Genomic DNA, 57,297 nt, shown 5'->3' on the forward strand with positions numbered 1-57,297 from the left:
ATCAAACGTCTCCAGCGGGAGAAAAAGGAACTGCTGCGGGCGCTGGAACTGTGGTACGCCGTGTATTTTACGGAGGACGGAGAGAAAATCCGCCGGGAATTGCTGGAAAAAGAAGGTAATTTCCGGGAAAAAGCATGAGTTTGTATAAAAAATAACAAAAGTTTTCAAAAAAACATTGTAATAATCTCAATTATTGTTATAATGAATAGGGTTAAACGAAAACAGACAAAAGCGGCGGAAAAAGATGTCATCCTGCGGGGAGATATACCTTTTCCCTTTGTTTGGGAGCGTTTGGCCAAAGTCACCCAAATCATCTTATATCTTACACATGAGAGTGAGAATGAAAGGAGAACAGAATATGGAAAACGATGTTGTAGTAGTAGAAAACAATGAGGCTGTGGTACAAACCAAAAAGTCCATGAAGCTGACCACGGCGGAAATGACCACCATCGGTCTGATGATCGCTGTGCTGTTGGTGATGTCCTTTACGCCCCTGGGGTATTTCCACACATTAGGTCTGGATATTTCCCTGATGATGATTCCCGTGGGGATCGGCGCCATGATTATCGGGCCCAAGGCAGGGCTTTTGCTGGGATTCGTCTTCGGCGCCACCAGCTTTTATCAGGCACTGACCGGCGCGTCCGCCTTCAGCGCTATGATGATGAACATTAACCCCTTCTATACCTTCCTGGTCTGCATCCCTACCAGAATGCTTATGGGATGGCTGACCGGCATGATCTTCCTTGGGGTGAAGAAGATCGACCGTACCAATACAGTATGTTATTTCATCGGCGGATTTTTCGCAGCCTTTTTGAATACGGTATTTTTTATGGGAATGCTGTTGCTGTGCTTCTGGAACACAGACTTTATTCAGGAAATCAACGCTACACTGGGCAACCTGAATCCTCTGCTGTTCGTAGCGGCCTTTGTAGGCGTCAATGGTCTGCTGGAAATGCCTTCCAGCTGTATCGTGGGCGGTTTTATTTCCAAGGCCCTGAGCAAAGCCATCCATAAAAGACGCTGAACACTGCATGGAAAATAAAAGCACGGGGCTGCCCTAGGGCATCTTCATAGGAAAACAGATATTTCCGGAATCCTTGCAAGAAAGAGGATTCCGGAAATTCAATTTTGATCGGAATTGTTTTCTTATAAAGACAGCCATTGCAGTTCTCCTTAAGAAAATAGTTATTTTCTTAAGGGGAGGCTGCTTTTCCCGTGCTTTTTTTGGGTAACAGCTTCCTTCTGACGGGGGAAGAAACGTAAGAAACAGGAGAGAACTGCGGTTATGATTTTAGTCATTGATGTAAGCAACACAAACAGTACGCTGGGCGTATTCGATGGGGACAAGCTGGTGGCCAACTGGCGGCTGTCTACTCTCAGCAGCCGTACCTCTGACGAGACGGGGATGATGATTCGGATGCTTTTTGTCCATTCCGATGTTTCCGTGGATCAGATCGAGGCGGTAGTGGTATCCTCCGTGGTGCCTAATGTGATGTATTCCCTGCTCAACGGTATTCGGAAGTATCTGAACCGGGAGCCTATGGTGGTGCGGGCCGGCATGAAAACCGGCATCAATCTGCGGATGGAGAACCCCAAGGAAATGGGGACAGACCGTATTGTCAATCTGGTGGCGGCCTATGAGATCTACGGCGGCCCCGCCATTGTGGTGGATTACAGTACGGCTACGACCTTTGACGTGGTCAGCGCGGCCGGAGAATTTCTGACAGGCATTACTGCGCCGGGAATCCAGATCTGCGCCGATGCTTTGACCCAGAGAGCGGCACAGCTGCCTAAAATCGAGATCAAGCGTCCTGCCAGCCTCATCACCAAAAACACGGTGGAAAGCATACAGGCGGGATTGGTGGAAAGCCATATCGGGGAGACCATCTATATTATCGAGCAGATCAAGGAAGGACTGGGACTGCCGGAGATGAAGGTCATCGCCACCGGCGGACTGGCGAAGGTCATTGACGAAAACAGCGAGATTTTTGACGTATACGACCCTGTGCTGGCACTGCAGGGACTGCGGCTCATCTATGAGAAGAACAAAAACAGAAGGTAAGGAGGGGAGAAAATGCTTTTGGTAATCGACGTGGGCAACACCAATTATGTGCTGGGGGTGTACCACAAGGACAGACTCATCAAATGCTGGCGCATGGCTACGGCCGGTGTGCGTACAGCGGACGAGACGGGTATTTTCATCCATTCCCTCTTTGACAATTCCGATGTAAAGGCCAGCAGCATCGAGGCGGTCATCATTTCTTCCGTAGTGCCGGATATTATGTATTCCCTGACCCAGGGCATCCGGAAATACTTCGGCATTGAGCCTATGCTGGTATCTGTGGGTATGAAAACGGGCATCTCCATCCGGCGGGACAATCCCAAAGCCGTTGGGGCGGACCGTATCGTGAATCTGGTGGCGGCCAACGAAATTTACGGCGGCCCGGCCATGGTCATTGACTATGGCACAGCCAATACCTTTGACGTCATCAATGAAAAATCCGAGTTTATCACCGGTTTGATTACACCGGGCATTTCCATCTGCGCCGACGCTCTGACCCAGAGAGCGGCACAGCTGCCCAAAATCGAAATCAAAAAGCCCCGGTCCATTATTGTGAAAAATACCGTGGGCAGTATTCAGGCAGGGCTGGTGCTGGGCCATATCGGCCAGACGAAATATATCATTTCCCGGCTGAAGGAAGAACTGAATCTGCCGGAGATGAAGGTCATCGCCACCGGCGGACTGGCAAGAATCATCGACCCGGACAAAAAGATATTCGACGTGCTGGACCCTGTTTTAACATTGAAGGGTCTGAAGATACTTTATCACAAAAATAAATAAATTCCGCAGGCAGGCGGCGGACGGAAGCATCCGGGCCTGTCTGTTTTATTATGAGAAGGAAAGGAGGAGTTTATGAAGATCGGAACACTGGAACTGGAAAACAACGTCTTTCTGGCGCCCATGGCCGGGGTGACAGACCTGCCCTTCCGCCTTCTGTGCAAGGAAATGGGCTGCGGTCTGGTCTATTCGGAAATGGTCAGTGCCAAGGGCATATTATACGATAACAAAAACACCACGGAACTGCTGCGGGTGGAAGAAGGGGAGCGGCCTACGGCCATCCAGCTCTTTGGCTCCGACCCGGAGATTCTGGGGCAGATGGGGCGCAAGATTGAGCCGTATCCCTTTGATATTATTGATGTGAACATGGGATGTCCCGCGCCGAAGATTGTCAAAAACGGCGAGGGCAGCGCCCTTATGAAAACGCCGGAGCTGGTGGGAAGGATCGTCCGCTCTCTGGTGGAGAGCCAGAAGAAGCCGGTGACCATCAAATTCCGCAAGGGCTTTGACGACGACCATCTCAACGCTGTGGAGATCGCGAAGATTGCCGAGGCCAACGGCGCCAGCGCTGTGGCGGTCCACGGCAGGACAAGAGAACAGTATTACAGCGGCAAGGCGGACTGGGAGACCATCCGTCAGGTAAAAGAAGCAGTGTCCATTCCCGTCATTGGCAACGGGGATGTGTTTACGCCCCAGGACGCCAAGGCACTGCTGGAGGAGACGGGCTGCGACGCCATTATGATCGGCAGAGGCGCCCAGGGGAATCCATGGATCTTCCGGCGGGTGCTTCATTATCTGAGGACAGGGGAACTGCTGCCGGAGCCTACGGCACAGGAACGGGTGGAAATGGCCCTGCGCCATGCCCGGATGCTCATAGACTACAAAGGCGACTATATTGGCGTCAGAGAGATGCGCAAGCATATGGCATGGTATATGAAGGGACTGCCCGGGGCTTCTGTCCTCAGAGGCAGTATGAACCAGATGGAAAGCTACGAGGAGATGGAACGTCTTCTGCGGGCATATCTGGAACAGCAGAATCCATAAAAACGGCAAAGCGCCGGCACGAACCCGAAAGGGAGGTGCCGGCGCTTTTTTTGGTGTTGTGGGGCGAAAAGGGAGATACGCCCCTGTATGGTATATCCAAGAGGATAGGGAGTGGCTGCGGTTATTGGAACATCCGGGACCGAAGTCTGGTGATAAATGAGGTGAAGGGAGATTGTGTGGTGGTCCCGGATGGAATTGTCTGCGGCAGGGCCGCCTGTTCCGCCAGAAACTGCTGGCTGTCCAGCAGCGGCGGTACGGCATCCTTTTTGATGTAGCTGCCGTCGGGCAGCAATACCCGCGCCTTGACATTGTCCGCCTTGCAGGCGTCCAGAATCTGATGGATCTGGGCGCGGATATCCTCGTCATAGACAGGGCAGGCCACCTCTACCCGGCGTTCCGTGTTCCGGGTCATGAAGTCGGCGGAGGAAAGATACATTTTTTCCTCCTTGCCGCTGCCAAAACAGTAAATGCGGGAATGCTCCAGAAATCTGCCGACGATCTGGAATACAGAGATGTTTTCTGTTTTTCCGGGAATGCCCGGCAGGATGCAGCAGATGCCCCGTACCATCATCTGTATTTTTACACCGGCGCAGGAGGCTTCTTTCAGCCGTTCCATAATATCAATATCCGTAATGGAGTTTAATTTCAGGAAAATACGTCCCCGGTCGCCTTTGGCGATTTCCTCGTCAATGAGATGGAGGATACGGGATTTCAGGGAAACGGGCGCCACCAGCAGACGTTCATAGTTTCCCATGAGATTGCCGATGCCCATGTTCTGAAAAAAGAGATTGGCGTCTTTGCCAATGGACTGGTTGGCTGTCATCAAAGACAGGTCCGTATAAAGGGCCGCTGTCTTTTCGTTGTAGTTGCCGGTACCGATCTGGGTAATATAACGGATCTCGTTTTTCTCCCGTCGGGTGATAAGGCAGATTTTGGAGTGGACTTTATAATTTTCCAGACCATAGATCAGTGTGCAGCCGGCGTCTTCCAGCCGTTCCGACCAGTCGATATTGTTCTGCTCGTCAAAGCGTGCCCGCAGTTCGATGAGGACGGTAACGTCCTTGCCGTTTTCCGCTGCTTCGCAGAGATATTCCACCAGTCTGGCTTTGGAGGCCAGACGATAAATGGTGATTTTGATGGAGATGACCGAAGGGTCCTGCGCCGCTTCTTTGACCATCTGTAAAAAGGGTTCCATGCTTTCGTAGGGGTAGGAAAGCAGGAGGTCCTTTTTCTGGATCTGCCGCAGGATGCTCTCGTTCCGATGGATACGGGCGGGATACTGCGGCGTGAATTCAGCATAGGTCAACGCTTTCTGTTTCAGCGGGGACAGCTTTTCCGGAATAGAGAATACCGCCTTTAATATCATGGGCGCGTCGGTCTGGAATACCATCCGATCCGTCAGGGATAGATGATGACATAAATAAGAAAGGAATTTCTGACTGACGGTATGGGAGATTTCCATACGTACCGGCGCCAGACGTCTGCGCTGCCCCAGCACTTTTTTCATTTTTTTGCGAAAGTCGCTGCCTATATCGAACGCCTCGTCATCGGGATGGATGTCGGCGTTTCTGGTGATGCAGAGGACGGTCTTTTCCGAGACCGTGTAATGATCGAAAATACTCTGGAGATATTCCAGAATGATATTTTCCATAGGGATAAAGCGAAGCTCGTGCCCCGGCAGAAAGACCAGCGGCGGGAGTGCCGCCGGAATGGGTACCAGAGCGAAGACTTCTTTTGCTTTATATTTCAGCATAGCCCCTACATAAAGGGCCTTATTGGCCAGATGGGGAAAGGGGTGGTGGGGGTCTACGATCTGCGGCGAAAGCACCGGCAGGACAGAGGAATGAAAATATTGTTTGATGTATTTTTTCTCTGTGGCCTCCAGCTCCGAAAAGGCCAGATGGCAGATGCCGTGGGGACGAAGCTGGCGCTCGATCTCATGAAAGAGCAGATCTCGTTTTACCCAGAGGGGACGGACGGCACGGTAAATGCTGTCCAGCTGTTCTTCCGGGGTCATGCCGGATTTGTTGTCGATGGCTTCCGCTTTGACCTGCGCCAGGTCAAACAGACTGCCCACACGGATCATAAAAAATTCATCCAGATTGGAAGTGAAAATAGATAAAAATTTCAATCGTTCCAGAAGGGGCAGACTTTCATCCGCCGCTTCGTTTAATACCCTGCCGTTGAATTTCAGCCAGGATAGTTCTCTGTTCTGTGTAAAGGAATAGGCCTTATTTCCCATGGATCTCTCCCCTTTGTTCCAATAAATAGTATAGATATCCCTCCCGGACGCCGTAAGGCACCGTCAGGATGCGTTTGATCTGATAATGTTTCGCGATGGCGGAAAGTACCGTGATCCCCGGCAGGAAGGTATGGATTCGCTCCGGGGCCGTTTTTAAAAGTCTGCGGGCGAATTCCTCCGGCTCCTCCAGGGCTTCCGTCAGAAAATCCTCCAGCCGCTGGGGAGGATAGGCAAAAGAGGGAGTATCCTCCTCTTTGCCCAAAGAGCGTACCATTTGCAGGGCCGCCCGGGCGGAACCGCCTACGGCGCATAAGTCTGTGACGGGATATTTTATGGAGGGCAGCTGTTCCAGCTCTTCCATGATATGCCGCCGAATGGTTTCCAGTTCCTTTCTGCGGGGCAGGATGCCCTTTACATGGCTCTGGTACAGGTTCAGAGAGCCTATGGGCAAAGAGACTGCCGTATGGATGGCGTGATCCCGGTAGGAAACGATTTCCGTACTGCCGCCGCCGATGTCGCAAAGCAGGCCGTTGTCCATTTCCATGGCCTGCAAGGCGCCGTAATAGTCGAATACGGCTTCTTCCTCGCCGGAAAGGATGCGTACGTCAAAGCCACATTCCTTTTTGATGGCGTCCAGTACCTCCGGCGCGTTGCTGATATTGCGCAGGGAGGCGGTGGCGAAGGGGAAGACCTCCCGGATGGTCATATGGTCCAGGATTTCCCGGAATTCCCGCAAAACGCCGACAGCCTTTCGGATACCGCTTTTTTTCAAACAGCGGTTTTTATTGATATAACCCGCCAGACCGGCGGGACTTTTTTTATTGAGCAAAGCCCGAATTTGGTGATTTTCGATTTTATAGATCACAAGGCGGATGGTGTTGGAACCGATATCAATGACTGCGTACACGATACTGTCTCCTTTGTTTTTTTCTTGGGTCTATTGTGCGCCTTTCATGTTAAGACCATATACAGGATTATGTTAAACTTTGGTAAAATATGCTTTTTTCGGGAAAAATCGGCAAAAAAGAAGCGCCGGAGACGGTTGGAACAGCTTCGGCGCTTTTTCGTGTTATTTCTTATTCGGGTTTTTTGTTGATTTTTCCGCTGAGACGGGCAATATCCAGACGGCAGACAGCGGTCACGCCCATTTTTGGCCGGATATAGTTGTCGGAATCCTTGAAGGAGTCCGGGGCGTACTGTTTACAGATGAGAACCAGCGCGTGGTATTTCTCCTCCGGGTCGGTAACCAGAGCCGCCGTACCCTCGGCCATGGCGCTTTCATAGCGCACGGTAAAGGCTTCCTGATCCAGACGCAGCTGGGAAACAAAGGTCATGGCCGCGTTGGGATTCTGGGCCATATTTTCCAGCTTGCGGCCGGAAAGGGCACAGTGGAAATAGATGCTGTTTCCGTCCAGCACGTGGGAGACAGGAACGCCGTAGGGCAGATTGTCGCTGTCAGAGGTGATAAATACGCCGTAGGGGCTTTCCCGGATGATGCGTCTGGCCTCTTCCTCGGAGATGGCCCGGTCTTTCCGGCGCAGGGGTGTGTGTTCTGTGGACATGGGGATTCCTCCTTTTTTGATGAATAAGATGGCAATATCCTGAAAAAATGGGATTTTCTTTGCTTTTGGGCTTATTATACTACATTTGGCAGGAGGAAAAAAGAAAATTTTCCTTGCCATGGGGTAGGAATTGTGGTATGCTGTTCTGGAAAAGAGACACCCCCATAGGGGGGTGGGTAGGAGGCGAGAATATGAGAGCGGATAAAGATAAAATCACGGCCCTGCTGAAAACGGCCAGAGGCCAGCTGGACGGTATTTTAAAAATGGTGGAAGAGGACCGATACTGCATGGATATTTCCCATCAGCTGATGGCCACAGAAGCTATTTTGAACAAAGCCAATAAAGAAATTCTGACGGCCCATCTGAAAGGATGTGTCACCGGCGCCAAAACCGACGCCGAAAGAGAGGAAAAGGTGGATGAACTGGTGGCTATGCTGGGCAGAATACTGAAATAAAGGGGGGCTTGCTTGTATGAAGCAAAAATTTGATGTGACAGGCATGACCTGTTCCGCCTGCTCCGCCCATGTGGAGAAGAGTGTGAGAAAGCTGGAAGGGGTGGCATCGGTCAACGTGAACCTGCTGCAAAATTCCATGGTGGTGGAGTATGACGAGGGATGCCTGCAAATCCCGGATATCATCCATGCGGTGGAAAGCGGCGGCTACGGCGCTTCGGTGCAGGGAGAACAGAAATCAGAGGCGGCGCCCCAAAATGTGGCGGCGGAGGAAATGGCTCATATGAAGCGGCGTTTGATCGCGTCCTTCTGTTTTTTGATCCCGCTGTTTTATATTTCCATGGGGCATATGATGGGAGCGCCTCTGCCGGCGTTTTTGCTGGGGGACGAAAATGTGATGATCTTCGCCCTGACACAGCTGTTTCTGACCATTCCCGTTATGATCATTAACAAAAAATATTATGTGGTGGGCTTTAAATCCCTGTGGAACCGGGCGCCCAATATGGACTCCCTGATTGCCCTGGGCTCGGCGGCTTCTGTGGTGTACAGCGTCTTTGCCATTTATTCCATGGCTTATTATCTGGGCCACGGCGATCTGATGACAGCACATCATTATGGTATGGAACTGTATTTTGAGTCGGCGGCCATGATTCTGACGCTGATTACGGTGGGGAAATACATGGAGACCCGTTCCAAGGGCAAGACCTCCGAGGCCATAAGCAAGCTCATGGATCTGGCGCCGAAAAAAGCGATGGTCCTGCGGGAAGGCAGAGAACAGGAGATTCCTGTGGAGGAGGTCGTAAGTGGTGACGTGGTCATCGTCCGTCCGGGTCAGAGTATCCCCGTAGACGGAAAAATCATCGAGGGCTTTTCCGCTGTGGATGAAAGCGCCATTACCGGCGAGAGTATTCCTGTGGAAAAACAGACGGGAGATACAGTCATCGGCGCTACGGTGAACAAAAGCGGCTATTTCAAAATGACAGCCACCAGAGTGGGTAAGGATACCACACTGTCCCAGATCATCGCCCTGGTAGAGGAGGCCGGGGCCTCCAAAGCGCCCATTGCCAAGCTGGCCGATAAGGTCAGCGGCGTATTTGTGCCGGTGGTCATTACCATAGCGGTGCTGGCGGCGGTTATCTGGTATTTTGCCGGGAATCAGCCCTTCTCCTTTGCGCTGTCCATCGGTATTGCCGTACTGGTGATCTCCTGCCCCTGTGCGCTGGGGCTGGCAACGCCTACGGCCATTATGGTAGGCACAGGCAAGGGCGCGGAATACGGCATACTGGTGAAATCGGCGGAAAGTCTGGAAATTGCCCATCAGGTACAGACGGTGGTGCTGGATAAAACAGGGACACTGACGGAAGGGAAACCGGTGGTGACCGATGTGGTGACGGCCAAGGGCATTCTGCGCAACCGTCTTCTGCGGCAGGCGGCGGCTGTGGAGAGCCTATCGGAGCATCCGCTGGCAGAGGCCATTGTGGCCTATGCCCGGGAAAAGGAAGTGGATTTTGTTTCCGCCAATGACCTGCGGGCCACAGCGGGACAGGGCATCGAGGCCCAGACAGAGCAGGGGCTTGTGCTGGCGGGGAATCTGAAAATGATGCGGGAAAGAGGTATTTCTGCGGCAGAACTGGAGGAACGGGCACAGGCTTTGGCGGAGGAAGGGAAAACACCGTTGTTTTTCGCCGAAAACGGCGTTTTGCTGGGGCTTCTGGCCTTGGCCGATACCTTGAAGCCCACCAGCAAGGAGGCCGTAGATGCCTTCCACAGCATGGGAATTGACGTCGTCATGCTGACGGGGGATAACCGCCGGACGGCGGCGGCCATCGGAAAGGAACTGGGCATTGAGGTGGTGGCGGAGGTGCTGCCCCAGGATAAGGAACGGGAGGTCCGCCGCTTGCAGGAAAGGGGCCGGAAGGTGGCTATGATCGGGGATGGCATCAACGACGCGCCGGCCCTGATGCGGGCGGACGTAGGCATCGCCATTGGCGCCGGCACGGATGTTGCCATGGAATCCGCGGACATTATTCTCATGAAAAGTGATCTGATGGATGCGGTGACCGCCATCGAACTGAGCCATGCCACCATACGCAATATCAAGGAAAATCTGTTCTGGGCCTTTTTCTACAACGCCTGCGGCATCCCGCTGGCGGCAGGGGTATTTTATCCCTTGCTGGAGTGGAAACTGAACCCTATGTTTGCGGCGGCGGCCATGAGTTTTAGCTCTGCCTTTGTGGTCGGCAACGCTTTGCGGCTGAAGCTGTTCCGCCCGAAGTTCGCCAAAGGGAAACAGCCGGAACAGACAAAACATACAGAAAAGAAAGAAGAACCGAAGGAGGAAATGGGAATGAAGAAAGTATTGAAGATCGAAGGCATGATGTGTACACACTGCACCGGCAGAGTGGAAAAGGCGTTGAATGAAATGGACGGCGTATCCGCTGAGGTGAGCCTGGAAGGCAAAAGCGCTACGGTAACACTATCCAAAGACATCAGCGACGAGGAACTGGTAAAGACCGTTGCCGATGCCGGGTATGAAGTAGTGGATATTCAGTAAGAAAAGAAAACGGGAGTCCACATCCTTAAGGATGTGGACTCCTGTTTTAGTATGCTTATTTTCTGGGCGGCAGAAGGCTTTTCAGATATGCCTTGTCCTCCGGCGAGACACGATAGGATTCTCGGGCCTTCTGTACGAATTTCCGGAAGGTCCAAGGCTCCAGATTCGCTGTGGGCAGGAAGGCACGGACTTCTTCCGGGAACTTGGCCCATGCCGTAGCCAAAAGCCATGCCTGACCCATACGGACGTAGTAATGCTCCGACTGGACGGCGGCAGTACGGCGCAGTACTTCCGGCAGATAAGTCTCTTCCAGATACTGGGACAGCATAACGATGAGCCCCACACGAACCGCCCAGGGATTCGAGGAAGCAAGATATGCCTGGATGTGGCGGAAGTAATCCGCTTTTGCCGTACCCTTTGCCAGAACTTTTTTCAGGGAAGAGGCGAAGGTATCGCAGATGGCCCAGTTTTCCGTCAGCTCTTCCGCCATGCAGTCACTGTGGGGCAGAAAATCCGCATAAGGCAGAGCGGCGCAGACCATGCCGTAGAGCAGGCGTTCCTCGTGGAAGTCTGTGCCGCAGACACTCAGGAAAGCGGAGGCGTCGCCCCTGGCAATTTCCTTGGCGGTTTTGCGCAGAAGGGGCAGGCGCAGTCCCAGAGTAGGCAGCTGGGAGGCCAGCAGGGATTCGTTGAAGAGCCGGTATGTTTCATCGGCGTTTTGCCGCAGGTCCTTCAGGAAATCCTGATAGGACGCTTTTGTCCAGATGATGTGGTTTGGTTCCATGAGGATACCGCCTTTCTTTTTTTTCTGAAAAAGAAAACAGCGGCCTTTCTTGGGGGGAAAGCCGCTGTTCTCTTAAGGGCTGTCATTGTTAATACAGCAAGACAATTTGGGGGGCGTCTTACTGTACGGAGAAACAATGACAAGAAGAGATGAAAAGTTTGATTCAAAATAGTCTGGTGTTAGGAGATTACACCAAACTACAGAAACAAGCAACGTTACAAAAATGTTTTTCTATCATAAAAAATAAGTATTAGAATAGAAACATTTTTTATTATAATGCAATATTTTCGCAAAAAAGTCAATATATATTAGGAAAAACATTCCATTTCGGCGGCAGAAATTTTTTTTTCGCCGGGAACTTAAGGGAGAAACTTGTAACAGAAGGAATAATTTGATAACATAAGAAGGAGAAAGGGGGCGGAAGATACCGGATGAAAACAAGAGAATCCATGGAAAATTATCTGGAGACCATTTATCTGCTGGAGCAAAGGACTGGTTATGTCCGTGCCATAGATATTGCCACGGAGCTGGGGTTCAGCAAGCCCAGCGTCAGCAACGCCATGAAAAAACTGCGGGCGGAGGGCTATATTTCCGTAGAGGAAAAAAGCCGTATCGTTCTGACGCCGGAGGGGCGCAGGATCGCGGAAGGCACCTATGAGCGGCATTGTGTGATTGCGGCCGCCTTAATGCGCATCGGCGTTTCAGAGGAAACGGCCTTGCAGGATGCCTGCCGGATGGAGCATATCCTCAGCGAAGAGACGTTTTTGTGCATGAAACGGCATCATGAGGCCAGCCTGCGAAAATCAGAGGAATAAAAAACAGGAAGGGACAGCCGCTTGTTTTGCGGAGCCTTCCTGTTATTTTTTTGCCTGTTCAGCGGAAATCGCTGTACTGGTATGCTTTTCCCTGCACAGGGGTTTCGCCGATATGGTATTGTATCATTTCCGATACGGTTACCAGCTGATAGCCCTGTTCCAGCAGAGAGGGCACTAAAGTTTCCACTGCGTCTGCCGTGGAGTCATAAATGCCGTGCATCAGAATCACCTTGCCGTCCAGATTCCCTTCTTTTTTGATGGAAGCCAGGATACTGTCAGCGTTCCGGCTCTTCCAGTCCAAAGTGTCTACGGACCAGATGACGATGGAATAGGGAGAGTTTTGCCGCACGGTGGCGTTAAAGCTGCCGTAGGGCGGACGGAAGAGAGTGGGGGTTTGACCGATGACCTTCTGGAAAATGGCGTTTGTCTTCGCGTGATCCGCCTGAATCTGGGACGCCGTCAGGGTAGAAAAATCCTTATGGTCATAGGAGTGGCTGCCGATTTCGCAGCCCAGAGCCTGTTCCCGCTGGGTTACCTGAGGGTAACGCTCTACCCGGTAGCCTACGTCGAAGAAGGTAGCCACAACGCCGTATTTTTCCAGTGTATCCAGTATCCGGTTGGTAGCGCCGGTGCTGGGGCCGTCGTCAAAGGTCAGAGCTACCATGGGCTGATTGGGATCAATGACTCTGCCGCTGTCCGCCGCAGGCTGTTCCGGCTCGACTTCCTCCGGGTCCGTCAGATAGGAGCCGGAGAATACATCTCTGGGAACGATGACCATGGGCGCGCCGCAGGAGGCGGGCAGGATGGAGTATTTATCGAAATAGAACACAATGTCGCTGTCGCTGACGGTGAAGGAATCATACCATCCTCTGCCGGCGGAAAGAGCCTGTGTACCGCCGAAAAGACGGCAGGCGGTATCCTCATCAGCCATGAAATAGGATGTGACATATTCTTCCGCTTTTTCTTTGTAGGAGGGGCGGAACAGATCTTCCCAGGTGAAGGGATTCCCTGTCTTCAGATCAAAAACATAGACGTGGTATTTGGTAAAGGAGGCTGCACTGTCCGTTTCGCCATAGTTTTCCGTAAAGACGACGTTATAAAGCTGATCCTCCGTCAAAAAGGAGGTGTAGCTGATTGTAAGATAAGCCGCCTGTTTGGGTCGGGAAACTTCCGCGGCGGCCGCCTGTGCGTCAGCATACCGGGTCTGGTAGTCCGTAACCAGCTGCATAGCGGCTTCTTTTATTTTGGCGTCAACGGATTCTGTGCCGATGACGGGATATTCCACCGCGTAGGGCAGAGGATTCTGGTCGGAAATGATCTGCTGGGCTTCTCCCGCTGTCTGCGAGGATTTTTGCTGCGCAAAATACTGCTGGGCGGAAGAGGCAAAGGAATCCTGGGCGCTGGCGGCAGAGGTCATGCCAAGACCCAACAGCATGGTCAGGACCAAGAGCCGGCAGAGCCAGAGGAAGGATGTTTTTTTCATGTGTTCCACCTCCTGGAAACGTTGTTATGACTGAGGGCCTTTCTGATAGTCAGGATGCAGATAGCGCCCTTTTTTGACAGTTTTTTTGCCATACTGGATGGCATGCTGAGGACAGCGGTGCAGACAGGCCAGGCACATATTGCAGTGGTCCTCTTCCCAGACGGGAACGCCCGCGGCCATGGTGATACAGCCGGAGGTGCAGACCTGGGCGCACAGACCGCAGCCGATACAGTTGACCGTAGGGTAAAAAGCGTCTGTTTTTGTGGCAAAGCGCCGGAACAAAGGATTGATGATATTGCTTTTAACAAAGGAGCCCCGTCCTTTTTTCACCCGGAAAAAGTCTCTTTTTTCCAGCTTGACGGCCCGCAGAATCAGCTGAATCACTTCGTCGGCATGCTGCCATTTCTTACGCTGTTCTTCGGGGGAGTCCACCCGGAACATGACAACGTAGTTGTCGGGCATGACCACGGAAAAGCCGCTGTCCAAGGACAGGCCGTTTTCCTGAAGACAGCCCTCCAGAATGGACATGGTTTCCCCGGCGGAGTCACCGCAGGTGCAGACCGCGTAGGTATAGATATCATCGGCATAGTATAATTCCAGATTTTTGATAAAGTCCTCTACGGCTTTGGGCGGTGCCCAGCTGTATACGGGAAATACAAAGCCCAGTTTTTCCCCGGGTTTGAGTGTATAGGTATAGTTGCCGGCTTTGGCCGCCTCCGCCAGATTTACCATATGGTCGCCCAGGCCTTCCGCCAGCATTCTTGCGGTATGGTAGGAGTTGCCTGTGCCGGAAAAATAAAAGATCATAGTCATAACCTCCCCGAATTCGATTGTATTGTCTGCGTCGGACGGTGCTTTCGCCAGACCGACGGCTTTTTTCCATCATACCACAAAATAGAGGTATGATTTTTTCTTTTTTATTAAGTTTTTATAACTTTTCTGATAAAAAAGAACAGGCAGGACGTCTTTGCGTCCTGCCTGTATGGAACAGAGGGGGGATCTATTATTTCAGGTTGCTGATTACGTCAGCGGATACATACAGTACGCCGTCAGTCAGTACGGGAGCGGATGCAGCGGTCATCGCCATATCGCCTTCCACTACATAAGTGGTGCTGCCCATAGTTACGCTGGATACAATGCCGTCTTTCTCCAGCAGAACGGGTTCTGTCTTGCCCTGCCATGTTACAGTATAGCCCTTTGCTTCCGCAGCGTCACGCAGCGCAACGGTTTCGGGTGCTTCTACTTCTTTGACAGCAGCGGTATTTGTTTCTTCCACAGCTTCTCTTTCTTCCAGCAGAAGAACGAAGGAAGGAGTGGTCTGCGCGGGGATGCTTCTTGTGGTTACATCATAGAATACCACCGCGTTTTTGTTTTTGATGTCATCAGCGCTCAGGATGCTTCTGGTACCCAGAGTTGTCAGGATAGTTGTGGAAGCGTCCACATTCAGCTGCAGCATATCAGCGGTGTTTACCAGATCTTCATTGAAAAGACCAACACAGATGAAGCCCTGATCCGCGTTAGCCACTACTGCGGAAACACTGCCCAGGTAAGGAGGCATGCTCATGCCCATGGGGCTGTTTGCGCCGTAAACAACAGCAACTTCCATGCCGTCTGTCAACTGGTCTGCTGTGATGATGGAGCCTGTTTTTCTGTCAGCGATAGTAGTTGTGGGAGATACCACAAAACGCAGGCCGCCGTTTTCGTTGTCGATAGTGATTACCTTGTTGCCGTCCTGTGTGTCGGAGATCTCTACGATCTTGCCGCTGTTTGTCAGGTAAGCAGCTTCGGATGCTTCTGTTTCTTCCACATCTGCCAGTACAGCCGCTGTGGTGCTGTCTGCTTCGCCGTTCATTACGTCAGCGTAAGCCGCTGTGGTACCCAGTACGGTAAATGCCAGTGTCAGTGCCGCGATTTTTTTTGCGTTGAGATTCTTTTTCATATTGTTTTCCTCCTAAAAAATATCTTTGAGATTGATTTTCGTTTTTCTGATTTTTTTCACCGGTTTCTCACCGGCTCTGTATACTCAGACGGGGCGGTTTTGAAAAAGTTCCGAAAAAAATAAAATTTTTTTTGTATTTCTTTTGATACATAAAAATCGGCCTAATGTGACCCGGTTACAGAACGGCGGCTGTGGAAGGAGTATACTGATGTCAGAACAAAACAAAAACCGCAGAGCGAAAGGGAGGCTGGAGACATGAGAAACGTATTGATTTTAGGCGGTGTGGCGGCAGGCACAAAGGTGGCAGCGAAATTGAAGAGAATGTGTTTTGACGCGGATGTGAAGATCCTGACCAAGGACAGGGATATTTCTTACGCTGGCTGTGGCCTGCCTTATTATGTAGGCGATGTGATTACCGATCGGGAAAAGATCATTGTCAATACACCGGAGAAATTCGCCGCTCTGACAGGGGCGCAGGTATTGACAGACCGGGAAGCTGTAAAGCTGGACCCGGCGGCAAAGACCGTTACCGTAAAAAATCTGGCGGAAGGCACTGTGGAGGGATATCCCTATGACGCCTGCGTTATTGCCACAGGCGCTTCCTCCATCGTACCGCCCATGAAGGGCGTGGAGCTGGAAGGGGTATTTCCCATGCGTACCCCCAACGATGCTGATGGCCTGAAGGCCTATATCAAGAAAAACGGAGCAAAAACGGCGGTGGTAGCCGGCGGCGGATTTATCGGTCTGGAAGTGGCGGAAAATTTGCAGGAACAGGGCCTGCGGGTGACGGTCATGGATATGGCGCCGCAGGTACTGCCGGGCTTTGATCCGGAAATGGCGGCCTATGGCAAGCGTCATCTGGAAAAAATGGGGATCTCTGTGCTGACCTCCACCAAAATGGAAGAAATCACCGGGGAAACAAAGGCGGAAGGCGTACAGACAGACAAAGGACTGCTGGCGGCGGATGTGGTGGTGCTTTCTCTGGGTATCCGGCCCAATACGGCATTTTTGAAGGATACAGGGCTGGAATTCGCCAAAAATGGCGCCATCTTTGTGGACCAGCAGATGCGCACGGCCTTGCCGGATGTTTACGCCGCCGGGGACTGCGCTGTGGTTTCCAATGCCTTGACGAAGGAAACACAATGGTCTCCCATGGGCTCCGCCGCCAATATGGAGGGACGTGTGCTGGCGGAAGTGCTGGCGGGAAAGGAACAGCGCTTTGGCGGTGTACTGGGTACAGCCGTAGTGAAACTGCCGGGAATGAACGCCGCGCGGACCGGATTGAACGAAGCGGCGGCGAAGGCGGTCGGCTATGATGTGGAGACCGTGGTGGTGGTCAATGATGATAAGGCCCATTACTATCCCGGCGCCGATAACTTCGTAACAAAGCTTATTGCCGACAGGAAAACGAAAAAGCTGCTGGGCATCCAGGTGTTTGGCCCTGGCGCTGTGGACAAGATGGTGGATATTGCCGTAACGGCTATTACACTGGGCGCAACTGTGGACCAGCTGGAGAATATGGATCTGGCTTACGCGCCGCCGTTCTCTACGGCGATCCATCCCTTTACCGGCGCTTTGAATATCCTGAGAAATAAAATGGAGGGCGTGCTGGATTCCATGACACCGGCGGAATATCTGGAAAACAGAGGCCGGGGATACCATATCATCGACGTTTCGCAGGTACAGGCCTTGCCGGAGGCACAGTTTGTGGATGTGGCCAAGGTCAATGGCCCTCTGGAAGGCGTGAAACAGGATGAGCCCATCCTGCTGATCTGCACCAAGGGCAAACGCAGTTATCTGCTCCAGCAGAGACTGAAGCATTTCGGCTATACCAATACAAAGGTACTGGAAGGGGCGCTGTGGGTTAACGAACCTCCCGCAGCAGAAGAAGAGAGAAGGTAAATGATACAGAAAAGAGCGTGGGCACGGTCCGCGCTCTTTTTGCCGCGGGACTTGAGAAAGAGAAAAAAGACTTTTATAATGTAAGAAAAGCAAAAAGGAGGGAGACCATGGAGCCCATCGAAGTAGTACATACCTTTCCGCCGATTTTTGACAAAAACAGCCGTCTGCTGATTCTGGGGACGGTGCCCTCAGTGAAATCCAGAGAAAAGGATTTTTACTACGGTCACCCGCGGAATCGGTTCTGGCCCCTGCTGGCCTTTCTCTGCGGAGAGGAGCCGCCGGAAACGAAGGAAGAAAAAACAAAACTCCTTCTGCGCCACGGCATCGCTCTCTATGATGTGGTGGAACGCTGCACCATTACCGGTAGCAGCGACAGCAGTATCCGAAATGTGGTGCCGGTGGATTTGCGGCCCATTCTGTCCCAGACGGGAAACATCCCCATTTTTGTCAATGGGGCAACGGCGGCCCGGCTGTACAAGAAATTTCTGTATGCCCAAACGGGGATTGCGGCGGTATCCCTGCCTTCCACCAGTCCCGCCAACGCCGCATGGACCATGGAACGTCTGCGGGAGGCGTGGGGCGCGGCCCTTCTGCCGTTTTTTGAGGGGTAGAGGTCTGGGCGTTTTGCACCAAAAGCGGGAAAGGACAGGGAAAAACTTATACAATATCAAAAAAGTGTATAAAACCAGTAGGTTTTTCTGTCTTTTTCCGTTGACAGGGGAGAGAGAACCTGATACAATGCAACAGAAGTGAATAAGGAAGCTTATCAAGAGTGGTTGAGGGACAGGGCCCTGTGACACCCGGCAACCGGCGGAAACGCATCGGTGCCAATTCCCCCGCAGTATTGCGGAAGATGAGTAAGATCGGAAAAGCCCTGCGGCTTTTTTTTTATGCCCTGGGCAAAAAAGAGACAACGGCAGTTGTTCAAAGACCAGAAACTTGATAATACAAACAAACACAATGGAGGATTTTTATGAGCAGAAGATTATTTACATCCGAGTCCGTAACAGAGGGGCATCCCGATAAGATCTGTGACCAGATCTCCGACGCCATTCTGGATACCATTCTGGCAAAGGACCCTAAGGCGAGAGTTGCCTGCGAAACCTGCACCACCACAGGCATTATTTTCGTAATGGGGGAAATCACCACCAGCGCCTATGTAGATGTGGAAGGCATTGTCCGTGACACATTAAACCAGATCGGCTACAACCGCGCGAAATATGGTTTTGACAGCGAGACCTGTTCCGTACTGACCTCTATCCATGGTCAGTCCCCCGACATTGCTCTGGGCGTGGACAAGGCGCTGGAAAACAAGACCGGCGAAGATGACAGCGAATTCGATACCGGCGCAGGGGATCAGGGCATGATGTTTGGTTTTGCCTGCGACGAGACAGAGGAACTGATGCCTCTGCCCATCTCTCTGGCCCATAAGCTGACCAAGAGACTGGCGGAAGTGCGCAAAAACGGCACACTGCCTTATCTGCGTCCCGACGGCAAGGCACAGGTAACTGTGGAATACGTGGATGAAAAGCCCGTTCGTGTAGATACAGTGGTTGTTTCCACACAGCATGACCCCGAAGCCACACAGGAACAGATTCGTCAGGACATCATTGAACATGTGGTAAAGAAAGTAATTTCCGCTGACCTGCTGGATGACAGCACAAAATACTATATCAACCCTACCGGCAGATTCGTTATCGGCGGCCCTCAGGGCGACAGCGGTCTGACCGGCAGAAAGATTATCGTAGATACCTACGGCGGCTACGCTGCTCACGGCGGCGGCGCTTTCAGCGGCAAGGACCCTACGAAGGTAGACCGTTCCGCTTGCTATGCGGCAAGATATGTAGCGAAAAACATCGTTGCCAGCGGCATCGCCAAAAAGTGTGAGGTACAGCTGGCCTATGCCATCGGTGTGGCAAAACCCGTATCTATTCTGGTAAACACCTTTGGCACCGGTAAGATCTCCGATGAAAAGATCACAGAGCTGGTACAGAAGAATTTTGACCTGCGCCCCGCGGCTATCATCAAAAACTTCGACCTGCTCAGACCCATTTACAAACAGGTGGCGGCATACGGCCACTTTGGCAGAACAGACCTGGATCTGCCCTGGGAAAAAACAGACAAAACAGACGTATTCAAAATCTGAGAAAAGAGAGATTGCGGCATATGACGAAAGTCATATGCCGTTTTTCTATATTTTCGTAACAAAAAGTTAATGGAATTGTTAATATAATTTATGGGATCGTCCTTGTATTCTAAGGCGGAACAAGAGAAAATAATACTAGAGAGAAAGGCGCAAAATCAGGAAAGGAGGCGGCTTGACATGAAAAAAGCATATTTGGCGGGCGTTCTGGCGGCAGTACTGCTTTTGCCCACGGCAGCCCTGGCGGCGGATGCGGCCCCTTCTTTGACCTATGTTTGCTCCCTTTCTGCGGAGGACTCCGATCTGGAGGCGGGAAAATGGGAATATCTCTTTACGTCGGGGGAAGAAACGAAGATCCTCCTGCGGGAAGGGGAAAAACGGGAATTCCTGCTGTGCAGCGGTGTCTTTACAGCGGCGGATGTGAAGATCATCAAAGATACGGCCTATGTTCCCCTGTCTGTTTTGGTGGAGGATCTGGGCTTTGCGGTTGCCGAGGAAAAAAACGGCGTCTCTCTGGTCAGAGACGACCAGAAGCTGATGGTCAGCAGCAAAGGCGGGACACTGGATACCTCCAAAATGCTGCCTCTGCGGGATATTGCCGAAGCATTGGGGGCAGAAGTGACCTATGAGCGGGACGGTATCGCTCCTTTGGGGAATCCTATCATCAGTGTGGAGTTCCGGCAGACGGTGCTGACGGAAGAAGAAGCGCTGGAGCGGGCAAAAGAGACTTTGACCGCCTGTCTGGAAGCGGAACGGGAAAGCGGCTGGATTGTACAGGACCGTGTGGCGGAAGACCCTGCTGTTTCCGCTGCCATCGAAAAGGAGATTTCTGAGATGGCATTCACGGAGGATATTGTGGCGGGTTATTATGTACTGGAAGGACCGGGGCTGTTTCTGGTGGAAAAAAGCACTGGGGACCTTTACCAGAAAACTGGCGAGGGCCAGGGCGGCAGCGTCTCCTACATGGAAACCATTCAAAAGGTGGAAATGGGAGACACGGAAGTGTTTGCCGGGTATTACCTGGGATGAGCCTGAAACAGGAGAATTTTTGAGCGGCGTCGTTTTCGACTTTTTCATAAGAAAAAGTGTTCTTATGGGGAGTCTGTGGTCAGGCGCCGCTTTCTGATGGGGAAATACTTGACTTTATCAAGTAAATGAGATATACTTGACAAAATCAAGTAAAGGAGGATGTGTTATGAAAGATACACTGGCTTTTCTGGTTTCTCAGCTGCGTCGGGATTTTAGCGCCTACTGCGGCCATCAGCTGCAGGAGATGGGCGTGACCCAGAGGGAACTGTTTTATATAATTTACATTGGAAATCACGGAGGATGTCTGGCCAAGGAGGTCTCTGCCGCTTTGGCGGCAGACGCCGGGTATACGGCACGGCTGTTGGCAAAGCTGGAGGAAAGAGGGTTTCTCCGGCAGGAAGTGAATCCGCAAGATAAGCGGGCCAAGCAGCTGTATCTGACAGAGGAAGGGGAGAAGATCAGTCAGGCCAGCCGCCGTTTATTCGCCCAGTGGGACGAGGAAGTCTTTTCTCGGTTTTCTCAGGAGGAACGGCAGGCACTGCTGAGTCAGATGAAAAAAATATGGGCACAGAGGAGGGCGGAAGCGGATGTATGAGACCATTTGCAGCCCTATGAAGCTGGGGTCCGTGGAATTGAAAAACAGAATCCTATTCGCGCCTACCACATTAGGTGTTTCCGGGGAAAAATATCTGGAGCGGATGGAAGGGATCGCCGCCGGCGGCTGTGCCATGATTGTGGTGGGGGATGTGCCGGTGGGAAAGAGCGCCTTCGGCCCTTCCCTCTATTCCAAAAAAGGCATGGCCTTTTACACCAAACTGGCGGAACGGGTACATCGCCATGGATGTCTTTTATGCGCCCAGCTCCATCAGAGCGATTCGGATATCAAAGGGATGCTGCCCTATCTTCCGGCGGTGCTGGCAAAACGGATGACGGCCGACGAACTGCGGCAGAAGCTCAACGAAAAAATCGGGGCGTATATTTCTCAGATGCCGCTGAAAGAAGTGCGGGCCACGACGAAAGCCTTCGGAGAGGCGGCAGTGCTGGCCAAGGAAGCGGGCTTTGATGTGGTGCAGGTTCATGGGGACCGGATGTGCGGCAGTTTTGCCTCCTCCCTGTTTAACCATCGGGAGGATGCTTATGGCGGCACATTGAAAAAACGGGCCAGATTTTTGCTGGAGGCCGTCAGCGCTGTACGGAAGGCTCTGCCGGAGATGCCCATTGACGTGAAGCTGGCGGTGCGTATGGAACATCCGGCCTATGGCAAGGCGGGTTTTACGGTGGAGGAGCTGGAAACGGTGGTGCCTTTGCTGGAACGGGCCGGGGCCGACAGCTTTCATGTGACGCTGGCCAACCACTCCTCTTTGACAGATACCATACCGCCCAAAGATCATCCTGCTTTTGGAGCGGAGGGATGCTTTCTTTTTCTGGCGGATGCAGTGAGAAAATACACAAAATTGCCTATCTGCGGCGTCGGCGGGCTGTCCAGTCCGGATTTTGTGGAGGAACAGCTGGCCAAAGGCAGGATACAAATGGCGGCCATGAGCCGTCAGCTGCTGGCGGACCCGGCATGGGTACAAAAGACGGCGGCAGGAAAAACAGAGGACATCAGAAAATGTGTGCGGTGCAACCGGGATTGTCTGGGAGGGCTCCAGCGGCACGAAGGCACGCATTGTATTTATGAAAGGAGCGGGAAGAAATGAAATATGCCGTTTGTTACGAAAGCAGGACAGGAAACACGGCTATGCTGGCGGAACGTATCCGGCAAATATTGCCGGAGGAGGATTGTGTCTATTTCGGCGTTCCAGAGGCGGAGGCGCTGAAAGCGGAATGGATCTTTGTGGGATTTTGGACGGATAAAGGCACCTGCCCGGAAAAAACGGCGGACTTTCTTTCCGGTTTGAGCGGAAAAAAGGTCTTTTTCTTCGGGACTGCGGGATTTGGCGAAAGTGCCGCTTATTTTGAACAGATCATGGAACGGGTGCGGACAAACCTGCCGGAGGATGCCGCGGAAATGGGTCATTTCCTCTGCCAGGGGAAGATGCCCCAGGCGGTAGCGGATCGGTATGAGGCCATGGAGGATTCTCCCCGCCGCACCATGATGCTGGAAAATTTCAAAAAAGCCCTTTCCCATCCCAATGAGGAGGATCTGGCGGCGCTGGAAGGGGCGGTCAGAGGCAGTTTCGGGCAATAAAAAAGACGCGGGAACTTTGAAAAAAAAGATCCCGCGTTTTTTATTGGATGGGAAGCGCAGACGGATTCCCGCGTTTATTCCTGTTCGGTCTGTTCCGGCGCCGGTGTATCCAGTTTCCGGATACAGCAGCGGCCTTTTCCGTTTTTCTTGGCCTGATACAGCATTTGGTCCGTTTCCGCGTAAAGCTGCTGATAGGGGTAATTGGGCTGGGTACAGATGCAGATGCCGATGCTGCATCCGATTTCCATGGGGTGACCCTGCCAATGGATATCCTTTAGCTGCTTCAGCAGTGTATTTCCAAGGGCCAGGGCGGTTTCTTCCGTCAAAGGCCGGTCATAAAGCACAGAGAACTCGTCGCCGCCGATACGGCCCATGCCTACCGCCATGGTAAATACACTGCGCAGAGTATTGGCGGTCTCCACCAGCACAAAGTCGCCGCAGGGATGGCCGAAACGGTCATTGACCTCTTTGAATCCGTCCAGATCCATCATGAACAGGGTCAGCCCTGTTGCGGTTCTGGCACGCTCGGAATTTTGGAGCAGCTGTTCCGCGCGGTATTCCACCGCGGCTCTGTTGAGCAGTCCCGTCAGAGGGTCCTGCTGTACCAGCTGCCGCAGTGTGTCGTTCATCTGAACGATCTGCTTCTGCTGCTGGAGGACGATACAGATATGGTGCGCATGGGCAAGAGAGACAGACATAGCGACCACAAAGGAAATGGTCATATTAAGGATGCTGCCCGTGTCCATCAGCGGCGCCATAATGAACAGAAACAGTACATAAATGATGACATGCTGCAGGATGCTGCACCAGAAAGGCGCCTGGATCAGCAGGGATAAGGCCAGCAGCGCCGTTGTCAGCACCGCGGTCCCGGCGTGGGGATCACGGTAGAGGTCATAAGTGTTGAGGGCCAGATGCCACAAAAGCATCAGCGTTGTCAGGCTGAACTGCACAGCCCATTGATGGAGGGCGGAAGCCCGTTTGAGCGGACGGCGCACCAAAAGCCAGATGGCGCCAATGACAATTAGAAGGATGTACATGCCAAAATAAATGCGGTTATTCAGGCTGCTCAGTTTTGAGGTGGACCAAAGCAGCACCCGGGCCATATTAAAGGCCTCGATGACAAAAATAATGGCGCAGATGAACCATAAGGAAAATTCGTTTTTCCGTACGGATTCCTGATAAAATTCCTGGCGGATAAAGCTGGGAATATTCAGATGGCTGAATAATTTATGCAGTTTATTGGGTTGATTGGAATCGAGTGTTTTATCCATAGACCACAATCCTTTTTCTTTTTCAATACGTTTTGCAGATATTTTCCATGCCAGACGGTTTGGACTTTCTTTATATTCATACGGAAAAACGGCAGGCGTCTGTTTCCGGCGGCGCGGGGTTCCTGGCGGCCAGGGGCGGCGGGAACGGGCGCTGACGAAATCCCCTTGACGTTAAAGGGATTCCGTGATATTTTCATTTTATACGCATACGTTGAAGGGGAAAAGTATAGATTCAGAATTTGACGCGTTAAGTGCAAAATTTGTTTTGCGCAGAAAAGGAGGCGATTTTGTGCTGCGGATCGCGATATGTGATGACGAGAAAAAGCATACGGAACAGACGGCTGTGCTGCTGGAGGAATATTTCCGGCAGAGACCCTTATTAGAAGGGGAAATCGAGACCTTCCAAAACAGCAGGGATTTGCTGGAACGGGTTGGAGACCGGGAGGGCTTTGATCTGTATATTCTGGATATTCTGCTCCCGGAGATCAGCGGTATTGATACCGGGCGGAAACTGCGAAAGATGGGAGACCGGGGGGAGATCATCTATCTGACGCATACCAATGATTTTGCCGCGGACAGCTATGATGTCCATGCCTTTTTTTATTTGCTGAAGCCGGTGAAGGAAGAAAAGCTCTATCAGGTGTTGGATGGGGTCGTAGAAAAACTCCAGCGTCGGCAAAACAGCGCTGTGGTGGTCAATACCACAGATGGGCCTCGGCGTATCCTTATGGAGGATATCTACTATGTAGAGCGTGTGGGCCGCATCATGCGCTATTATTGTACGGACGGCACCATAGACTCGCAGACCATCCGGGTTCCTTTCCGGCAGATGGCCGCGCCGCTTTTGGCAGACCGAAGATTCTGTCTGTGCGGAGCCAGTTTTGTGCTGAATTTTCAGCATGTGATCGGCGTAAACAAGCAGGAAGCGCTGCTGGATGACGGCAGGAGGGTGACGCTGCCCAGAACCGCGGCGGCGGACTTTAAAATGGCCTGGGGAAATTACTGGCTGGAACAACCGGAAGGCATGTAATGATTCCAGAAGAGGGAGAGGATAGATTGGAACTGGATGTTTACCATACATTGCTGATTGGAATCACGCAGATGTTTTTGGGCAGTTATGTGTTTATGCTCATTGATTTTCGAAAGCCGGTACAGCTGTGGCAGAGGCGATGGATTGTTACAGCGGTGATGATTGTCGGCAGTAATCTGGTAGGACTGCTTTTCTTCCAGTTTTGGAAGATATACTATCGTGTGGCGGCCATGACAGTGACATTTCCTTATATTCTGGTTACACTCTTATGTTCCAGACAACGGGATTTCCGGGCGGTGTTCAGCATTGCCACGGGTCTGTTCGTTGGCTGCACCGGGACCATAGCCGCCTTATTGGCCGAGCCCTTTCTAGGGTACGATACCTATTATACCCTGGTGGTGCGTACGATTTTTTTCTTTTTGATGGCCATTGTGCTGCGGCGCTTTAAAACCGCGTACAAGAAAATGCTGGTACAGCTGGACCGGGGCTGGGGGGTGCTGAGTATCATTCCCGTTGTGACGTTCCTGCTGATGCTGCATATTGTCACGACCATTGTGCCGGCGGATTATCCTACGGCCATGATGATGGCGGTGGGCCTGCTGGCGGTGTGCAGCAGCGCCTATTATCTGATGTACCTGTTTTTTGAGCATATCCAGAAGGAAACGGCGGCCAACAATGAGCGGGATATGCTGAAACTGCGGTTGTCTGCCCTGCAGAGCAGAACAGAGAGCGTGAAGGCCGCCGAACAGGCAGTCCGCACAGAACGCCATGATCTGCGGCATCGGCTGCAGACGGTAAAAGAACTGGTGGATCGGGGAGACAGGGCCGCGGCGCTGGATTTTCTGGAGGCCGCACAGCAGAGACTGGAAACAAAAAAGGAGATCCATTGGTGCCGTCCCCCGGTGCTGGACGCTGTATTCTCCTCATATTTTGACCAGGCCCGGCGGCGGGGAATCCATGTGGACGCGAAGATCTCTCTGGCGGATACCCTGCCGGTGGATGAGGGGGAACTGGCTATCGTTCTGGCCAACGTGCTGGAAAACGCCATTCATGCCAATATGGAGCTGTCCCCAGAAAAACGGGAGATCGGCTGCAAGGTTATGGGCAGTCCTTCCCTGATGCTGGAAGTGGTCAATCCCTGTGCCGGGACGGTGCTTTTTGATGAACAGGGCCTGCCTGTGGCAAAGGAGCAGGGCCATGGAATGGGGGTACAGTCGGTGGCGGCTTTTTGTGCCAAATACGACGCTGTGTACCAGTTTACCCAGGAGGAAGACGGCAGTTTCCGTCTGCGGCTGGTGTTGTGATCCCCTCGGAAGAACATGTTTTTCGAAAACACGGTTTTCCCGGAAGAAAACATGGGGGTTCGCTTGCCCGCTTTCTGCTGAGGATGGCTTAAGGATGGAATTTTCGATCAAGAATAGAATCGCTGGAACCCTTTTAGGATAAAGGGTTCCAGCGATTTTCTTATTCCCGGGAAAAGATTTCCGGGATTTTTATTTTCATATCTTATTTTTGTAGAAATATCAATCTCCCAGCAGCGCCGCCATCCAGTCGGTGGTCGGCATCCAGGAGCGGTCTGTGTAGGCTTCTCCCGCGACGGTATCCAGATTTTCCATGGTGATATCCCCGCCGGAAACCATATCCTGTGTGATGACAGTGGCAGGTAGCTCCAGCCAGTTGGAAGGTTCCCCGGTCATAGGGTCGATGATGGCATCCAGATCGCCGGACAGCTCCAGCGCCAGGACACGCATACCGAATTCTCCGTTATAGCTCCAGTTGGTGGTGGCGCAGGCCTTCCAAGGAGAGCCTTCGGCGGCCATTTTTTCAATATCCCCGTCGCAAAGATCGGCACTGACCAGAGGAATATCATAGCCGCCTTCTGTCAGCGCGGTATAAACACCATTGGCATAAAGGTCGTAGCAGCACCAGATGGCGTCGATATCTCCCGGCTGGTATTTGGCCAGTGTGGCCGCGGTGACTTCCGCCATGGAGGCTTCGGGATTACTCAAGTCGGAGGGGGCGATGGTTTCTACGGTCTGGATCAGCCCGGCTTCTTCATAAGCGGCATAGCCTTCCTGCCGCCGGTCAAAGGGAGTAAGATAACCGGGGCCTTCCCATACTTTCAGGATCTGGACAGGTTCGCCCGCTTCGGTTTTTTCCGGATACAGCTCCTGGCAGACATATTCCAGCAGCTGCTGTGCCAGCTGGGTATCCTGCTGGAAGAACTGGGTTACACCCTCCAGTGTCTGTGTCTGGCCGTCGCTGTCCTTGAACTGCGTATCAAAGGTAACGATTTTCAGATCGGGATAATCCGCCATCAGATCTGTTAAAAAGGAATAGGCATAGGATTCCCCGCCGTGGCTGAGCAGCAGTCCGTCGTAGCCGTCGGCGGCGCATTGTGCCACGGTTTCCTGCCATTGTTCATCAGACCCATCGCAGAAAAAGGCGTCATATTCCATGCCCAGCCCTTCCGCTGTTTCCTGAGCGGACTGAGACCATGTCTGGAAAATATCCGACGGCGCCATCTGCATGATGTAGGCCACCTTTTTCCCGGAGGTGGGGGCCTCCACGGCGGATGGTTCCGTCTCGGATGTTGTTGTTCCGGAGCAGCCGGTAAATGCGAAAACGCACAAAAGTGCAAAAATTCCTGAGATCCATCGTTTCATAAAATTGTTCCCTCCTTCGTGGTTTCTCTGTGGTATGCCGCTGTTTTCTCCTTTGGGAAGAAGTCACTTGATAATGCCGTGATCCCGGGCGAGGGCCTCGATGCTCCGGTCATAGGTGGCTTCCGCTTCTTTGGAAAAGAAACAGCCGGGGACGCCTTCGTTATGATCCCTGTGGTGGGCCACACATGCACAGCATTTGCCGTGGCGTGGACAGTCATAGGTGCAGGGGCAGTCCCGTTTGTTGTCGCAGGTATTGCTCATATTCGTTCCCCCCCTTCGTTTTTGTATTCTTCTGTATTCATTTTAAAACAGAGCTGCGCCGAAGAAGAAAATGGAGAAGAATTTGCGCCGTATTGTGCAGGATTTGTTTTCCGCTCTTCCCTGCGAAAAACGCGCGAAGCCTGTCTGAGGGAAAAAAGAAAGCGGAATGTCTTGCAGTACAGGACGTTCCGCTTTTTTGTCTCTTTATGAAGATGCCTCGCAGGGCGTCCGCTTTTATGATGCAAAGCGGCTTACAGGTACATATAAAACAGGCCCTTTGTGGTGCTGTACCAGAGCAGGATGCCATGGCCCCGTTTGGGGACGCGCAGCTGCAGATCCCATTCGGGATACTGCTTGTACAGATAGATATTATCCCCGGCGGCAAAGGCCACAAAGGAGATGTAGTTGTCCTTTTCCATGGGATGGTCCGATGTGAGGAACCAGTCGTTTTCGATAACCTCCGCATGGAGTTTCTCCTCCGGGGCGGCTTTTTTGGCCGTCATAGCCTCCAATGTTCTGCCGCAGCAGGAAACAGAGGCGCTGCCTGTGGATACGGTCAGTCCGCCGCAATGGGGGCAGATAAAATAATTCGCTTTTTTCATATTTCCCTCCGGTTGTTCTTCCGTCAGTGTGCCTGTCAGAAGTTTTTCAATGGGCACGCCATAGAGCGCGGATATGGCCCCCAGCATGGAAATATCGGGGCATCCCAGTCCCGTTTCCCTTAATTAAAGATATTGTTGGGTAAAAAAGAAAGGTCAGTCGATTTTGCCGATGAAGCGGTAGTAGATTTCTACTTCCTGCTCACGACTTCCGTCCTCGCCCTTGACAGCTTCGTGGACGGTTATTTTTTCAATTAGAGTGTTCAGAAGTTCGGCGGTCAGCTCCACAGGGTTGACATACTGTTTCATTAGGGCAATCCACTTTTCAGCATCCGCTGCGGTCTGTACGGCGGCTTCCATCGTTTCGTGAAGCTGTCTTATTTTTGTTTCAAGTTCCTTTTGCTCGTTCTGGTACTTCTCGGACAGCATATTGAAGTTATACTCGGTTATGCGTCCGGCAGACCAGTCCTCATACATTTTAGCAAACAGCCCGTCAACCTCGGCTTTACGCTTCTCTGCCTTTTTCAGCTCCGCAGCCTGCTTTTTCTTCGCAGAGTTTCTTTCCCTGTCGCTGGCATTGAGTAGCCGTTTCAGCAGCTTGTCCTCGTCTTTCTGTACCATCATAGACCAGTATTGCAGTCTTGCAAGCACATAGGCATACAGTACATCATAGCGGATATAGTGCATGGAACACTGGCGTAATCCCTGTCCGTACTTACTGCAATGGTAGTGTGCATAGGGATTTTTGTTCTGGCTGTTTACACCATAAGCCAATGACCATCCGCAGTCCGCACATTTTACCAGCCCGGAAAATATCTGCGTTGTGCCATTCTTCTGTCGTCTGCGTCTGCTTGCAATCAGCTCCTGAACTTTTTGGAACACTTCTTCGGAAATGATGGCTTCGTGGGTATTTTCCACACGATACCATTCTTCCTGCGGCTTCCGCACCTTTTTCTTGTTCTTGAATGAAATGTTGCTCTGCTTGTTGTGAACGCTGTGACCGATGTAGGTTTCCTCTTTCAAAATGCTCTTGACCTGTGCTATCGTCCACGCATAGGCTTTTTCTGCGGGCGCACCGGCGTAGATATTGGCGAAAGTCCCATATCTTTCATAGTTCAGCCAGCCGGGGGTAGGTACTTTTTCTTCCACCAGAATCCGTGTAATGCTGGCGGCACCCCTCCCGTGTACGGCAAGGTCAAAAATCTTCTCTACAATCCAGCGTGTTTCCGGGTCGATCAGAAGATGACCTTTTTTGTCCGGGTCTTTTACATAGCCCAGCGGTGCATAGGCTCCATAGTGTGCGCCATTGGCAAATCTTGTGTGCATGGCAGCCTTGACCTTTTTGCTGGTCTGTCGGGCGTGCATTTCATTCAGGATGTTTAAGAACGGGGCAAGCTCGCTTTCTCCGTTGATGGTGTCCACATTGTCATTGATGGCAATGTAGCGTACTCCCTTGCTGGGGAAATAGATTTCCGTGTACTGACCGGTCAGGATATAGTTTCTTCCCAGACGGGATAAGTCCTTTGTGACAACGCAGTTGATTTTCCCGTCCTCGATGTCATCAATCATCCTTTGGAAACTTGGACGCTCGAAATTTGTCCCGCTCCATCCGTCGTCAATATACTCGTCTACAACGGTCAGCCCATGCTCTGCGGCATACTGCCTAAGCATCATGCGCTGGGTCTGGATACTGCCGCTTTCCCCCTGTAATTCATCGTCACGGCTCAATCTCAAATATAGTGCAGTGTTATAAATCGTTGTATTGTATGGTTGTTTCACGGTTAAAAATCCTCCTTCTAAAAGAAACAACCCACGCTTATACAATACTCGCTGGTACAAGTATATCATAAGCGTGGGCTGATTGACAGTCGTTATTCCGTATTTTTTCAGGAAGCGGCGGCAGCGTGCTGGATCACATCTTCCAGCAGGCTGTCAAGCGGCTTCCCATCCTGTGCGAAATGCTCCGATACCTTGATACGGACTTTCCCCATGACAAAATACTGGGTGCCGTCTTTTTCGGTAAGCAGGGTGCCGCTGTTTTTGTTATTGCTCTCGTTTTTGCTTTTTGCCATAGGCAGTTACCTCCATAAATGAAATATGCCCGACAAGGGAATGTCAGGCAGGTGTACAGCCGCAGACTGTCTCCGTGTCAACCAAACCGTGTCAACCGGCAGAAAAGACTTTGAAAACAATCCATAGGCGCTCTATTATTATTTTTTACTTTTTCTTTGATTTCTTGGTTGACATGGTTGACAAAGGAGAGAAATGCCCCAAATATCAGGCTTTTCCCCGTCAACCGGCTGTCAACCAAAGCGTCAACCAAACTGTCAACCGGTGGCTTTTCAGAATGGCAGTTCCATTTGCCGGGCTTCTTCTTCCGTGATTTCCTGAAAACCGTCCCCCTCCGGCGGAGCTTGGTTGACACGCTCCCAGCCTTTTTGAGAACCGTATTTCTTATACCGCTTCGGGCTTTTGTAGGCTACCCAGCCCTGTATGATGCCGCCCGCAATGCCGGTATTCATAATCTCGCAAATTGCCCGTGTCTCCCAGTCTGCCGGGGAATTTAAGTTCCCCAGTGCTTCCTCATAAAGCTGCTTGGAGCATACCCTGTCGCCGGTGTAGTCCTCCAAATAGGCGTAGATCATGCTAGCTTGTGTGTCTTCCTGCATAAAGTCCTGCTGGTGGGCGTTCAGGTATCGGTTCATTTCCATACTGAATGACAGCTTATACTTCCCACTGCGGTAAACCGTCATGGCTTCCGCCCACATCTGTTCGATATACGCCCTCGCCGCCGCTTCATCATCCAGTATGTGAACCTCCGCCCGTTCCGGGTACACCGTCACGGGGAGAAAGCGCCGGTTGCCGGTGCGGTCACGGGGTAAAAAGTCCTGCCGGTTGGTCGTCCCTCCGAATACACATTGCCGCAGCCGGTCTGCCGGGTGTGTCTCATACGGCACCTTGTAGGTTTCTTTCTGGCGGCTTAAGAATGACTTGATTTCCTCAATACTCTTGGCGTTGGCTGTGGCAATCATCTCCGACATCTCGATAATCCAATGCCCTTGCAGCTTGCGGTACACATTTTCATCGTCCAGCTTCTTCAAATCGTCTGAAAACCATTCGTCCCTGCCTGCCAGCAGCCGGAAAAAGGTAGATTTCCCGGCTCCCTGACCACCAACCAGACAGAGCATGACCTCAAACTTGCTCCCCGGTCTGAATACCCGCCGGATGGCTCCCATCAGGAACAGTTTCAAGGCTTCATAGGTGTATTCGTCCGTATCGGCTCCCAGAAAGTGATGCAGGGCGTAACGGATGCGCTCTGTACCGTCCCATTGCAGACTGTTCAGGTAATCCCTGACTGGATGGTAGCGGTTTTCATTGGCAACAATCTTGATGGCGCTCTGCACCTTTTTCTCGCTGGTAAGCCCGTAATTTTCTTCCAGATACAAAAGCAGGTAGTTCATGTCCATGTCGGTCAGCGTGGTACTGGTGCGCTCCCAGCCCAGCGGCTTCACAATGTCAATCTGCTCCGTCAAAAGGTTCAGGCGCAGCGCCCCGAGAAACAGAGGGTCACGCTGGAACACTGTCAGGCAGTTTCGGATGCTGTTCTTCACGCCGCCTTTCTGCGTCCCCTCTAATGTTTCCCGGATTTCTGCCGGTGTCTGCGCCGGTTCCATTGTGTCCATCGTCCTTTTGACCGCTTCCTGCGTTTCCGGCGGCAAGCTCTGAAATTCGCTGTTCAAGCCGCAACACCTCCTTTCCCTGTGCGGCGATCAATGCCGCTTTTTCTTCTATTTCTCCGTATAACAAAATATCCAAAAGGTATTCTGTGTAGCTTATCCTCTGCAACGCTTCCACAAAAAGAGGATGCCAGATGGCATCCTGCGGCTGTGGGGCGTGTGCTGTTTTCCAATGCTCCAGCAGGCGCAGATAATCGCATAGCATCCGTAAACAATACCGTTCCGTTTCCTGAAATCTCTGCTCCGCTGATTTTTGTCGGGGCTGTGACCTGTTGTGACGCTTCTTATCTGGCGACGCATTGCCGGATTTCTCATAGGAAACGCCGAAGTCCTCCGCAAGCCTGACCGCAGCTTCCCGTTTCCCCAATCCATACAGCAAAGCGGCAAAGTCGATCACATCCCCGGAAGCCCCGCAACCGAAGCAGTAAAAGCGGCTGTCCACTTTCATGCTGGGCGTGCGGTCATTGTGGAATGGACAGCAGACCATGCCATTTCTCCCCACCCGGATTCCATAGAATGAAGCAGCCTGCCGGGTGGTAACAGACTGTTTCACCGCTTCAAATACATTCAAATGCTCCCTCCATAAAAATACCGGTAGCGGTAAAGCTGCCGGTTATATCATAGCTCCATCTCATGTTTCTTTCTCTGTACTTCCTGTGGCTGCTCCCTCCGGCGCAGTGCGGTATCTACGGCGTTCTGCACCTGCCGCAGCCGTATGACTTCCTCCCGGAGTGGCTTGTGCTGCGGAGACAGTTCGGCATACTCTGTTTTTAACTGTGCATATTCCTGTTTCCATGCTTTCAGGGCAATGGGTTTTCCGTCCAGTTTTTCTTTCAGAATACGGCGGGCGGCATAAAACAGCCGTAACTCCGCATCGTGGGATGTTTCAAATTTCTCCCTCTGTTTCTTAAACTTGATATTGTTCAATTCCGTATGGACAGGTTTTAGCCGCTGGTAATTCTCGCCCTCCCGTATCAATTCCTGCAATTCCTTTATCCGGGCAGATTTCTTTTTCATGGAGCCGCTTAATGCTTCAAATTCTTCACTGACAGAGGAAAGACGCTCCTGCAAATCCTCTAATGTGAGCAGCTTGTTTTCCGTCAGATAATTGACGGCTTCGGCAAACTGCTTTAAGTTTCCGGTTCTGGCTTTATTGCTCCATGCCCCTGCGTTGCGCTGGTTGTAATAAGCGATCAGCAGGTCGGCAAGGCTCGGTGTCTGCGGTTTGGAAAGTTCTTCTTTTACCTCTGCCATCCAGACAAACAGGGCTTTGATCTTCTTCCTCACATCCTGCATGAGCCGGTTGGTGGCTTTAATCCAGCGGTTCAGTTCCCCTTTCTCGGTGCGGATGCCCTTTGCTTCCATCTGCCGGACATTAGCTCCCTCGTGGACAGTAGGTATCAGGTCAAGCCCCTGCCGCACATAGGAACGGTGGTCGATACGCACATCCAGCCCTTTTTCCTCAAATTTTGTATTAATGGCAGCCGCCCACTGCTCCCGCCAGTGTTCCAGCGTTTCCGGCTCATGCCAGTCTGTTGTATGGACAGCGTTAAACATATAATCGCCGTTTTTATCCCGGATTCGGTTTCCATCTTCATCAAGAAGATATTCCCGCCGCTGTTTTTGTCCCCATGTGCCATCCGGGTTCAAAGGGCGCATTGTTGTCATCACATGGAAATGCGGGTTTGGGATACCGCCGTCCTCTTTCTCCGGGCTGTGAAAAGCGAGGTCAGCAATCATGCCTTTTGCCACAAACTGCTCCTGCACGAACTTCCTCGCCAGCTCCATGTTTTCTTCCAGCGTCAATTCATTCTGCATGGCAATATCAAAGGAATAGGCAAGCTGGGCTTTGGGATGTTTCTCGCAGCTCTCCACAGCATTCCAGAGGGTTGCCCGGTCAAGATATACTTCCGGTGCATGGGGCGGCAGCATGATTTCCGAAGCGATCACGCCGCCCTTTTTTGTGTAGTCGCTGACCTCTCCATAGTAGTTACTGTAAAGACGCTCCCCAGCTCGGTAGGCTGCGCTGGCAATGGCACTCTGACCGGCGCTACGCTTTATCTGTGCGATTGAAAAATGATAAAGTGCTATCCTTAGTCACCGCCTTTCTTCTGCCCGGAAATACGGGCGTGGTTCTCTGCGGCAAATCGGATGAAATGCTCCGCCTGTGGCAGATTCAAAATGCTTTCCATTAGGGAATAAAATTCCGTTTCGGTCAGCTCCTTTGTCTGCGGCGCAATGCTCTCAATGGCTGCCCCGTGAGTAATCAGCCGGTGCGTCCTCTGTTTCCGGGAACCGCTTTCCAGATACGCCTGCCGGTTTTTCAAACGCTGCATTTTCCGTTTTTCCCGTTCCAGCAGGACAGTGGTTTTTTCATATTCCTGCTTTAACTGTTCCAAAGATTTTTCCATGTTCTCACATCCTTTACTGATAAGATAAAGAAAGACCATCCGCAGACAGTCTGTGTGTCAGTGCTTCTATAAAACCCGATGAAAAAGGAAAACCGCAGAGCGGATTTCTCTTTGCGGCGGGTACACAGGGGATAGCCGCTTTAGCGGCGCAAGGGGGTGTAGCCACCTTGTCGGAGCGAAGCGAACGCAGACCTCGGATTGCTGATTTTATCAGCGGCAGAGGTAAGCTCCGCAGGACGCACGATACATGGTCTTTAGACTATGTATAGAAGTGCGCCCTTAGTTCCTAAGGGATTTTGCCGTTTCCGGCAGTTTTGTCCTTTTTCTTGGAACGCTTGGAAAGATACTTCGGGCAGTCAACCACAACCGCCCGGAAGCTCTGTTTACATTCGTGCTGGCATTTCCGGCACAGTTCGTTGTAAGTGATACGGCTGCGGTCATTTAAGAAGAAAGACCATTCCAGCCGTCGCTTGTTGCTCATTCTTGCCATAACCGGCTCCTTTCTCCGTTTCTATCTGATGTACGCAGATAGGCTGTTTTGGTGTAGCGTTTCGGTATCATTTTTAAGGTTTTTTCCCTCTGTATGCCCCTTTGGAAAGTGCGGCAGTATTGCAAGTCAGGGAATGATACCTCACGCTTTTTTGTCGCTTCTCGGTACGGTTTCGGAGACTTTTGCCATCCATTCAAAGAAAGCAATTTTGCTGACTTTGATAAGCCTGCCCCTGCGGAACGCCGGAAAGCCGGGGGTGTGTACCAGCTCATAGGCGCTCGCTCTTGAAATTCCCATAATCCGCTGGATGTCCGCCACATCCAGAACCAGCGGTAAATCCTCGTAGCTGTTCAATCTCTTTTTATCGTTCATTCTGTTCCTCCCATAAATCAAATAGGTTAAAATGCTTCCTGCTGCCGTTCTCCCCAAAAGCCGTTTTCCTGCCCCATTCCTGCGGTGTTTCCCTGCATTGGTGCGCCGGATGCGTCACTTCTCCTGCCGGTCATATCCCTTTTGGACGGTCATTCACTTGTCAAGGTACTTTGTGGCACGAAATTACCAACTGCAATCATCATAGCGGACTATCCTTGACAAAGCAATGCTTTTGCGATACCATGAGTGTAATGGATATAACTAAATTATATAATTACCATAAACAAAGGCAGGGGATAGGGATGGAGAATCAGTTTATACGGCATGAGCCATGTTTTGAGAGGATTTTGTTTGTCCTGACGCTGGACAGGAAGAAAATGAAAGAGCGGATTTTGATTGGGGAAGAACAGCAGATCCGCTTCCTGCTGAACGGGAGCCAAAACGCAGAGGTGCTTTGTGATATGACACGCCCGCTGGGAACTTTTTTGATAAACTTTGAGCGTGACACGGACAGGGACTGGAACTTATACGGGCTTTCTCCACTGCGGCAAGCCCTCCACTCCAACCGATGGAAACAGCCGGAGCTGGAGCAGGCGGCAAGCGAATTTCTTTGGGAGAAATATCTTAGCAACGACCCTCTGAAAATGTATGTGGCGTTCCGTATCTGGAACAGCTATCTGCTTGCCAGAGAACCCCGTGACCGTAACGCTGCCTGTGACCGCTTCATGGATAAAATGAGCAGCCTGACCGGGGTATTCCATAACGAACCCATGAGCTTTGACAGGGAGACAGGAAAACCGAAACATTTTCAAGCGGGCAGCCTTTATTTCAAAGGCGCACCGTCAGAAGATACCCGGCTTGACCTCTGGTTCCCGGACAACCGGCACACAGAAGAATGTGTGTCTGCCTATGCGTCCCTCTACCCGTTGATTACCTATTATCTGAACAGGCTGAATGACTGGGGGCTTTGCTTCCGGCAGTGCAAGGTCTGTGGGAAATATTTTCTGGCAAAGAGCCAGCGGTATGAGCTGTGCAGCGACAAGTGCCGCAAAGCACAGGCGCTTCAAAACAAGCGGGAATTTGACGAAAGGGCAAGAGAAAATAACTATGACCTGCTTTATAAAAATGAATGCCAGAACTGGCGCAATAAAATAAACCGGGTAAAAAATACCGCAGGCTTTCCGGCTGACCGTCTGGAAAAAATACAGGCTGCCTTTGCAGACTTTAAGAAAGAAGCATTGCAGAGAAAAAAGGCTGTAAAAACAGGAACAGCCAGCCCGAAAGAATTTACGGACTGGCTGTATCAGCAGAGTAATGTAATTGTGGAACTGACTGAATACTAATTTTTTCTCGTTGTGAGGTTTCTGTGACATTTTGCTGATACTATAAAAAGAAAAAGGATGTGATACTATGCGAATACTGGTTGTTGAAGATGACCAGCTTTTGAATAAGACATTAAGCTATAATCTGTCGGCTGTCGGATATTCCGTGGATGGAGCTATGTCAAAGGCTGTTGCCATAAGATTTCTTGAAAAACAGGACTATGATTTAATCGTTTTGGATGTCAATCTGCCGGATGGGAACGGATTTGATATATGCCGCGAGGTAAAAGAACGCCGTCCCGATACCGCCGTGATTTTTCTAACCGCAAATGATATGGAAAGCGATATGCTGAAAGGATTTGAATTGGGCGCAGATGATTATGTAACAAAGCCCTTTCCTATCAGCGTGTTCCAAAAGAAAGTATCTGCTTTACTGAACCGCATTTCAGCACAATCCGGCGGAGATTTCTACGATGATGGGAATTTGTATATCAATTTTTCCGAATTATCAGCGTGTCTTGCAGGACAGCCGATTACCCTTACATCATTGGAATATCGTTTACTAAAAGTGCTGACAAGAAATTCTCAAACTGTCCTGACCCGGCAGGTATTGCTTGAAAAGCTGTGGGATGCAGATGAAAATTATGTGGATGAACACGCACTTACCACAACGATCAGCCGCATCCGCAGTAAAATTGAAACGAACCGGCATTCCTACATCAAAACCGTTTACGGTATGGGCTATATGTGGATTGGAGGAGCGCAAAAATGATTTCAAAAAAACTCTCCTTAAATAAAGTCTGCATAATACTGGCAACTACCATTTTACTTTTATCCGTGGTCATGTTTTCGGTTCTATATATCCTGACAAAAGAAATGTCTGTGGTATTTTGTAGCATGGCGTTCTGTCTGCTTTTTCTGCTTTGTGTTACTGTTTTTGTGATACTGATACGGCGAAAGCTGACTTTGTTTTCTGAAATACTTTGCTGCACCTTAGACGAAATGATGAATGGAAAAATAGATATATCACAGGTTGCCGAAGAAGAAAACCTATTTTACAAAATCAATCATCGGCTGGTGCGTCTTTATGAGGTTATGCAGGAAAGCAAAAACAGCGTTGCCAGTGAACGAGCTGACTTACAGGAATTGATTTCCGATATTTCTCATCAGGTAAAGACACCGATAGCAAACTTAAAAATGGTAAATGCCACCTTATTAGAACAAGAAGTGCCATCGGATAAACAGCGGGAATTTCTGCTTGCCAGTGGCACACAGCTTGATAAACTGGATTTCTTAATGCAGGCTATGATAAAAACATCCCGGCTTGAAACGGGTGTTATCTCACTTGAAAAGAAACAGCAACCCATCTATGATACTCTTGCTATGGCTCTGGGTGGTATCTTTCTGAACGCTGAAAGGAAGCACATACAAGTTGAAGTAAACTGCCCGGAAACATTGGTTGTTTCCCATGACCGCAAATGGACAGCAGAAGCCTTATTTAACATATTGGATAATGCAGTTAAGTACACGCCGGAGTACGGTTCTATTCGTGTTTGCGTTGAAAGCTGGGAAATGCACCTGAAAGTCAGCATTACCGATACCGGCAAAGGTATTCCCGAAAACCAGCAAGGAGCAATTTTTAGGCGTTTTTATCGGGAAGAAAATGTCCACGATATAGAGGGAATCGGCATTGGGCTGTATCTCGCAAGGGAAATTATTAGCTTACAGAACGGTTATATACAAGTAACTTCTCAAGTAGGAACAGGCTCAACATTCTCCGTTTTTCTTCCCCATGAATAACCTGTTTTTTTGAAATGTCACAGAATTGTGACATTTCAGGGCAATTTATTATGTCGGCTGTGACATTTCTGTGAGGATTGCCATTTATAATGAAGCCATCACAAGAAAGGATGGTGTTCTCTATGAGCATTTTAGAAACAAAAAACTTGAAAAAATACTATGGCACCGAGCCGAATATCACAAAAGCTCTGGATGGTGTAACTCTCACTGTCGAACAGGGAGAATTTGTTGCCATTGTGGGAACTTCCGGCAGCGGAAAATCCACATTGCTCAATATGATGGGGGGCTTGGATGTTCCCACTTCCGGTAATGTAAAGGTCAAAGGAAAAGATTTGTCAGGGCTGAACGATGAACAGCTTACGATTTTCCGCAGACGCAATATCGGTTTTATTTTCCAGAACTATAACCTTGTTCCCGTTCTCAATGTATATGAAAACATTGTTTTGCCCGTAGAATTGGATGGCGATACAGTAGATAAAAATTTCATGGACGAAGTTGTGCAAATGCTGGCACTCGGCGATAAGCTGCAAAATATGCCGAACAACTTATCCGGCGGTCAGCAACAGCGTGTAGCGATTGCTCGCGCCCTTGTCTCAAAGCCTGCCATTATATTAGCCGATGAACCAACGGGCAATCTTGACAGTAAAACAAGCAGCGATGTATTGGGACTGTTGAAAGTAACAAGCCAGAAATTTCATCAAACGATTGTGATGATTACCCACAATAGCGAGATCGCCCAGCTTGCAGACCGTATTGTCCGCATTGAGGACGGGAAAATTGTAGAATAAGGGGGCAAAAACTATGAATGATATTTTATTTGGAAATAGCAATCGCCCTGTTATCAAAAAATTATCCAACCGTTATTTCAAAGCAGGAAAGAGTAGAAATATCATTGCAATTATTGCAATCGCTCTAACTACTATACTCTTTACAACCATTTTTACATTAGGCTCTGGTTTGATAGATACCGTTCACGACCAAAATATCAGAAAACAAGGTGGCGACGGTCAAGCGGTTTTGAATTATATAAGCGATGAGGTTTTTGATAATATAAAAGGCAATGAGATGATTGAACAGATTGCCTATACAAAGGCAGTGTCTTATCATATCAATAATCCCGGACTGGAAAAATGGCGTGCTGATATGTGGTTTATGGACGATACTGCTTTGAAGTTTGCACGGTATGAGCCAACAACGGGACACCGTCCTGAAGCAGAGAATGAAATTATGGCTGATACCAAAACGCTGGATGCACTTGGTATTCCTGCTGAAATCGGAGCAACCGTAACTTTGGACTATCAAATTAAAGGAATTTCATATTCAAAGGATTTTGTACTATGCGGATTTTGGGAAACAGACAGCCTAAGTAATATTGGACGACTTATTGTTTCTAAAGCCTTTGTTGACAATAATTCTGAACTTTTAACATACACCTATCCCGAAGATAATGACTATTCCGGCGTAGTCGCCGCTTATGTTATGTTTCAGGGAAACGGAGCTATCGAATCAAAATTACATCAGCTTCTTGCTGAAACGGGCTATACTTGTGATACTATGGGCGGAAGTCCATCAGATGACAATTATGTGATCGCTCGTGTTAGTCCTGCATATCAAGGCAGTAACTTTTTAGAAAATCCAGCTTTATTGATTTCGGGGATTGTTGGCATACTTTTAATTATGATAACAGGGTATTTGATTATATATAATATTTTCCAAATCTCTGTCATTCAAGATATTCAATCCTACGGACAGCTTAAAACTTTAGGCACAACAAAACGACAAATAAAGAAACTTATCAGCAAACAGGCTATGTTACTTTCCTTTATCGGTATTCCATTCGGCTTGCTAATTGGCTTCTTTGTTGGACGAGCATTAGTACCATTTTTAATGAACGGCACAGTTTATGCTTCGGATGCAGGAGTAAAAGTAACAGCTAATCCAATTATTTTTATCGGAGCTGCTTTATTTGCACTTGTTACAGTGATTATTAGCGTAAATAAGCCTGCCAAAATAGCAGGTTCAGTATCGCCTATTGAAGCAATCCGCTATACCGAAAATGACGCAACAGCATTTCAAGGCAAAAAGACGTCTAATAAAAAGTCTATACATGGAGCCAAAATTCATCGCATGGCATTATCAAATCTTGGTCGGAACAAGAAACGTACAATTTTGGTTATTATTTCTATGACTTTGAGTTTGGTATTGTTCAACACTGTATTCACACTTGCAAGCGGCTTTGATGTGGAAAAATATGTAGAGAAATTTGTAAACAAGGATTTCATCATCTCTACTGCGGATTACTTCAATTTTAAGTTTGGAAATAGCGACAGCAAAAATGACCTTTCCACTTCTTTTATTGAAGCAGTTAAGCAAAATCCGGCATTTGATGAGGGTGGCGAGTTATATACTACAAAGATTTTGGAAGAAGCATTTTCTGTCGAGAATGGAGTTACCTCAAATTATAACAAAGACGCTGAGGGAAATCCTTTGGTTCAATTATATGGAGCAGATGATTTTTTACTGAACTCAATGGATGTTATAGAGGGAACGATTGATTGGGAAGCATTAAAATCCGGGAACTATGTACTGTATGCCCTGACCGCTGATGACAATGGAAACATTATTGATGACCCTAGTATTCATGTTGGCGATACACTTCACTTCAATCATGTACAAATGAACGGACTTTCCAGTAGTATAGATAATAGCTTTGACTGCAAGGTTATGGCAAAGGTGCTAATCAATGAAAACACCGATACGATAAGAAGTACCGGATTTGCAAAGTTCTATATGCCGACGGATGTTTTCTTACCTCTTTGCGAGCAACCTCATTTGGTTAGCTTCCCATTCAATGTAGTTGACGGTATGGAAGCTGATATGGAGGAATTTTTGAGCAGCTATGTTGAGGACATTGAGCCGAGTATGAATTACGACTCTAAACAAACGTATATCAATTCCTTTAATGATTTAACCTCTCTGATTATTACCATAGGGGGAGCGTTAAGCATTATCATTGGCTTAATAGGGATTACAAATTTTGTAAACTCTGTTCTTACCAGTATTATTACACGCAGAAAAGAACTTGCTATGCTTCAAAGTATTGGTATGACAGGAAAGCAGCTAAAGAAAATGCTATCATTTGAGGGCTTATACTATGCTGCGGGAACAGTTGTTGCGTCAATCGTATTTGGTTCTCTGGTATCGGTTATCATTGTAAGAGCAATTTCAAATAGCATTTGGTTTTTCACTTATAAATTTGTTATTTTCCCTATGTTTGTTATCTATCCATTTTTGATTGCGCTAACGGTTATTATTCCGGCAATCATATATCGAAAGATCGCAAAAACAAGTATAATAGAACGGCTTCATCAAAACTAAATAATATAGAAAAGCTGGAAGCAAAATCAAGTCTGCTTCCAGCTTTTTTGTATTTGCTATTGTATGTGGTTGACTAAGGAATATTGTTTAAGCGTGAGTTTGTGATATTGGGTGTGGTATCTTTAACTATGGGAAACTCCCCGCTCCCATTTGGAAACGGTTTTCGGGCTAATCTGGAGCAGATCGGCACTTTCTTTCTGGGTCAGGCCCTTTTCCAGCCGCAGGCGGCGCAGCAGCTGCCCGGTCATGTTGGTGTCCATGGGATTTCACCTCCTGTTCCTATGATAGCATGGTTTCGGCCGCCGTCAATCTACGCTTCGTAGAGGGCGGCAATATTGGAAGCAGCAGCTTTTTAGAATGGTTTTTGATCTATGGCGGGAATAGGTTTCTATGATCGGAATACCACAAAAAACTGCCGGAAGAACAAAAGCCCCGCCAGAAACAGGGATGCGCCCAGACCACTGTAAAATACGGCGATAAAGACCTCCGGTACCAGATGAAAGGCCCGCAGGGAGATCCCCATGGCAATCATGAAGGCCATGATGCAGAAGGAACGTCTGTCGAAAAATTCCCAGAAGAAGAACCGTTCTTTTGGGGAAGAAAGGATGCGGACCGTATGCTTTTTTACCAGCCGGCCGAAGACACCTGCCTGAAAGAGGACAAAAATCAACGCCGACAGAGCCAGCCGCAGGGGCGTTACCAAAGAGGCATAGGCCAGAACACCCAGCCGCAGGACATTAAATCCGGCAATGCTCCAGACGATGCCCGCCAGCAGGAAGAGGGTCTGTTTTTTTACCACAGGTCCTCACCTGCCTTTGGTGGATAGAGGGCACGCCGGAGAAGAACGGTGAGCACATGGCAGTCCCGGGCGTCTTCCGAGAGCAGCAGAAGAAGGCTGCGGAAGGAAAATGCCGCCAGTTCTTCTTTTGTCAGGCCATGGGAAAAAGCGGCGGAGGAAATGAGAGGGTCTTTCTCCAGCATCCCCAGAAGGCTTTGCCGGATGTGGTCATAGATCTGCTGCCGCTGCTGCAGGGCGGCGTCCTTGTCGTTTCCGGAAAAGATCTCCCTATGGGTCTGGAAAAATCCGGAATATTGTTTAGCCCCTTCTTTTAATTTCCGGAACAAATCCTCCAGAAACCGGCAGAAATCTCTTTCTGTCGGGGTTTGCAGTCCGCCGTGGAAGATTTCCTGCCAGACAGAGGCCACAACAGCGGCCAGCAGGTCAGCTTTGTGGGGAAAATACTGATAGACGGAGCCGACGGAGATACCGGCCTGAGCGGCGACGGCCCGTATTTGCAGAGCCGCCAGCCCTTGGGCATGGGCCAGTTCTCTGGCGGCGGCCAGAATATGTTCTTTTGAGGTGGTTTTGGGATGCATGGGCATCCTCCTTTCCAATGAAATTGAACAATGTTCATTTTAAAGGATTTCCGGGATTTGTCAAGAAAAAAGAGCAGGGAGAAATACGAACAAGGGTTCTTTTTCCTGTGATTTTATGGTATACTTCTTTTTATGGTATCTTTTGCAAAAAGAAAGGAGGGGGACCATGGAAGAGATCAGAATTACCGGCGAGGTGGAAAGTATTATTTATGAAAATAAGGAAAACGGCTATACCGTGTTTTCTTTGACCACAGAGGATGACGAAGTCACCTGCGTGGGCATCGTGCCGCAGATTCATACGGGGGAGACCCTGGAGATCGGTGGCAAATGGTCCATCCATCCTGTTTACGGCAGACAGATACAGGTGCAGTATTACGAGAAATCCATGCCCACCACCAAAAGCGGCATGGAAAAATATCTGGCATCGGGGCTGATCCGAGGCATTGGGCCAAAAACGGCCAAAAAGATTGTGGAACGCTTTGGCGAGGCTTCGTTCTATGTCATTGAGGAAAAGCCGGAGCAGCTGGCGGAGATCCGGGGTCTGACTTATGAAAAGGCCTTGCAGATTTCCCAGATTTTCCGGGAACAGCATGAACTGCGCCGGGCCATGATCTTTTTGCAGGGATTTGATGTGTCCCCGGCCTATGCCATGCGCATATATAAGAAATACAAATCCCGTACCTTTGATATTGTCAAAACCAATCCCTACCGGCTGGCTGACGATATCTGGGGCATCGGCTTCCGTATGGCGGATAAAATGGCGGCGGAGGCGGGAATACAGGCCGACGATCCCAACCGGGTAAAGGCGGCGGTGAAATATGTGCTGAATCAGGCGGCGGGCAACGGACACTGCTATCTGCCCAAGGAGGAACTGGCAGAGCAGGCGGGGCAGCTGCTGGGACTGCATCCGGATTTTGTGGAAAACGCCCTTCGGGAGTTGCAGGTGGACGGGGAAATCTGGCAGGAAAATCTGCGAGGTGTTACAGCGGTATACCTGAATTTCTATTTTTACGCGGAAATGGCGGTGGCAAAGCGGCTGCTGGAGCTTTCCGGGGAAAGAACAGAGCAAAGCATGGAAAAAACGGCCAGAGAAATCGCCGCCGTGGAAAAGCAGACCGGGGTGATTCTGGCGGAGGAACAGCGGGCGGCCGTGCAGGAGGCCATGAGCCGGGGTGTGCTCATTGTTACCGGCGGCCCGGGGACCGGCAAGACCACCACCATCAATACCATTTTGCGTATTCTGAAAAAAGAGGATGTGGAGGTAGTGCTGGCGGCGCCTACGGGACGGGCGGCCAAACGGATGACAGAGGCCACCGGTGTGGAGGCCCAGACCATCCACAGACTGTTGGAAACTTCCTTCCTCAGTGATGACAGCCGCCGCCAGACCTTTGAACGGAATGAGGAAAATCCCATTGAGGCCGACGTCATCATCATTGACGAGACTTCCATGGTGGATCTTCTGCTGATGCAGTCTCTGCTGCGGGCGGTGGCGCCGGGGACCCGGCTGATTTTCGTGGGGGATATGGACCAGCTGCCATCTGTGGGGCCGGGAAATGTCTTAAAAGATATGATCCGCAGCCAACGCCTGCCGGTGGTGCGTCTGGCCCATATTTTCCGGCAGGCTCAGGAAAGCGCCATCATCATGAACGCCCACCGTATCAATGGGGGAGAAGAACCGGTACTCAACGAAAAGGGAACGGATTTCTTTTTCCTGCGGCGGACCTTTGGGGAGGACGTGGTGACGGCCATCCGGGATCTGATCGTAAAACGTCTGCCGGGATTTACAGGGCGGGACGGTATGCAGGATATGCAGGTCTTGACACCCATGCGCAAGGGACTGCTGGGGGTGCAGCATTTAAACAGCGTATTGCAGCAGGCTTTGAATCCGCCACAGGAAGGCCGGAAGGAAAAGGAATTCCGCCAGATGGTCTTCCGGGAAGGCGACAAGGTCATGCAGATCAAAAACAACTATAATATGGCATGGCGGGTTTATAACGCCATGGGGAAACGATGCGATGAGGGCGCCGGTATTTTCAACGGCGACGAAGGCAGGATACAGTCCATCGACGAAGTCAACGAGACCATGCGGGTGGTCTTTGACGATGGGAAAGTGGTGGATTACGACTTTTCCCAGCTGGAGGAGCTGGAACTGGCCTATGCCATTACCATTCATAAATCTCAGGGCAGTGAGTACCCGGTGGTGATTCTGCCGGTACACAGCGGGCCGCCTATGCTGATGACAAGGAACCTGCTGTATACGGCCATTACCAGAGCCAGAGAACTGGTGGTGCTGGTAGGTCTGCCGGAGACCATCTCCGCTATGGTGGCCAACGACAGAGAGGTGGGCCGGTATACGGGTCTGACGGAACGGATACAGAATCTGGATGACTTTATGCGGGAGGCGGAAGAATGAAGGACTGGAAGAAAATAATCCGCGAGTTTTTCTTTCCGCCTCACTGCCTGATCTGCGGTGAAGTGCTGGCGTTGGAGGAGCGGGGCGAAAAGCTCTGCCCCAAATGTCTGGCGCATATCCCCTTTCTGACGGGAGACCAGTGTGCCCAGTGCGGCAGAACCATTCCGGGAAAGGCCACCTGCCACCGGTGCATGCTGGAGGATTTCCCCTTTTCCCGGGGCGCGGCGGCTTTTTCCTATGAGGTGATGCGTAAGCCCATCGCCTGTTTTAAATTTCAGGGCTACCGCTATGACGGCGCGGAGCTGGGCGGACTGATGGCACGGTATCTGAAGGAACGCTTTCCGGATTGGATCGAATGGACGGATATGATGGCGGCAGTGCCGCTGCATCCCAGAAAGCGGAAGAAGAGAGGATTTAATCAGGCGGATCTGCTTTGCCGGAAGATTTCGGCGGAAACGGGAATGGTCTATGTGCCGGATCTGCTTCGCCGTGTGATCCATACCCGGCCCCAGAGCAGTCTGAACGCTGCCCAGCGGCGGGAAAATCTGAAAGACGCCTTTGCGCTGGCACCGGGAGCGCAGGTGGAAGGCAGGCATATCCTGCTGGTGGACGATATTTTTACCACAGGCAGCACCCTTCGGGAATGCAGCCGGGTACTGCTGCGTTTAGGCGCGGCGGAGGTCCGTGTTTTTTGTCTGTCGGTGGTAGAGGATTTTCAATCTGTGTAAAAAAAGGAGAAAAAAGAATCATATTTTATGAAAGTAGCAGATTTTGAAAAAAATCTGCATTTTCCTTTGTAAACGAAAGAAAAAAAGAGTATAATTTTGTACCGTAATGGAGAGAATCGGTAAGAAAGATTAGGGAGATAAAACAATGGTACGGATAGGATTTGATAATGACAAATATTTGAAAATGCAGTCAGAACGGATCAAAAAGCGCATTAGCCAGTTTGGCGGCAAGCTGTATCTGGAATTTGGCGGCAAGCTTTTTGACGATTATCACGCTTCCCGGGTACTGCCCGGTTTCAAGCCCGACAGCAAGATCAAAATGCTGGTACAGCTGAAGGAGGATGTGGAGATCGTTCTGGCCATCAACGCGGGGGATATTGAGAAAAATAAAGTCCGGGGCGATCTGGGCATTACCTATGATATGGACGTCCTGCGGCTCATTGACGCCTTCCGGGGCTATGGGCTGTATGTGGGCAGTGTGGTGCTGACCCAGTTCGCCGGGCAGGAAAGTGCGCTGGCTTACCAGAAGAAGCTGGAAACTCTGGGCCTTCGGGTATACCGCCACTATACGATCCCCGGCTATCCCAGCAACGTGCCCCTTATCGTCAGCGAAGAGGGCTTTGGCAAAAATGAGTATGTGGAAACAGAGCGTTCTCTGGTGGTAGTAACAGCGCCCGGTCCCGGCAGCGGCAAAATGGCGGTCTGTCTTTCCCAGCTGTACCATGAAAATAAGAGGGGTATCCAGGCGGGCTATGCCAAATTCGAGACCTTCCCCATCTGGAACATGCCTTTGCGCCATCCCGTAAACCTGGCTTACGAGGCGGCAACGGCGGATCTGAACGATCTGAATATGATCGACCCCTTCCATCTGGAGGCCTATGGTGAAACCACCGTCAACTATAACAGAGACGTAGAGGTATTCCCTGTACTGAACGCCATGTTCGAGAAGATTTATGGGGAATCTCCTTATAAATCCCCGACGGATATGGGTGTTAACATGGTAGGCAACTGCATCATTGACGACGAGGCGGTGCAGGAGGCCTCCAAAAACGAAATCGTGCGTCGGTATTATAAGGCTCTCTGCGAACAGAGAAAGGGCAACGGCGGCGAGGAAGCCATCTATAAACTGGAGCTTTTGATGAAGCAGGCAGGTACCGGCATCAGCGACAGACCTGTGGCGGCGGCAGCTATCCAGCGCGCGGAAGAAACCGGCGCACCGGCGGCGGCCATCGAACTGCCGGACGGCACCATTGTCACCGGCAAGACCAGCTCCCTTCTGGGCGCGTCCTCGGCTATGCTGTTAAACGCCCTGAAAAAGCTGGCCAATCTGGAGCATGATGTGAAGCTGATTTCGCCTACCATCATCGAGCCCATCCAGCATTTGAAGGTATCCCATCTGGGGAACCATAACCCCAGACTGCACACAGATGAAATCCTCATCGCCCTGTGTATCTGCGCGGCGACAGACGAAAAGGCGGAACTGGCGATGCAGCAGCTGGAAAAGCTGAAATGCTGTGAGGTACATTCCTCTGTCATCCTTTCGGCGGTAGATGAGAATGTATTCAACAAGCTGGGGGTCAACCTGACCTGCGAGCCCAAATACCAGACAAAGAAACTGTTCCACGGCAAAGCGTAAGCCGCGGAGAAAGATACGAAGCGTTCGGAGAAATTTCCCCGGACGCTTTTCTTTTGGGGAAAAGACAGGTACAATGAAAAGAAAAAAGGAGGGACCTCCATGAAAAGAACATTTCCTAAAATAGAACTGCATCTGCATCTGGACGGCTCCATGCTGCCGGAAACAGCATGGGAACTGGCAAAGGAGCAGGGTGTTGTGATGCCGGCGGAGAATTTAGAGGATTTTCGGAAATTTATCGTTGTGACGGCGGACTGCCGCAGTGTCAACGAATATCTGGAGCGGTTCGAGCTGCCCCTGCGTCTGCTCCAAAACCCGGCGGCGCTGAGGAGAGTCACCAAAGAACTGATCTGTCTGCTGCACAGTCAGGGGGTGGCCTATGGGGAAATCCGTTTCGCGCCGCAGCTGCATACCAGAGAAGGAATGAGCCAGCGGGATGCCGTGGAAGCTGTGCTGAAAGGCAGAGAAGAAGGACTGGCCCTCTGCCCCGGTATCGGTGTCAATATCCTCCTTTGCGCCATGAGCATTGGTACGGCGGAGGTCAATAAAAAAGAAAATCTGGAAACGGTGGAACTGGCGGCTCAATATCTGGGCAAAGGCGTTGCCGCCGTTGATCTGGCCGGGGCCGAGGGCATTGTGCCTTTAAAGAAATTTTCCTATATTTTCGACCGGGCAAAGGAACTGGGGGTGCCTTTTACCTGCCACGCAGGGGATAGTCAGGGGCCGGAAACGGTAAAAGACGCTTTGGATTTTGGGACGAAGCGTATCGGCCACGGCCATCGCGTCATAGAGGATGCGGCGCTGTGCCAAAGAGCCATCCAAGAAGGGGTGACACTGGAAATCTGCCCTACCAGCAATATCCAGTGCCAGAGTCAGCCCTCCTATGAGGCACACCCCGCAAAAAGACTCTTTGATCTGGGGATGAGGATTACCATCAACACGGATAATATGATTTTGTCTGATATTGATCTGGACAAGGAGTATGACCATTGTGTAAAAGAAATGGGATTTACGGAAAAAGACCTGATCCGGATGAATCTTTACGCGGCGGAGGCTTCTTTCCAGTCTTTGGAGGAGAAGGAAAAACTGGCGGCAAAGCTGCGAGCCTGTCTGGAAGAAGAAAGGAGGCAAGTGGATTGATTGAAATTGTATTTCAAAACAGTGCGGCTATTTCTTTGGGAAATGCCCAGACCTATGGAAAAGGTCCCTATCAGAGCGGAGTTATCGCCTATATGTACCATAGAGAGGACGGAGGGGAGGTTTCGGAAGAAGAAATAGCCCGGATGCAGAAAGAATGGGAAAAAGAGGAACAAGAAAGATGGGAAAGGGCAGTGCCTTTGGGCGGAAAGAAAGAAGATGTATTTGCTTTCCCGCTGGATTTTGACATAGGAGATATTCAAAAAGACGGCATAGATGATGCTCGTTTCAGGGAATTGCAGAAACAGAGCAGATTTTTATGTGGAAGAGAACCGCTTTCCACAGCGGAACAAATTTTTGAGAATGCCCGTAAAAATCTGGAGGTCATCCAAAAAAGAATGGCAAAAGGAGAGGCAGCGCGGATTTGGTACAGCGATGCGCCGGAGGAAATGTGCGGTTTTATGTGGTTTTTGGCACAGGTTTTTTCATGGGGATTTCCGACAAAGGTGTTTGGGGTAAAACTTCCTTTATGGGTATGGGAAGACGGCAAGGAAGAGGTAACTGCATACAGCGGCTGGAAAGAGGTTTCCGCCGGAGAATGGCATCAGTATCTGCATCTGCAAAAAGAATTGCCGGGGACAGTAGTCGCCTATGGCGCCGGAAGATGGAAAGAACTGCAGGCGGAAAACGCGCCTTTGCGGGTGGTGCTCAATGGCAGAGTGCAAAGTACGGCAGAGGATTTCTATGATGTTTTTATCAAAAAAGAAATTGCGGCGCAGGAGGAAGTTTTTGGGGAAGGAACACTGGCGGCTGCGGTTTTGCAAAAAATCTGTGGTGTTAAAATGGATTGGATCGCCCGCAGGATAACAGATATGATACAAAAAGGAGAATTGGAAGCACTGCCTGCGGCAAAAGAAGAATGGTCTTACGACAGGCTGCTGAAACGAAAGAATTTCTGACATAATGGGTTTTGGAACAGAAAAAACGAGGCGTTACAAGGTTTTTATGCCTGTAAAACGCCTCGTTTTAATTTTTGTTTGTCTGTCAGAATCCCCGGAAAAAAGGGGCTTTTGACAAAAAGATCAGATTGGCAGATACCTGCAAATATCCGCCGAATCAGCGTACAAAGAATTTTTTATTTTTGAATCAGGTGCATAGCGAGGTCATAATCTGTTTTTTTCACATAAATCTTGTATTCGATGCAGCGGCTTAAATCTACGCCGAAGGTGCTGTCGCGGCTTCCGCCCAGAGGAGAGGGGGAAGACAGATTTTTGGTGGCAACTTCATAATCAATGCTGTTGTTTTTCAGGATATCCCGCACACGGGCCTGTTCGTTGATATCGTAGGTGATGCAGATCTCTTTTCTGTTGAATACGTTAATCATAGTAGCCCTCCTTTTCCAGAAGCGAGACGGCCTTTCGCACGTCTTTTTTATAAACAGAGAATTCATAGAGCATTTCCCGGTTCAGCATCTGTTCCGCGTCCACCACAGGCGCGAAGCCGGGCAGGGCGTTAGGGTCTTTGACGCTGACGTCGTATTCCAGCTGGTGTTCCTCCAGCAGCCGACGCAGACGGGCCTGCTCCTCCAAAGTATGCACGGTGCAGACGGAAACGCTGTTGAACGATGTAAACATAATGCTCCTCCTTTGTTTTTTTGGATGTGTTTTCATTATATCATATTCCTATGTGGAAAAAAACCGGTAACAGCCCATGGCGGCCAAAATAATGCCAGACAAGAGCGTGTAGCGGTTTTCCCTGGGTTCCGGCAGAAGGATCAGCTTTTTGCCCAGGGCCGACCCCAGAGAAAGAAACAGCGTCTGGAAGCAGGCGGCAAAGAGGGGGAGGGCCCAGTGGGACAGGCCGGAAAGAGCGATGGTCAGCCCGGCGCCCAGGGAGTCGGCGGAGAGAACCAGCCCCAGCAGAAGGGCCTCCTTTGGCTCGATGGCGGAAGAAAGGTCTTTGTCACAGGCAGAAGGATTTTGCAGGAGCGAAGTCTGGGACGGGGGCTCTTTTTTCTGGAACAGACCGTTTTTGATGAACCAGAGGCCGAAGAAAAACAAAAATGCGGCGGCGCCTTTGGCTAGTGGGGCGAAGGGGAAGAAGGATGCCAACCAGCCCCCCAGAGACAGTACCATCACCATCATAGCCAGAGATTCGGCACCCAGCAGAAACAGAGAGATTTTTGGAAAATGAATCCGGCGAAGGCCGTAGGAAACACCGACGCCCAAGGCGTCCGCGCTGAGGGAAAAAGCCAGCAGCAGGGAAGAAAACATAAACCACACCTCCTGTCATTATCATATGCGGCAGTCATTTTTTTGGGAGAGAAGGCATAGAGTGGAAAAAGAGGACAACCACAAAAACAGGAAATGGGTGAGGATATGGAATGGTGGACAATGGAAGCAAAAGAGGTAAGGCAGGCCCTGGGCACAGACCAGGCCAGGGGACTGACCCGGCAGGAGGCGAAACGGAGGCTGGAGGAAATGGGGAGGAATGAATTGGCCCAAAGCGGCGGGAAACGAAATCTGCTGTTTCGGTTTCTGGCCCAGTTTCAGGACTTCATGATTCTGCTGCTGCTGGGGGCGGCGGCGGTTTCTGTCCTTTTATCCTGGCACAGAGGTGATGGGGAATATCTGGATGCCGTGATTATTATGGTGATTGTGGTATTTAACGCTTTGCTGGGGACCATACAGGAAAGCAAGGCGGAAAAGGCGCTGGAGGCATTGAAAAACATGTCGGCTCCTACGGCTTCGGTACTGCGGGAGGGACAAGTCTGCCGTATTCCGGCGGCGGAGGTGGTGCCGGGAGATCTGGTGCTGCTTTCGGCGGGGGATTATATCTGCGCCGATGGCAGAGTGGTGGAAAGTAATGGCATGAAAACAGAGGAAAGTGCCGTTACCGGGGAATCCATGGCGGTGGAAAAAGAAAGCGACCGGATTTTTCCGGCGGATACGCCTTTGGGAGACCGGAAAAATATGGTTCTTTCCGGCGGATATGTTCTTTCCGGCAGAGGGCGAATGGTAGTAACGGCCACGGGTATGGAGACGGAGGTGGGCCGTATTGCCCATCTGCTTTCTCAGCAGGAGGACAGCGAAACGCCTTTGCAGAAAAAACTGGCCCGGACAGGCCAGCTGCTGGGAGTGGGCGCTCTGGCCATCTGTGCCTTTATTTTCTGTCTGGGCATATTACAGCAGAAACCGCCCTTTCAGATGTTCATGACCTCCGTCAGTCTGGCGGTGGCGGCCATTCCTGAGGGACTGCCTGCCATCGTCACCATTGTGCTGGCGCTGGGGACACAGCGTTTATCCAAACGCAATACTATCGTCCGTAGGCTGCCGGCGGTGGAAACGCTGGGGGGCGCGGAGGTCATCTGTTCTGACAAGACAGGGACTCTGACCCAGAACAGGATGCAGGTAAAAATGGTGACGGGAGGCACCAAAGGAGCGGATCAGAAGCAGAAAGAGCGTATTCTGACCTTTTTCGCCCTGTGCAGCGACTGCCGCATGGAAAAAGGAAAGCTGGCGGGAGAGCCTACGGAACTGGCGCTGGCGGAGGCGGCGCTGGCGGAGGGCATTTCGCCGGAGGAGCTTTGGCGGGAAATGCCCAGAGAGGGGGAAATCCCTTTTTCCTCCGCCAGAAAACGGATGACCACACTGCACCGCACCGAAGAAGGCGGATGGATTACCGTTACCAAAGGGGCGCCGGAGTACCTTCTGGAGCGATGCGATTATGTGATGGAAGGGGACCGGCAGGCGGCTTTTGACAGTGGGCGCAAAAGCAAGGCACAGCTCCAGAACGGGGAGATGGCGGCCAAGGCCCTTCGCGTAGTGGCGGCGGCCTTTCGTCTCTGGGACAGAAAACCGGAAATGACGGAGGAGGTGGAGCGGCATATGGTCTTTGCCGGTATGGCCGGCATGGAGGACCCTCCCCGAAAAGAAGCGATGGAGGCGGTGCGGCTCTGCCGGCAGGCGGGGATTCGTCCTGTGATGATTACGGGGGACCATGTATTGACAGCGGAAGCGGTGGCATCCCAGCTGGGGATTCTGGAAAAGGGCGGCAGTTCCATGACGGGGGCGCAGCTGGAGGCCATGGACGAGGAGGCGTTAGCCAAAGCGGCGGCGGAATGCAGTGTTTTCGCCAGAGTGGCGCCGGAGCATAAGGTGCGGATCGTAAAGGCGTTGCAGAAGGCGGGCTATGTGGTGGCCATGACGGGGGACGGCGTCAATGACGCTCCGGCCCTGAAAGCGGCGGACATTGGCTGTGCCATGGGCAAAAGCGGGACGGAAGTCGCTAAGGGGGCTTCTGATCTGATTTTGACGGATGATAATTTTGCCACCATTGTGACGGCGGTGGAGGAAGGCCGGGGTATCTACGACAATATCCGTAAGGCGGTGCATTTTCTCCTTTCCAGCAATATCGGCGAGATCCTGACCATACTGGGGGCCATGGTGCTGGGCTGGCAGACGCCGCTGCTGCCCATTCAGCTGCTGTGGGTGAATCTGGTGACGGATTCTCTGCCGGCGGTGGCCCTGGGATTGGAACCGGTGGAAAAGGATTGCATGTGCCGTCCGCCCAGAAAGGAAAAGAGCCTTTTTTCCGGCGGCCTGGGCAGTTCCATCCTGGTGGAGGGGCTGATGATCGGTATGCTGGCGCTGCTGGCCTTTGGCATTGGTTATGTGTATTTCGACCGGGGCGGCGAAGGGACTGTGGGGCGGACCATGGCCTTTGCGGTGCTTTCTCTTTCTCAGTTGGTCCATGCCTTCAATATGCGCTCGGAACATTCTCTGTTCCGGGAACGTCCTCTGGGGAATCCCTGGCTGGTGGGAGCTTTTCTGGCGGGAACGCTGCTGCAGTGCGGCGCCATTACCCTGCCGTTTTGCCAGAAGATTTTTGGCACGGCGGCACTGGACGGGACACAGTGGCTGGCAACGCTGGCACTGGCCTTTGCGCCCCTGCCTATTGTGGAACTGGAAAAGCTGTTACGGAAAAAACGCGGAAAAACAGAAGCGGAATAAAGAGGGGCAGGAACGCCAAAAAGGTGTTCCGCCCTTCTTTTTTTTGCCCGCGGAAGGGCGGAAAAAGAGGGAAAAGCCCGAAAACAGGCGAAAGACGGCAAAAAAGACTTTTCTCCCCCCGTGTTTCATGATATAATCTGAATGTTAGGGCGAAGTTAAGTTTTTGCTCATTGTGAATGATTCGGAAGGAAGATTGTATTTTATGGATAAATTGATTGTGCAGGGGCGGAAACGCCTGGTTGGCGAGGTCTCTATCAGCGGCGCGAAAAACGCAGCGGTAGCGGTGATCCCCGCGGCGATTATGGCGGAGGGCGTCAGCGTGCTGGAAAATCTGCCCAGCATTGAGGATGTCAGAAGTTTATGCCATACCATTGAAAAACTGGGTGGGAAATGCACCTATCAGGATGAGCATACGCTGCAGATCGACTGCGGCGGCGGGATCGATTATCGGGCGACTTTTGAGGAAGTCCAGAAGATCCGTGCTTCCTATTATTTCCTTGGGGCGCTGCTGGCCCGGTACAAAAAGGCGGAGGTAGCGCTGCCCGGCGGCTGTAATTTCGGTGTCAGACCCATTGACCTGCATCTGAAGGGCTTCCGTGCGCTGGGGGCTACGGTAGAAGAAGGCAACGGCATGGTAAGAGCTTACGCGGATCGTCTGATCGGTACTTCTATTTACATGGATCAGGTCAGCGTAGGGGCTACCATCAATATTATGCTGGCGGCTACCATGGCGGAAGGCGTGACGACCATTGAAAACGCGGCCAAAGAGCCGCATGTAGTAGATACAGCCAACTATCTGAATATGATGGGGGCCAATATCAAAGGCGCGGGTACGGATGTGATCCGTATCAGAGGGGTGGAAAAGCTCCATGGCGCTCAGTACACCATTATCCCGGACCAGATCGAGGCAGGGACCTACATGATCGCGGCGGCTATCACCGGCGGGGATGTGCTGGTAAAAAATATTATCCCCAAACATATGGATTCTCTGACAGCTAAGCTGGATGAGATGAATGTAACCATTGAGGAGCATGATGATTCTATCCGTGTAACGGCCAACCGGCCTTTGCATGGGGCGAATGTAAAAACCATGAGCTACCCCGGATTCCCCACAGACTTACAGCCCCAGATCGCGGCGCTTTTGAGCGTATGCGGCGGGAACAGCGTCATTACGGAGAATGTCTGGGAGAACAGATATCAGTATATCGATGAACTGCGCAAGCTGGGCGCACAGGTGGAAATTGACGGCAGAATCGCCCGGATTCAGGGTGTGGACCGACTCCATGGCGCAAAAGTCAGCGCTACGGACCTGCGGGCAGGGGCGGCCATGATTCTGGCGGCGCTGGCGGCGGAAGGCGAAAGCGAGATCGACGGTGTGAAATATATCGACCGCGGCTATGAGCATGTGGAGCACAAGTTCAATGCTCTGGGCGCGAAAATCACCCGTGTACAGGTATAACAGAAAGAAACGGCGAAAAAAAGGGAAGGCGCGGAATTTGATGCGGAAGGCAGGATTTCGCGTTTTCTTGTGTCATAGAACAGGAAAAATCAAACAACGAAGAGAGGTGAAAAGAGATGGATATGGAATTCTGTACCATTGCCAGCGGCAGCAGCGGAAACAGTCTGTATATCGGCAGTCCCCATACGAAAATACTTATTGACGCCGGTGTCAGCGGCAAACGGATCACGGAAGGTCTGGCCCAGCTGAAACTGACAGGGGAGGAGATCGACGCTTTGTTCATCACTCATGAGCATCTGGACCATATCAAGGGGGCCGGGGTGTTTTCCAGAAAATATGATGTGCCCATTTATGCCACCATGGAGACCTGGGCAGCCATGGAGGGGAATCTGGGAAAGATTTCGCCCAGGAACAAGCGGTTCATTTACGCCGGGGAGACCTGTGTTGTCAATGATCTCTGCGTCCATCCCTTTTCCATCCCCCATGACGCGGCGGACCCAGTGGGGTACAGCGTGACGGCGGGGAAAAAGAAAATCACTGCCGCTACGGATATCGGACATATTACAGACACTCTGCGGGAAAATCTGGAGGGAAGTCAGGTACTGCTGCTGGAGGCCAACCATGACGAGGAACTGCTGAAAAAGGGCAGCTATCCCTGGCACCTGAAACAGCGGATTCTGGGAGAAAAAGGCCATTTATCCAACAAAAGCGCGGGCGCGCTGCTGGCGGAGATTGTGACGGGCGAAATGCGCCATGTGTTCCTGGGGCATTTGAGCGAGGAAAATAACCGGCCTTATCTGGCCTATGAGACCGTAGAGGAGATTCTGGAACAGCATCGGATACGGCTGGGCGGCGCTTTGAAGATGGATATGGCGGCAAGATACAGCAACGGTGTGAAAATAACCATATAGGAGGCAGTTTATGCGGATCACGGTGGTTTGCGTAGGCAAGCTGAAGGAAAAATACTGGCAAGCAGCAGTGGCGGAGTACAGCAAGCGGCTGAGTCGCTACCATAAGCTGGAGATCATAGAGCTGGCGGACGAGAAAGCGCCGGAGACCATGAGTCAGGCCCAGGAGGAAGAGGTCAAGCAGAAGGAAGGAGAGCGGATCTTAAAGGCGTTAAAGGACGACGCCTTTGTGATGGCGCTGGCCATTGAGGGGAAGATGATGACATCCGAGGAGTTGTCGGCGTTTTTGGAGAAAAAGGCTGTCGGCGGTGTCA

The 57,297-nt window shown here is 51.0% G+C and carries 56 protein-coding genes and 1 riboswitch (2 of these 57 running past the window's edge); of the genes, 31 read left to right on the top strand and 25 right to left on the bottom strand.

Going from position 1 to position 57,297, the window contains the following annotated elements; translation table 11 throughout:
- From H9X84_RS07875 to dusB, 5 genes are all read left to right on the top strand, one after another.
- On the top strand, positions 1–138 hold the end of the coding sequence (locus tag H9X84_RS07875) for a DUF6145 family protein (protein WP_205133737.1). It extends 237 nt beyond the left edge of the window; 138 of the gene's 375 nt are visible here — the last part of the coding sequence; its start codon lies beyond the left edge, outside the window; the stop codon is at positions 136–138.
- Positions 139–358: 220 nt separating this feature from the next.
- Positions 359–1,024, top strand: a complete 666-nt coding sequence (locus H9X84_RS07880) for an ECF transporter S component (protein ID WP_243423641.1) — start codon at positions 359–361, stop codon at positions 1,022–1,024.
- A 261-nt stretch (positions 1,025–1,285) separates the two neighbouring features.
- Positions 1,286–2,062 (top strand): type III pantothenate kinase, encoded by a 777-nt coding sequence (locus tag H9X84_RS07885; RefSeq protein WP_205133736.1) that lies wholly within the window; start codon positions 1,286–1,288, stop codon positions 2,060–2,062.
- A gap of 12 nt (positions 2,063–2,074) precedes the next feature.
- Positions 2,075–2,842 carry a type III pantothenate kinase gene (locus H9X84_RS07890; protein ID WP_205133735.1) on the top strand — a complete coding sequence of 256 codons (768 nt, stop codon included), beginning with the start codon at positions 2,075–2,077 and terminating at the stop codon, positions 2,840–2,842.
- Between the two features lie 72 nt (positions 2,843–2,914).
- A complete protein-coding gene (gene dusB / locus H9X84_RS07895; protein WP_205133734.1) occupies positions 2,915–3,883 on the top strand; it encodes a tRNA dihydrouridine synthase DusB in 969 nt (322 codons plus the stop codon).
- 121 nt (positions 3,884–4,004) lie between these two features.
- Here dusB and ppk1 read toward each other — a convergent pair whose 3' ends face one another.
- From ppk1 to H9X84_RS07910, 3 genes are all read right to left on the bottom strand, one after another.
- On the bottom strand, positions 4,005–6,125 hold the full coding sequence (gene ppk1, locus H9X84_RS07900; RefSeq protein WP_205133733.1) for a polyphosphate kinase 1: 2,121 nt from the start codon (positions 6,123–6,125) through the stop codon (positions 4,005–4,007).
- Complete coding sequence (locus H9X84_RS07905) at positions 6,115–7,032, bottom strand: phosphatase (protein ID WP_205133732.1); 918 nt, start codon at positions 7,030–7,032, stop codon at positions 6,115–6,117. The genes ppk1 and H9X84_RS07905 overlap by 11 nt, the downstream gene beginning before the upstream one ends.
- Positions 7,033–7,201: 169 nt before the next feature.
- Positions 7,202–7,687: a pyridoxamine 5'-phosphate oxidase family protein gene (locus tag H9X84_RS07910; protein ID WP_205133731.1), complete on the bottom strand. Its 486-nt coding sequence runs from the start codon at positions 7,685–7,687 to the stop codon at positions 7,202–7,204.
- A 191-nt stretch (positions 7,688–7,878) separates the two neighbouring features.
- Here H9X84_RS07910 and H9X84_RS07915 point away from each other — a divergent pair, with 191 nt between their 5' ends.
- Positions 7,879–8,142: a metal-sensing transcriptional repressor gene (locus H9X84_RS07915; RefSeq protein WP_205133730.1), complete on the top strand. Its 264-nt coding sequence runs from the start codon at positions 7,879–7,881 to the stop codon at positions 8,140–8,142.
- A gap of 16 nt (positions 8,143–8,158) precedes the next feature.
- On the top strand, positions 8,159–10,693 hold the full coding sequence (locus H9X84_RS07920; protein WP_205133729.1) for a heavy metal translocating P-type ATPase: 2,535 nt from the start codon (positions 8,159–8,161) through the stop codon (positions 10,691–10,693).
- A gap of 55 nt (positions 10,694–10,748) precedes the next feature.
- On the opposite strand, the gene H9X84_RS07925 is transcribed toward H9X84_RS07920, so the two are convergent.
- A complete protein-coding gene (locus tag H9X84_RS07925; RefSeq protein ID WP_205133728.1) occupies positions 10,749–11,477 on the bottom strand; it encodes a DNA alkylation repair protein in 729 nt (242 codons plus the stop codon).
- 431 nt (positions 11,478–11,908) lie between these two features.
- Between H9X84_RS07925 and H9X84_RS07930 the strand changes: the two genes are divergently transcribed.
- On the top strand, positions 11,909–12,292 hold the full coding sequence (locus H9X84_RS07930) for a metal-dependent transcriptional regulator (RefSeq protein WP_205133727.1): 384 nt from the start codon (positions 11,909–11,911) through the stop codon (positions 12,290–12,292).
- Between the two features lie 58 nt (positions 12,293–12,350).
- Here H9X84_RS07930 and H9X84_RS07935 read toward each other — a convergent pair whose 3' ends face one another.
- From H9X84_RS07935 to H9X84_RS07945, 3 genes are all read right to left on the bottom strand, one after another.
- Positions 12,351–13,775 carry a polysaccharide deacetylase family protein gene (locus H9X84_RS07935; RefSeq protein WP_205133726.1) on the bottom strand — a complete coding sequence of 475 codons (1,425 nt, stop codon included), beginning with the start codon at positions 13,773–13,775 and terminating at the stop codon, positions 12,351–12,353.
- A gap of 24 nt (positions 13,776–13,799) precedes the next feature.
- Positions 13,800–14,582 carry an EFR1 family ferrodoxin gene (locus H9X84_RS07940; RefSeq protein WP_205133725.1) on the bottom strand — a complete coding sequence of 261 codons (783 nt, stop codon included), beginning with the start codon at positions 14,580–14,582 and terminating at the stop codon, positions 13,800–13,802.
- 196 nt (positions 14,583–14,778) lie between these two features.
- On the bottom strand, positions 14,779–15,714 hold the full coding sequence (locus H9X84_RS07945) for a copper amine oxidase N-terminal domain-containing protein (protein ID WP_205133724.1): 936 nt from the start codon (positions 15,712–15,714) through the stop codon (positions 14,779–14,781).
- 255 nt (positions 15,715–15,969) lie between these two features.
- Between H9X84_RS07945 and H9X84_RS07950 the strand changes: the two genes are divergently transcribed.
- The 7 genes from H9X84_RS07950 (at position 15,970) to bilS (ending at position 22,979) form a co-directional block, all read left to right on the top strand.
- Positions 15,970–17,616 (top strand): FAD-dependent oxidoreductase, encoded by a 1,647-nt coding sequence (locus H9X84_RS07950; protein WP_205133723.1) that lies wholly within the window; start codon positions 15,970–15,972, stop codon positions 17,614–17,616.
- A gap of 107 nt (positions 17,617–17,723) precedes the next feature.
- Entirely contained in the window at positions 17,724–18,227 is a 504-nt protein-coding gene (locus H9X84_RS07955; RefSeq protein WP_205133722.1) for a DNA-deoxyinosine glycosylase, read from the top strand.
- 149 nt (positions 18,228–18,376) lie between these two features.
- A riboswitch (SAM riboswitch) is annotated at positions 18,377–18,476 on the top strand.
- Between the two features lie 113 nt (positions 18,477–18,589).
- Positions 18,590–19,762 carry a methionine adenosyltransferase gene (gene metK, locus H9X84_RS07960; protein ID WP_205133721.1) on the top strand — a complete coding sequence of 391 codons (1,173 nt, stop codon included), beginning with the start codon at positions 18,590–18,592 and terminating at the stop codon, positions 19,760–19,762.
- Positions 19,763–19,939: 177 nt separating this feature from the next.
- Entirely contained in the window at positions 19,940–20,788 is an 849-nt protein-coding gene (locus H9X84_RS07965) for a hypothetical protein (RefSeq protein ID WP_205133720.1), read from the top strand.
- Between the two features lie 166 nt (positions 20,789–20,954).
- Positions 20,955–21,383: a bilirubin utilization transcriptional regulator BilQ gene (gene bilQ, locus H9X84_RS07970; protein ID WP_205133719.1), complete on the top strand. Its 429-nt coding sequence runs from the start codon at positions 20,955–20,957 to the stop codon at positions 21,381–21,383.
- Positions 21,376–22,488, top strand: coding sequence for a bilirubin reductase (gene bilR, locus H9X84_RS07975; RefSeq protein ID WP_205133718.1), 1,113 nt, complete (start codon positions 21,376–21,378; stop codon positions 22,486–22,488). The genes bilQ and bilR overlap by 8 nt, the downstream gene beginning before the upstream one ends.
- Positions 22,485–22,979, top strand: coding sequence for a flavodoxin family protein BilS (bilS, locus tag H9X84_RS07980; protein WP_205133717.1), 495 nt, complete (start codon positions 22,485–22,487; stop codon positions 22,977–22,979). Before bilR ends, bilS begins: the two co-directional genes overlap by 4 nt.
- 74 nt (positions 22,980–23,053) lie before the next feature.
- On the opposite strand, the gene H9X84_RS07985 is transcribed toward bilS, so the two are convergent.
- On the bottom strand, positions 23,054–24,250 hold the full coding sequence (locus tag H9X84_RS07985) for a GGDEF domain-containing protein (RefSeq protein ID WP_205133716.1): 1,197 nt from the start codon (positions 24,248–24,250) through the stop codon (positions 23,054–23,056).
- A 289-nt stretch (positions 24,251–24,539) separates the two neighbouring features.
- Here H9X84_RS07985 and H9X84_RS07990 point away from each other — a divergent pair, with 289 nt between their 5' ends.
- On the top strand, positions 24,540–25,280 hold the full coding sequence (locus tag H9X84_RS07990) for a LytR/AlgR family response regulator transcription factor (RefSeq protein WP_205133715.1): 741 nt from the start codon (positions 24,540–24,542) through the stop codon (positions 25,278–25,280).
- Positions 25,280–26,584 carry a GHKL domain-containing protein gene (locus H9X84_RS07995; protein WP_205133714.1) on the top strand — a complete coding sequence of 435 codons (1,305 nt, stop codon included), beginning with the start codon at positions 25,280–25,282 and terminating at the stop codon, positions 26,582–26,584. The genes H9X84_RS07990 and H9X84_RS07995 overlap by 1 nt, the downstream gene beginning before the upstream one ends.
- A gap of 219 nt (positions 26,585–26,803) precedes the next feature.
- Here the strand turns inward: H9X84_RS07995 and H9X84_RS08000 are convergent, their stop codons facing one another.
- The 11 genes from H9X84_RS08000 to H9X84_RS08050 form a co-directional block, all read right to left on the bottom strand.
- Complete coding sequence (locus tag H9X84_RS08000; RefSeq protein ID WP_205133713.1) at positions 26,804–27,946, bottom strand: substrate-binding domain-containing protein; 1,143 nt, start codon at positions 27,944–27,946, stop codon at positions 26,804–26,806.
- A 63-nt stretch (positions 27,947–28,009) separates the two neighbouring features.
- Positions 28,010–28,207 carry a hypothetical protein gene (locus H9X84_RS08005; RefSeq protein WP_205133712.1) on the bottom strand — a complete coding sequence of 66 codons (198 nt, stop codon included), beginning with the start codon at positions 28,205–28,207 and terminating at the stop codon, positions 28,010–28,012.
- Positions 28,208–28,458: 251 nt separating this feature from the next.
- Complete coding sequence (locus H9X84_RS08010) at positions 28,459–28,896, bottom strand: XRE family transcriptional regulator (RefSeq protein ID WP_205133711.1); 438 nt, start codon at positions 28,894–28,896, stop codon at positions 28,459–28,461.
- A gap of 66 nt (positions 28,897–28,962) precedes the next feature.
- On the bottom strand, positions 28,963–30,585 hold the full coding sequence (locus H9X84_RS08015; RefSeq protein WP_032508026.1) for a recombinase family protein: 1,623 nt from the start codon (positions 30,583–30,585) through the stop codon (positions 28,963–28,965).
- A gap of 107 nt (positions 30,586–30,692) precedes the next feature.
- Positions 30,693–30,878 carry a hypothetical protein gene (locus H9X84_RS08020; protein ID WP_004849804.1) on the bottom strand — a complete coding sequence of 62 codons (186 nt, stop codon included), beginning with the start codon at positions 30,876–30,878 and terminating at the stop codon, positions 30,693–30,695.
- Between the two features lie 270 nt (positions 30,879–31,148).
- Complete coding sequence (locus tag H9X84_RS08025) at positions 31,149–32,489, bottom strand: virulence-associated E family protein (protein WP_205133710.1); 1,341 nt, start codon at positions 32,487–32,489, stop codon at positions 31,149–31,151.
- Positions 32,374–33,114: a CHC2 zinc finger domain-containing protein gene (locus H9X84_RS08030; protein WP_205133709.1), complete on the bottom strand. Its 741-nt coding sequence runs from the start codon at positions 33,112–33,114 to the stop codon at positions 32,374–32,376. The genes H9X84_RS08025 and H9X84_RS08030 overlap by 116 nt, the downstream gene beginning before the upstream one ends.
- 47 nt (positions 33,115–33,161) lie before the next feature.
- The gene (gene mobQ / locus H9X84_RS08035; protein ID WP_205133794.1) at positions 33,162–34,634 is read right to left on the bottom strand and encodes a MobQ family relaxase; all 1,473 of its coding nucleotides are present in this window, start codon (positions 34,632–34,634) and stop codon (positions 33,162–33,164) included.
- Between the two features lie 2 nt (positions 34,635–34,636).
- A complete protein-coding gene (locus H9X84_RS08040) occupies positions 34,637–34,954 on the bottom strand; it encodes a DUF3847 domain-containing protein (RefSeq protein ID WP_205133708.1) in 318 nt (105 codons plus the stop codon).
- Between the two features lie 286 nt (positions 34,955–35,240).
- Positions 35,241–35,444, bottom strand: a complete 204-nt coding sequence (locus H9X84_RS08045) for a hypothetical protein (RefSeq protein WP_004614949.1) — start codon at positions 35,442–35,444, stop codon at positions 35,241–35,243.
- A gap of 141 nt (positions 35,445–35,585) precedes the next feature.
- Positions 35,586–35,816 carry a helix-turn-helix domain-containing protein gene (locus H9X84_RS08050; protein WP_205133707.1) on the bottom strand — a complete coding sequence of 77 codons (231 nt, stop codon included), beginning with the start codon at positions 35,814–35,816 and terminating at the stop codon, positions 35,586–35,588.
- 302 nt (positions 35,817–36,118) lie between these two features.
- Here H9X84_RS08050 and H9X84_RS08055 point away from each other — a divergent pair, with 302 nt between their 5' ends.
- The 5 genes from H9X84_RS08055 to H9X84_RS08075 all read left to right on the top strand — a co-directional run bounded on the left by H9X84_RS08055 (position 36,119) and on the right by H9X84_RS08075 (position 42,316).
- Positions 36,119–37,159, top strand: a complete 1,041-nt coding sequence (locus H9X84_RS08055) for a DUF6076 domain-containing protein (RefSeq protein WP_205133706.1) — start codon at positions 36,119–36,121, stop codon at positions 37,157–37,159.
- 67 nt (positions 37,160–37,226) lie between these two features.
- A complete protein-coding gene (locus H9X84_RS08060) occupies positions 37,227–37,910 on the top strand; it encodes a response regulator transcription factor (protein ID WP_077726934.1) in 684 nt (227 codons plus the stop codon).
- Positions 37,907–38,938, top strand: a complete 1,032-nt coding sequence (locus tag H9X84_RS08065) for a sensor histidine kinase (protein WP_055056215.1) — start codon at positions 37,907–37,909, stop codon at positions 38,936–38,938. Before H9X84_RS08060 ends, H9X84_RS08065 begins: the two co-directional genes overlap by 4 nt.
- A gap of 122 nt (positions 38,939–39,060) precedes the next feature.
- Entirely contained in the window at positions 39,061–39,726 is a 666-nt protein-coding gene (locus H9X84_RS08070; protein ID WP_077726935.1) for an ABC transporter ATP-binding protein, read from the top strand.
- 13 nt (positions 39,727–39,739) lie between these two features.
- Positions 39,740–42,316, top strand: coding sequence for an ABC transporter permease (locus H9X84_RS08075; protein WP_205133705.1), 2,577 nt, complete (start codon positions 39,740–39,742; stop codon positions 42,314–42,316).
- Positions 42,317–42,438: 122 nt separating this feature from the next.
- On the opposite strand, the gene H9X84_RS08080 is transcribed toward H9X84_RS08075, so the two are convergent.
- The 3 genes from H9X84_RS08080 to H9X84_RS08090 all read right to left on the bottom strand — a co-directional run bounded on the left by H9X84_RS08080 (position 42,439) and on the right by H9X84_RS08090 (position 43,693).
- Complete coding sequence (locus tag H9X84_RS08080; RefSeq protein ID WP_205133704.1) at positions 42,439–42,576, bottom strand: helix-turn-helix transcriptional regulator; 138 nt, start codon at positions 42,574–42,576, stop codon at positions 42,439–42,441.
- 128 nt (positions 42,577–42,704) lie between these two features.
- On the bottom strand, positions 42,705–43,115 hold the full coding sequence (locus H9X84_RS08085; RefSeq protein ID WP_205133703.1) for a hypothetical protein: 411 nt from the start codon (positions 43,113–43,115) through the stop codon (positions 42,705–42,707).
- On the bottom strand, positions 43,109–43,693 hold the full coding sequence (locus H9X84_RS08090; RefSeq protein ID WP_205133702.1) for a TetR/AcrR family transcriptional regulator: 585 nt from the start codon (positions 43,691–43,693) through the stop codon (positions 43,109–43,111). Before H9X84_RS08090 ends, H9X84_RS08085 begins: the two co-directional genes overlap by 7 nt.
- A gap of 166 nt (positions 43,694–43,859) precedes the next feature.
- Here H9X84_RS08090 and H9X84_RS08095 point away from each other — a divergent pair, with 166 nt between their 5' ends.
- From H9X84_RS08095 to H9X84_RS08115, 5 genes are all read left to right on the top strand, one after another.
- Entirely contained in the window at positions 43,860–46,106 is a 2,247-nt protein-coding gene (locus tag H9X84_RS08095) for an ATP-dependent RecD-like DNA helicase (RefSeq protein ID WP_205133701.1), read from the top strand.
- On the top strand, positions 46,103–46,834 hold the full coding sequence (locus H9X84_RS08100) for a ComF family protein (RefSeq protein ID WP_205133700.1): 732 nt from the start codon (positions 46,103–46,105) through the stop codon (positions 46,832–46,834). Before H9X84_RS08095 ends, H9X84_RS08100 begins: the two co-directional genes overlap by 4 nt.
- 145 nt (positions 46,835–46,979) lie before the next feature.
- Positions 46,980–48,470, top strand: a complete 1,491-nt coding sequence (locus tag H9X84_RS08105) for a DUF1846 domain-containing protein (protein WP_205133699.1) — start codon at positions 46,980–46,982, stop codon at positions 48,468–48,470.
- 99 nt (positions 48,471–48,569) lie between these two features.
- Positions 48,570–49,607, top strand: coding sequence for an adenosine deaminase (gene add / locus H9X84_RS08110; protein WP_205133698.1), 1,038 nt, complete (start codon positions 48,570–48,572; stop codon positions 49,605–49,607).
- Positions 49,604–50,563, top strand: a complete 960-nt coding sequence (locus tag H9X84_RS08115; RefSeq protein WP_205133697.1) for a DUF3658 domain-containing protein — start codon at positions 49,604–49,606, stop codon at positions 50,561–50,563. The genes add and H9X84_RS08115 overlap by 4 nt, the downstream gene beginning before the upstream one ends.
- A gap of 176 nt (positions 50,564–50,739) precedes the next feature.
- On the opposite strand, the gene H9X84_RS08120 is transcribed toward H9X84_RS08115, so the two are convergent.
- From H9X84_RS08120 to H9X84_RS08130, 3 genes are read right to left on the bottom strand one after another with little or no spacing between them, the layout of a single operon-like run.
- Positions 50,740–50,988 (bottom strand): hypothetical protein, encoded by a 249-nt coding sequence (locus tag H9X84_RS08120; protein WP_205133696.1) that lies wholly within the window; start codon positions 50,986–50,988, stop codon positions 50,740–50,742.
- Positions 50,981–51,238 carry a hypothetical protein gene (locus H9X84_RS08125; RefSeq protein WP_205133695.1) on the bottom strand — a complete coding sequence of 86 codons (258 nt, stop codon included), beginning with the start codon at positions 51,236–51,238 and terminating at the stop codon, positions 50,981–50,983. Before H9X84_RS08125 ends, H9X84_RS08120 begins: the two co-directional genes overlap by 8 nt.
- A 48-nt stretch (positions 51,239–51,286) precedes the next feature.
- Complete coding sequence (locus H9X84_RS08130; protein ID WP_205133694.1) at positions 51,287–51,877, bottom strand: manganese efflux pump; 591 nt, start codon at positions 51,875–51,877, stop codon at positions 51,287–51,289.
- A 105-nt stretch (positions 51,878–51,982) separates the two neighbouring features.
- Here H9X84_RS08130 and H9X84_RS08135 point away from each other — a divergent pair, with 105 nt between their 5' ends.
- From H9X84_RS08135 to rlmH, 4 genes are all read left to right on the top strand, one after another.
- A complete protein-coding gene (locus tag H9X84_RS08135; protein ID WP_205133693.1) occupies positions 51,983–54,616 on the top strand; it encodes a calcium-translocating P-type ATPase, PMCA-type in 2,634 nt (877 codons plus the stop codon).
- 202 nt (positions 54,617–54,818) lie between these two features.
- Positions 54,819–56,075 (top strand): UDP-N-acetylglucosamine 1-carboxyvinyltransferase, encoded by a 1,257-nt coding sequence (locus H9X84_RS08140; RefSeq protein WP_205133692.1) that lies wholly within the window; start codon positions 54,819–54,821, stop codon positions 56,073–56,075.
- A gap of 116 nt (positions 56,076–56,191) precedes the next feature.
- Positions 56,192–56,986, top strand: coding sequence for an MBL fold metallo-hydrolase (locus H9X84_RS08145; RefSeq protein ID WP_243423629.1), 795 nt, complete (start codon positions 56,192–56,194; stop codon positions 56,984–56,986).
- 10 nt (positions 56,987–56,996) lie between these two features.
- Positions 56,997–57,297 carry the 5' portion of a 23S rRNA (pseudouridine(1915)-N(3))-methyltransferase RlmH gene (rlmH, locus tag H9X84_RS08150; RefSeq protein ID WP_205133691.1) on the top strand. Its footprint extends 179 nt past the window's final position, so the window shows 301 of its 480 coding nt (coding positions 1–301); it begins with the start codon at positions 56,997–56,999; the stop codon falls past the right edge of the window.

The organism is Anaerotignum lactatifermentans, assembly GCF_016902535.1.
GTDB lineage: Bacteria > Bacillota > Clostridia > Lachnospirales > Anaerotignaceae > Anaerotignum > Anaerotignum lactatifermentans_A.

Bases quoted from the DNA above. Each gene is read 5' to 3' on its own strand.
- H9X84_RS07915 (WP_205133730.1), top strand. From the start codon at position 7,879: ATGAGAGCGGATAAAGATAAAATCACGGCCCTGCTGAAAACGGCCAGA.
- H9X84_RS08040 (WP_205133708.1), bottom strand. From the start codon at position 34,954: ATGGAAAAATCTTTGGAACAGTTAAAGCAGGAATATGAAAAAACCACT.
- H9X84_RS07985 (WP_205133716.1), bottom strand. From the start codon at position 24,250: ATGGATAAAACACTCGATTCCAATCAACCCAATAAACTGCATAAATTA.
- H9X84_RS08020 (WP_004849804.1), bottom strand. From the start codon at position 30,878: ATGGCAAAAAGCAAAAACGAGAGCAATAACAAAAACAGCGGCACCCTG.
- bilQ (WP_205133719.1), top strand. From the start codon at position 20,955: ATGAAAGATACACTGGCTTTTCTGGTTTCTCAGCTGCGTCGGGATTTT.
- dusB (WP_205133734.1), top strand. From the start codon at position 2,915: ATGAAGATCGGAACACTGGAACTGGAAAACAACGTCTTTCTGGCGCCC.
- ppk1 (WP_205133733.1), bottom strand. From the start codon at position 6,125: ATGGGAAATAAGGCCTATTCCTTTACACAGAACAGAGAACTATCCTGG.
- H9X84_RS08080 (WP_205133704.1), bottom strand. From the start codon at position 42,576: ATGGACACCAACATGACCGGGCAGCTGCTGCGCCGCCTGCGGCTGGAA.
- H9X84_RS07965 (WP_205133720.1), top strand. From the start codon at position 19,940: ATGAAAAAAGCATATTTGGCGGGCGTTCTGGCGGCAGTACTGCTTTTG.
- H9X84_RS08005 (WP_205133712.1), bottom strand. From the start codon at position 28,207: ATGAGCAATACCTGCGACAACAAACGGGACTGCCCCTGCACCTATGAC.
- H9X84_RS08050 (WP_205133707.1), bottom strand. From the start codon at position 35,816: ATGAACGATAAAAAGAGATTGAACAGCTACGAGGATTTACCGCTGGTT.
- H9X84_RS08000 (WP_205133713.1), bottom strand. From the start codon at position 27,946: ATGAAACGATGGATCTCAGGAATTTTTGCACTTTTGTGCGTTTTCGCA.
- H9X84_RS07940 (WP_205133725.1), bottom strand. From the start codon at position 14,582: ATGATCTTTTATTTTTCCGGCACAGGCAACTCCTACCATACCGCAAGA.
- H9X84_RS07995 (WP_205133714.1), top strand. From the start codon at position 25,280: ATGATTCCAGAAGAGGGAGAGGATAGATTGGAACTGGATGTTTACCAT.
- H9X84_RS07890 (WP_205133735.1), top strand. From the start codon at position 2,075: ATGCTTTTGGTAATCGACGTGGGCAACACCAATTATGTGCTGGGGGTG.
- H9X84_RS08145 (WP_243423629.1), top strand. From the start codon at position 56,192: ATGGATATGGAATTCTGTACCATTGCCAGCGGCAGCAGCGGAAACAGT.
- H9X84_RS08125 (WP_205133695.1), bottom strand. From the start codon at position 51,238: ATGTTTACATCGTTCAACAGCGTTTCCGTCTGCACCGTGCATACTTTG.
- H9X84_RS08025 (WP_205133710.1), bottom strand. From the start codon at position 32,489: ATGGACACAATGGAACCGGCGCAGACACCGGCAGAAATCCGGGAAACA.
- add (WP_205133698.1), top strand. From the start codon at position 48,570: ATGAAAAGAACATTTCCTAAAATAGAACTGCATCTGCATCTGGACGGC.
- H9X84_RS08100 (WP_205133700.1), top strand. From the start codon at position 46,103: ATGAAGGACTGGAAGAAAATAATCCGCGAGTTTTTCTTTCCGCCTCAC.
- H9X84_RS07955 (WP_205133722.1), top strand. From the start codon at position 17,724: ATGGAGCCCATCGAAGTAGTACATACCTTTCCGCCGATTTTTGACAAA.
- H9X84_RS07925 (WP_205133728.1), bottom strand. From the start codon at position 11,477: ATGGAACCAAACCACATCATCTGGACAAAAGCGTCCTATCAGGATTTC.
- metK (WP_205133721.1), top strand. From the start codon at position 18,590: ATGAGCAGAAGATTATTTACATCCGAGTCCGTAACAGAGGGGCATCCC.
- H9X84_RS07950 (WP_205133723.1), top strand. From the start codon at position 15,970: ATGAGAAACGTATTGATTTTAGGCGGTGTGGCGGCAGGCACAAAGGTG.
- H9X84_RS08140 (WP_205133692.1), top strand. From the start codon at position 54,819: ATGGATAAATTGATTGTGCAGGGGCGGAAACGCCTGGTTGGCGAGGTC.
- H9X84_RS07920 (WP_205133729.1), top strand. From the start codon at position 8,159: ATGAAGCAAAAATTTGATGTGACAGGCATGACCTGTTCCGCCTGCTCC.
- H9X84_RS08070 (WP_077726935.1), top strand. From the start codon at position 39,061: ATGAGCATTTTAGAAACAAAAAACTTGAAAAAATACTATGGCACCGAG.
- H9X84_RS07880 (WP_243423641.1), top strand. From the start codon at position 359: ATGGAAAACGATGTTGTAGTAGTAGAAAACAATGAGGCTGTGGTACAA.
- H9X84_RS07930 (WP_205133727.1), top strand. From the start codon at position 11,909: ATGAAAACAAGAGAATCCATGGAAAATTATCTGGAGACCATTTATCTG.
- H9X84_RS08060 (WP_077726934.1), top strand. From the start codon at position 37,227: ATGCGAATACTGGTTGTTGAAGATGACCAGCTTTTGAATAAGACATTA.
- H9X84_RS08055 (WP_205133706.1), top strand. From the start codon at position 36,119: ATGGAGAATCAGTTTATACGGCATGAGCCATGTTTTGAGAGGATTTTG.
- H9X84_RS08135 (WP_205133693.1), top strand. From the start codon at position 51,983: ATGGAATGGTGGACAATGGAAGCAAAAGAGGTAAGGCAGGCCCTGGGC.
- bilS (WP_205133717.1), top strand. From the start codon at position 22,485: ATGAAATATGCCGTTTGTTACGAAAGCAGGACAGGAAACACGGCTATG.
- H9X84_RS08130 (WP_205133694.1), bottom strand. From the start codon at position 51,877: ATGTTTTCTTCCCTGCTGCTGGCTTTTTCCCTCAGCGCGGACGCCTTG.
- H9X84_RS08105 (WP_205133699.1), top strand. From the start codon at position 46,980: ATGGTACGGATAGGATTTGATAATGACAAATATTTGAAAATGCAGTCA.
- H9X84_RS07935 (WP_205133726.1), bottom strand. From the start codon at position 13,775: ATGAAAAAAACATCCTTCCTCTGGCTCTGCCGGCTCTTGGTCCTGACC.
- H9X84_RS08010 (WP_205133711.1), bottom strand. From the start codon at position 28,896: ATGCTGGGGGCCATATCCGCGCTCTATGGCGTGCCCATTGAAAAACTT.
- H9X84_RS08090 (WP_205133702.1), bottom strand. From the start codon at position 43,693: ATGCATCCCAAAACCACCTCAAAAGAACATATTCTGGCCGCCGCCAGA.
- H9X84_RS07885 (WP_205133736.1), top strand. From the start codon at position 1,286: ATGATTTTAGTCATTGATGTAAGCAACACAAACAGTACGCTGGGCGTA.
- bilR (WP_205133718.1), top strand. From the start codon at position 21,376: ATGTATGAGACCATTTGCAGCCCTATGAAGCTGGGGTCCGTGGAATTG.
- H9X84_RS08045 (WP_004614949.1), bottom strand. From the start codon at position 35,444: ATGGCAAGAATGAGCAACAAGCGACGGCTGGAATGGTCTTTCTTCTTA.
- H9X84_RS08095 (WP_205133701.1), top strand. From the start codon at position 43,860: ATGGAAGAGATCAGAATTACCGGCGAGGTGGAAAGTATTATTTATGAA.
- H9X84_RS08075 (WP_205133705.1), top strand. From the start codon at position 39,740: ATGAATGATATTTTATTTGGAAATAGCAATCGCCCTGTTATCAAAAAA.
- H9X84_RS07945 (WP_205133724.1), bottom strand. From the start codon at position 15,714: ATGAAAAAGAATCTCAACGCAAAAAAAATCGCGGCACTGACACTGGCA.
- H9X84_RS08065 (WP_055056215.1), top strand. From the start codon at position 37,907: ATGATTTCAAAAAAACTCTCCTTAAATAAAGTCTGCATAATACTGGCA.
- H9X84_RS07910 (WP_205133731.1), bottom strand. From the start codon at position 7,687: ATGTCCACAGAACACACACCCCTGCGCCGGAAAGACCGGGCCATCTCC.
- H9X84_RS08120 (WP_205133696.1), bottom strand. From the start codon at position 50,988: ATGATTAACGTATTCAACAGAAAAGAGATCTGCATCACCTACGATATC.